Annotated in this window: 54 protein-coding genes (2 of these 54 cut by a window edge); 17 read left to right on the plus strand and 37 right to left on the minus strand. The window is 68.3% G+C overall.

From position 1 onward, the window contains the following. From RCP37_RS14270 to gatC, 3 genes are all read right to left on the minus strand, one after another. Nucleotides 1–996, minus strand: the 5' portion of a protein-coding gene (locus RCP37_RS14270) for an ATP-dependent 6-phosphofructokinase (RefSeq protein ID WP_308483720.1). Its footprint begins 36 nt before the window's first position; the window shows 996 of its 1032 coding nt (coding positions 1–996); the start codon lies at nt 994–996; the stop codon falls past the left edge of the window. A 90-nt stretch (nt 997–1086) separates the two neighbouring features. Then, on the minus strand, nt 1087–2568 hold the full coding sequence (gene gatA, locus RCP37_RS14275) for an Asp-tRNA(Asn)/Glu-tRNA(Gln) amidotransferase subunit GatA (RefSeq protein ID WP_308483721.1): 1482 nt from the start codon (nt 2566–2568) through the stop codon (nt 1087–1089). Further along, nucleotides 2565–2864, minus strand: coding sequence for an Asp-tRNA(Asn)/Glu-tRNA(Gln) amidotransferase subunit GatC (gene gatC, locus RCP37_RS14280; RefSeq protein ID WP_046286736.1), 300 nt, complete (start codon nt 2862–2864; stop codon nt 2565–2567). The genes gatA and gatC overlap by 4 nt, the downstream gene beginning before the upstream one ends. Nucleotides 2865–3032: 168 nt before the next feature. On the opposite strand from gatC, the gene RCP37_RS14285 reads away from it, so the two are divergent. Next, nucleotides 3033–3698: an ACT domain-containing protein gene (locus RCP37_RS14285; protein WP_308483722.1), complete on the plus strand. Its 666-nt coding sequence runs from the start codon at nt 3033–3035 to the stop codon at nt 3696–3698. On the opposite strand, the gene ligA is transcribed toward RCP37_RS14285, so the two are convergent. Next, nucleotides 3695–5809, minus strand: coding sequence for an NAD-dependent DNA ligase LigA (ligA, locus tag RCP37_RS14290; protein WP_308483723.1), 2115 nt, complete (start codon nt 5807–5809; stop codon nt 3695–3697). The genes RCP37_RS14285 and ligA overlap by 4 nt on opposite strands. A gap of 35 nt (nt 5810–5844) precedes the next feature. On the opposite strand from ligA, the gene RCP37_RS14295 reads away from it, so the two are divergent. Then, nucleotides 5845–6240: an MmcQ/YjbR family DNA-binding protein gene (locus RCP37_RS14295; RefSeq protein ID WP_224972040.1), complete on the plus strand. Its 396-nt coding sequence runs from the start codon at nt 5845–5847 to the stop codon at nt 6238–6240. On the opposite strand, the gene RCP37_RS14300 is transcribed toward RCP37_RS14295, so the two are convergent. From RCP37_RS14300 to RCP37_RS14310, 3 genes are all read right to left on the minus strand, one after another. Further along, on the minus strand, nt 6237–6551 hold the full coding sequence (locus tag RCP37_RS14300) for an ArsR/SmtB family transcription factor (protein WP_308483724.1): 315 nt from the start codon (nt 6549–6551) through the stop codon (nt 6237–6239). The genes RCP37_RS14295 and RCP37_RS14300 overlap by 4 nt on opposite strands. Next, nucleotides 6548–7033, minus strand: a complete 486-nt coding sequence (locus tag RCP37_RS14305) for an SRPBCC family protein (RefSeq protein ID WP_308483725.1) — start codon at nt 7031–7033, stop codon at nt 6548–6550. Before RCP37_RS14305 ends, RCP37_RS14300 begins: the two co-directional genes overlap by 4 nt. Before the next feature lie 66 nt (nt 7034–7099). Further along, complete coding sequence (locus tag RCP37_RS14310) at nt 7100–8113, minus strand: uroporphyrinogen decarboxylase/cobalamine-independent methonine synthase family protein (RefSeq protein WP_308483726.1); 1014 nt, start codon at nt 8111–8113, stop codon at nt 7100–7102. A 61-nt stretch (nt 8114–8174) separates the two neighbouring features. Here RCP37_RS14310 and RCP37_RS14315 point away from each other — a divergent pair, with 61 nt between their 5' ends. Next, entirely contained in the window at nt 8175–8798 is a 624-nt protein-coding gene (locus tag RCP37_RS14315; protein ID WP_308487094.1) for a sensor domain-containing protein, read from the plus strand. 88 nt (nt 8799–8886) lie between these two features. Here the strand turns inward: RCP37_RS14315 and mnmA are convergent, their stop codons facing one another. The 4 genes from mnmA to RCP37_RS14335 form a co-directional block, all read right to left on the minus strand. After that, nucleotides 8887–9963: a tRNA 2-thiouridine(34) synthase MnmA gene (mnmA, locus tag RCP37_RS14320; RefSeq protein WP_308483727.1), complete on the minus strand. Its 1077-nt coding sequence runs from the start codon at nt 9961–9963 to the stop codon at nt 8887–8889. Then, nucleotides 9960–11144, minus strand: coding sequence for a cysteine desulfurase family protein (locus tag RCP37_RS14325; RefSeq protein ID WP_308483728.1), 1185 nt, complete (start codon nt 11142–11144; stop codon nt 9960–9962). The genes mnmA and RCP37_RS14325 overlap by 4 nt, the downstream gene beginning before the upstream one ends. 62 nt (nt 11145–11206) lie before the next feature. After that, nucleotides 11207–12025, minus strand: coding sequence for a lysophospholipid acyltransferase family protein (locus tag RCP37_RS14330; RefSeq protein ID WP_373693023.1), 819 nt, complete (start codon nt 12023–12025; stop codon nt 11207–11209). Beyond that, nucleotides 12022–12906 (minus strand): GNAT family N-acetyltransferase, encoded by an 885-nt coding sequence (locus tag RCP37_RS14335; protein WP_308483729.1) that lies wholly within the window; start codon nt 12904–12906, stop codon nt 12022–12024. Before RCP37_RS14335 ends, RCP37_RS14330 begins: the two co-directional genes overlap by 4 nt. 185 nt (nt 12907–13091) lie before the next feature. On the opposite strand from RCP37_RS14335, the gene RCP37_RS14340 reads away from it, so the two are divergent. Continuing rightward, on the plus strand, nt 13092–14351 hold the full coding sequence (locus RCP37_RS14340; RefSeq protein ID WP_308483379.1) for an IS30 family transposase: 1260 nt from the start codon (nt 13092–13094) through the stop codon (nt 14349–14351). Between the two features lie 47 nt (nt 14352–14398). Here RCP37_RS14340 and RCP37_RS14345 read toward each other — a convergent pair whose 3' ends face one another. The 5 genes from RCP37_RS14345 to RCP37_RS14365 all read right to left on the minus strand — a co-directional run bounded on the left by RCP37_RS14345 (nt 14399) and on the right by RCP37_RS14365 (nt 20569). After that, nucleotides 14399–15127 carry an SDR family NAD(P)-dependent oxidoreductase gene (locus tag RCP37_RS14345; protein WP_308483730.1) on the minus strand — a complete coding sequence of 243 codons (729 nt, stop codon included), beginning with the start codon at nt 15125–15127 and terminating at the stop codon, nt 14399–14401. After that, nucleotides 15124–15867: an SDR family oxidoreductase gene (locus RCP37_RS14350; RefSeq protein ID WP_308483731.1), complete on the minus strand. Its 744-nt coding sequence runs from the start codon at nt 15865–15867 to the stop codon at nt 15124–15126. The genes RCP37_RS14345 and RCP37_RS14350 overlap by 4 nt, the downstream gene beginning before the upstream one ends. A gap of 122 nt (nt 15868–15989) precedes the next feature. Further along, the gene (locus RCP37_RS14355) at nt 15990–18764 is read right to left on the minus strand and encodes an AAA family ATPase (RefSeq protein WP_308483732.1); all 2775 of its coding nucleotides are present in this window, start codon (nt 18762–18764) and stop codon (nt 15990–15992) included. A gap of 18 nt (nt 18765–18782) precedes the next feature. Continuing rightward, nucleotides 18783–19739, minus strand: a complete 957-nt coding sequence (locus RCP37_RS14360) for an electron transfer flavoprotein subunit alpha/FixB family protein (RefSeq protein ID WP_308483733.1) — start codon at nt 19737–19739, stop codon at nt 18783–18785. 38 nt (nt 19740–19777) lie between these two features. Continuing rightward, on the minus strand, nt 19778–20569 hold the full coding sequence (locus tag RCP37_RS14365) for an electron transfer flavoprotein subunit beta/FixA family protein (protein WP_046286923.1): 792 nt from the start codon (nt 20567–20569) through the stop codon (nt 19778–19780). Nucleotides 20570–20765: 196 nt separating this feature from the next. Between RCP37_RS14365 and RCP37_RS14370 the strand changes: the two genes are divergently transcribed. From RCP37_RS14370 to RCP37_RS14385, 4 genes are read left to right on the plus strand one after another with little or no spacing between them, the layout of a single operon-like run. Continuing rightward, complete coding sequence (locus tag RCP37_RS14370; protein WP_308483734.1) at nt 20766–21563, plus strand: class I SAM-dependent methyltransferase; 798 nt, start codon at nt 20766–20768, stop codon at nt 21561–21563. Further along, nucleotides 21560–23095, plus strand: a complete 1536-nt coding sequence (locus RCP37_RS14375) for a 1,4-alpha-glucan branching protein domain-containing protein (RefSeq protein ID WP_308483735.1) — start codon at nt 21560–21562, stop codon at nt 23093–23095. The genes RCP37_RS14370 and RCP37_RS14375 overlap by 4 nt, the downstream gene beginning before the upstream one ends. Before the next feature lie 55 nt (nt 23096–23150). Continuing rightward, on the plus strand, nt 23151–24395 hold the full coding sequence (locus RCP37_RS14380; RefSeq protein WP_308483736.1) for a glycosyltransferase family 4 protein: 1245 nt from the start codon (nt 23151–23153) through the stop codon (nt 24393–24395). A gap of 10 nt (nt 24396–24405) precedes the next feature. Beyond that, on the plus strand, nt 24406–25539 hold the full coding sequence (locus RCP37_RS14385) for an NDMA-dependent alcohol dehydrogenase (protein ID WP_308483737.1): 1134 nt from the start codon (nt 24406–24408) through the stop codon (nt 25537–25539). A gap of 12 nt (nt 25540–25551) precedes the next feature. On the opposite strand, the gene RCP37_RS14390 is transcribed toward RCP37_RS14385, so the two are convergent. Together RCP37_RS14390 and RCP37_RS14395 are read right to left on the minus strand one after the other, a co-directional pair. Beyond that, nucleotides 25552–27318, minus strand: coding sequence for a flavin-containing monooxygenase (locus RCP37_RS14390; RefSeq protein WP_308483738.1), 1767 nt, complete (start codon nt 27316–27318; stop codon nt 25552–25554). A gap of 72 nt (nt 27319–27390) precedes the next feature. Further along, nucleotides 27391–27999, minus strand: a complete 609-nt coding sequence (locus RCP37_RS14395; protein WP_308483739.1) for a TetR/AcrR family transcriptional regulator — start codon at nt 27997–27999, stop codon at nt 27391–27393. A gap of 51 nt (nt 28000–28050) precedes the next feature. Between RCP37_RS14395 and RCP37_RS14400 the strand changes: the two genes are divergently transcribed. Next, nucleotides 28051–28623: a TetR/AcrR family transcriptional regulator gene (locus tag RCP37_RS14400; protein WP_308483740.1), complete on the plus strand. Its 573-nt coding sequence runs from the start codon at nt 28051–28053 to the stop codon at nt 28621–28623. A 14-nt stretch (nt 28624–28637) separates the two neighbouring features. Here RCP37_RS14400 and RCP37_RS14405 read toward each other — a convergent pair whose 3' ends face one another. Then, complete coding sequence (locus tag RCP37_RS14405; protein WP_308483741.1) at nt 28638–28961, minus strand: TfoX/Sxy family protein; 324 nt, start codon at nt 28959–28961, stop codon at nt 28638–28640. Beyond that, the gene (locus RCP37_RS14410; RefSeq protein WP_308483742.1) at nt 28961–29833 is read right to left on the minus strand and encodes an alpha/beta fold hydrolase; all 873 of its coding nucleotides are present in this window, start codon (nt 29831–29833) and stop codon (nt 28961–28963) included. Before RCP37_RS14410 ends, RCP37_RS14405 begins: the two co-directional genes overlap by 1 nt. Before the next feature lie 60 nt (nt 29834–29893). Between RCP37_RS14410 and RCP37_RS14415 the strand changes: the two genes are divergently transcribed. After that, nucleotides 29894–30553, plus strand: a complete 660-nt coding sequence (locus tag RCP37_RS14415) for a winged helix-turn-helix transcriptional regulator (protein WP_308483743.1) — start codon at nt 29894–29896, stop codon at nt 30551–30553. On the opposite strand, the gene RCP37_RS14420 is transcribed toward RCP37_RS14415, so the two are convergent. Both RCP37_RS14420 and RCP37_RS14425 read right to left on the minus strand, forming a co-directional pair. Further along, on the minus strand, nt 30516–31463 hold the full coding sequence (locus RCP37_RS14420) for an alpha/beta hydrolase (RefSeq protein ID WP_308483744.1): 948 nt from the start codon (nt 31461–31463) through the stop codon (nt 30516–30518). The genes RCP37_RS14415 and RCP37_RS14420 overlap by 38 nt on opposite strands. Continuing rightward, nucleotides 31463–32932 (minus strand): aldehyde dehydrogenase, encoded by a 1470-nt coding sequence (locus tag RCP37_RS14425; protein ID WP_308483745.1) that lies wholly within the window; start codon nt 32930–32932, stop codon nt 31463–31465. Before RCP37_RS14425 ends, RCP37_RS14420 begins: the two co-directional genes overlap by 1 nt. Before the next feature lie 92 nt (nt 32933–33024). Here RCP37_RS14425 and RCP37_RS14430 point away from each other — a divergent pair, with 92 nt between their 5' ends. Both RCP37_RS14430 and RCP37_RS14435 read left to right on the plus strand, forming a co-directional pair. Then, nucleotides 33025–34002 (plus strand): LLM class flavin-dependent oxidoreductase, encoded by a 978-nt coding sequence (locus tag RCP37_RS14430; protein ID WP_308483746.1) that lies wholly within the window; start codon nt 33025–33027, stop codon nt 34000–34002. A 36-nt stretch (nt 34003–34038) separates the two neighbouring features. Then, nucleotides 34039–34884, plus strand: a complete 846-nt coding sequence (locus RCP37_RS14435) for a class I SAM-dependent methyltransferase (RefSeq protein WP_373693024.1) — start codon at nt 34039–34041, stop codon at nt 34882–34884. A gap of 14 nt (nt 34885–34898) precedes the next feature. Here RCP37_RS14435 and RCP37_RS14440 read toward each other — a convergent pair whose 3' ends face one another. From RCP37_RS14440 to RCP37_RS14450, 3 genes are read right to left on the minus strand one after another with little or no spacing between them, the layout of a single operon-like run. Then, the gene (locus tag RCP37_RS14440) at nt 34899–35285 is read right to left on the minus strand and encodes a PPOX class F420-dependent oxidoreductase (RefSeq protein ID WP_046285257.1); all 387 of its coding nucleotides are present in this window, start codon (nt 35283–35285) and stop codon (nt 34899–34901) included. Further along, nucleotides 35285–36424 (minus strand): FAD-dependent oxidoreductase, encoded by a 1140-nt coding sequence (locus tag RCP37_RS14445; protein ID WP_308483748.1) that lies wholly within the window; start codon nt 36422–36424, stop codon nt 35285–35287. The genes RCP37_RS14440 and RCP37_RS14445 overlap by 1 nt, the downstream gene beginning before the upstream one ends. A gap of 9 nt (nt 36425–36433) precedes the next feature. Then, complete coding sequence (locus RCP37_RS14450) at nt 36434–37174, minus strand: acyltransferase (protein WP_308483749.1); 741 nt, start codon at nt 37172–37174, stop codon at nt 36434–36436. Nucleotides 37175–37300: 126 nt separating this feature from the next. On the opposite strand from RCP37_RS14450, the gene RCP37_RS14455 reads away from it, so the two are divergent. Then, nucleotides 37301–38563, plus strand: coding sequence for a BamB-related PQQ repeat family beta-propellar protein (locus tag RCP37_RS14455; protein ID WP_308487096.1), 1263 nt, complete (start codon nt 37301–37303; stop codon nt 38561–38563). 32 nt (nt 38564–38595) lie between these two features. Here the strand turns inward: RCP37_RS14455 and RCP37_RS14460 are convergent, their stop codons facing one another. The 9 genes from RCP37_RS14460 to RCP37_RS14500 form a co-directional block, all read right to left on the minus strand. Further along, a complete protein-coding gene (locus tag RCP37_RS14460) occupies nt 38596–39294 on the minus strand; it encodes an esterase (protein WP_308483750.1) in 699 nt (232 codons plus the stop codon). 76 nt (nt 39295–39370) lie between these two features. Then, the gene (locus RCP37_RS14465) at nt 39371–40582 is read right to left on the minus strand and encodes a THUMP-like domain-containing protein (protein ID WP_308487097.1); all 1212 of its coding nucleotides are present in this window, start codon (nt 40580–40582) and stop codon (nt 39371–39373) included. Further along, nucleotides 40579–41553 (minus strand): class I SAM-dependent methyltransferase, encoded by a 975-nt coding sequence (locus RCP37_RS14470; RefSeq protein ID WP_308483751.1) that lies wholly within the window; start codon nt 41551–41553, stop codon nt 40579–40581. Before RCP37_RS14470 ends, RCP37_RS14465 begins: the two co-directional genes overlap by 4 nt. Before the next feature lie 34 nt (nt 41554–41587). Next, nucleotides 41588–42649: a histidine phosphatase family protein gene (locus tag RCP37_RS14475; RefSeq protein ID WP_308483752.1), complete on the minus strand. Its 1062-nt coding sequence runs from the start codon at nt 42647–42649 to the stop codon at nt 41588–41590. Nucleotides 42650–42809: 160 nt separating this feature from the next. Continuing rightward, a complete protein-coding gene (locus RCP37_RS14480; protein ID WP_308483753.1) occupies nt 42810–43925 on the minus strand; it encodes a histidine phosphatase family protein in 1116 nt (371 codons plus the stop codon). Nucleotides 43926–44054: 129 nt separating this feature from the next. Then, nucleotides 44055–45065 carry a phosphoglycerate mutase family protein gene (locus tag RCP37_RS14485; RefSeq protein WP_308483754.1) on the minus strand — a complete coding sequence of 337 codons (1011 nt, stop codon included), beginning with the start codon at nt 45063–45065 and terminating at the stop codon, nt 44055–44057. Between the two features lie 111 nt (nt 45066–45176). Further along, nucleotides 45177–45923 (minus strand): enoyl-CoA hydratase, encoded by a 747-nt coding sequence (locus tag RCP37_RS14490; RefSeq protein ID WP_308483755.1) that lies wholly within the window; start codon nt 45921–45923, stop codon nt 45177–45179. Next, nucleotides 45920–46735 (minus strand): NUDIX hydrolase, encoded by an 816-nt coding sequence (locus RCP37_RS14495; protein WP_308483756.1) that lies wholly within the window; start codon nt 46733–46735, stop codon nt 45920–45922. Before RCP37_RS14495 ends, RCP37_RS14490 begins: the two co-directional genes overlap by 4 nt. Further along, entirely contained in the window at nt 46732–47604 is an 873-nt protein-coding gene (locus tag RCP37_RS14500) for an ABC transporter ATP-binding protein (RefSeq protein ID WP_373693189.1), read from the minus strand. The genes RCP37_RS14495 and RCP37_RS14500 overlap by 4 nt, the downstream gene beginning before the upstream one ends. 145 nt (nt 47605–47749) lie before the next feature. On the opposite strand from RCP37_RS14500, the gene RCP37_RS14505 reads away from it, so the two are divergent. Continuing rightward, nucleotides 47750–49141 carry a PE-PPE domain-containing protein gene (locus tag RCP37_RS14505; protein WP_308483758.1) on the plus strand — a complete coding sequence of 464 codons (1392 nt, stop codon included), beginning with the start codon at nt 47750–47752 and terminating at the stop codon, nt 49139–49141. Between the two features lie 58 nt (nt 49142–49199). Here the strand turns inward: RCP37_RS14505 and serB are convergent, their stop codons facing one another. Both serB and ctaD read right to left on the minus strand, forming a co-directional pair. Further along, nucleotides 49200–50432 (minus strand): phosphoserine phosphatase SerB, encoded by a 1233-nt coding sequence (gene serB / locus RCP37_RS14510; RefSeq protein ID WP_308483759.1) that lies wholly within the window; start codon nt 50430–50432, stop codon nt 49200–49202. A 52-nt stretch (nt 50433–50484) separates the two neighbouring features. Continuing rightward, entirely contained in the window at nt 50485–52209 is a 1725-nt protein-coding gene (gene ctaD, locus RCP37_RS14515; protein WP_308483760.1) for an aa3-type cytochrome oxidase subunit I, read from the minus strand. A gap of 138 nt (nt 52210–52347) precedes the next feature. Between ctaD and RCP37_RS14520 the strand changes: the two genes are divergently transcribed. Then, the gene (locus RCP37_RS14520; RefSeq protein WP_308483761.1) at nt 52348–53433 is read left to right on the plus strand and encodes an iron-siderophore ABC transporter substrate-binding protein; all 1086 of its coding nucleotides are present in this window, start codon (nt 52348–52350) and stop codon (nt 53431–53433) included. Between the two features lie 125 nt (nt 53434–53558). Then, entirely contained in the window at nt 53559–54611 is a 1053-nt protein-coding gene (locus RCP37_RS14525; RefSeq protein ID WP_308483762.1) for an NAD(P)-dependent alcohol dehydrogenase, read from the plus strand. A gap of 81 nt (nt 54612–54692) precedes the next feature. Here the strand turns inward: RCP37_RS14525 and RCP37_RS14530 are convergent, their stop codons facing one another. Next, the gene (locus tag RCP37_RS14530) at nt 54693–55946 is read right to left on the minus strand and encodes a CynX/NimT family MFS transporter (protein ID WP_373693025.1); all 1254 of its coding nucleotides are present in this window, start codon (nt 55944–55946) and stop codon (nt 54693–54695) included. Between the two features lie 48 nt (nt 55947–55994). Between RCP37_RS14530 and RCP37_RS14535 the strand changes: the two genes are divergently transcribed. Next, a protein-coding gene (locus RCP37_RS14535; RefSeq protein WP_308483763.1) for a FadR/GntR family transcriptional regulator crosses the window boundary here: on the plus strand, nt 55995–56177 show its 5' end (the start). Its footprint extends 492 nt past the window's final position; only the first 183 of its 675 coding nucleotides appear in the window; its start codon is at nt 55995–55997; the stop codon falls past the right edge of the window.

Here is a 56177-nt window from a genome sequence, read left to right on the forward strand (position 1 = left end):
CTGCGGCACCACTTTGAGCTGTCGAACCGCGTCGGCCAACGCCACCCTGCCGATCTCCTGGCCACGCAGTGACACCATCATTCCGTATTCGCCGGCGTGGGCGGCATCCGCGGCGTTGACCCCGAATCGAGTCGCGAGCACGCGATCGTAGGCGGTCGGGGTGCCGCCACGCTGCACGTGGCCCAGCACCGTGGTGCGGACTTCCTTCTTGACGCGCCTTTCGATTTCGACAGCCAGCTGGGCGGCAACACCGGTGAACCGCTCGTGGCCGAACTCGTCGACGCCGCCGGCCCGTAGCTCCATGGAGCCGGCAGCGGGCTTGGCGCCTTCGGCGACGACGCAGATGAAGTGCGAGGACCCGTGCTGGAAGCGCTGCTTGACCAGCCGGCACACCTCTTCTACGTCGAAGGGTTGTTCGGGAATCAGCGTCATGTGGGCACCGGTGGCCAGGCCCGCGCTCAGCGCAATCCAGCCGGCGTGGCGACCCATCACCTCGACCAGCATCACCCGCTGGTGAGATTCGGCGGTGGAGTGCAGCCGGTCGATGGCGTCGGTGGCCACTTGCAGCGCGGTGTCGTGGCCGAACGTGACGTCGGTGCAGTCGATGTCGTTGTCGATGGTCTTGGGCACCCCGACCACCGGGACGTTCTCCTGCGACAACCAGTGCGCCGCAGTCAAGGTGCCCTCACCCCCGATCGGGATAAGCACGTCGATGCCGTTGTCATCGAGGGTCTGCTTCACCTGGTCCAGGCCGGCGCGCAACTTGTCGGGGTTCACCCGGGCGGTCCCGAGCATGGTGCCACCCTTGGCCAGCAGCCGGTCGTTGCGGTCGTCGTTGGCCAGCTGGATTCGCCGGTTCTCCAACAGGCCACGCCAGCCGTCTTGGAATCCGACCACCGTGGAGCCATAGCGGGCGTCGCAGGTGCGCACCACCGCCCTGATCACCGCGTTCAATCCGGGACAGTCGCCGCCGCCGGTGAGCACTCCGATCCGCATAGTGCCCATCTTGCCGGGTCGCCCACCCCGAGGCTGTAATTAGCGAGAGCTCCACTCGAACTTTTCCGCGCCAACGACAGGCTCGGCGAGTTACAGCGCGCTGGCCAGCTCCCCGCGGGCGGCTTCATAGGCCGCGCCCACCCGGTACAGCCGGTCATCGGCCAGCGCCGGCGCCATGATCTGCAGGCCTACCGGCAGCCCGTCGTCGCCGGAGAGCCCGGACGGCACCGACATGCCGCAGTGTCCGGCCAGGTTCAGCGGCAGCGTGCACAAGTCGAACAGGTACATCGCCAGCGGGTCGTCGACCTTCTCCCCCAGCCGGAACGCTGTGGTGGGCGTCGTCGGCGAGATCAGCACGTCCACCGACTTGTACGCCTCGTCCAGGTCGCGAGCGATCAGCGTGCGCACCTTCTGCGCCTGGTTGTAGTAGGCGTCGTAGTAGCCGGCCGACAGCGCGTAGGTGCCGAGCATGATGCGGCGCTTGACTTCCGGGCCGAAGCCGGCCGCGCGGGTCAGCGCCATCACTTCCTCGGCGCTGTGGGTGCCGTCGTCGCCGACCCGCAGCCCGAAGCGCATCGCGTCGAAGCGGGCGAGGTTGGACGACACCTCCGAGGGCAGGATCAGGTAGTAGGCGCTCAGCGAGTAGTCGAAGTGCGGGCAGTCCACTTCGGAGATCTGCGCGCCCAGCGCTTTCAACTGTTCGACGGCGGCGTTGAACGACGCCAACACACCCGGCTGGTAGCCCTCGCCGCTGTGCAGCTGACGCACCACCCCGATCCGCACCCCCGACAGATCACCGGTGGCCCCGGCGCGTGCGGCACCCACGACGTCGGGCACCGCTACGTCCAGGGAGGTGGAGTCGCGCGGGTCATACCCGGCGATCACCGAGTGCAGCAGCGCGGTGTCGGCCACGGTGCGTGCGCACGGCCCACCCTGGTCCAGCGACGACGCGCAGGCCACCAATCCGTAGCGACTCACGGTGCCGTAGGTGGGTTTGACGCCGACGGTCGCGGTCAACGCGGCCGGCTGGCGAATCGAGCCGCCGGTGTCGGTGCCGATGGCCAGCGGCGCCTGGAAGGCCGCCAGCGCCGCGGCACTGCCGCCGCCCGAGCCGCCCGGCACTCGCTCGACATCCCACGGGTTGCGGGTCGGACCGTAGGCGGAGTTCTCCGTGGAGGAGCCCATCGCGAACTCGTCCATGTTGGTCTTGCCCAGGATCGGGATGCCCGCTGCGCGCAGCCGCGCCGTGACGGTCGCGTCATAGGGGGCCCGCCAGCCTTCCAGGATCTTCGATCCGCAGGTGGTGGGCGCGTCGACGGTGGTGAACACGTCCTTGAGCGCCAACGGGACCCCGGCCAGCGCCGAGGGCGCCTCGCCGGCGGCGATCGCCTTGTCGGCGGCCTCCGCTGCGGCCAGGGCTTCGTCGGCACCGACGTGCAGGAAGGCTCCGTACCGGTCGTCGGTGGCCGCGATCTGGTCGAGGTGGGCGCGGGTGACCTCGACCGAGGACACCTCACGGGCGGCGATCTTGGTCGCCAGGGTGGCCGCGTCGGATCGGATCAGCTCACTCACTGGCTCTCCCCCAGGATCTGCGGGACCGCGAAGCGGTTCTCGGCGGCGCGCGGCGCGGCGGCCAGCGCCTCGGCCTGGCTCAACCCGGCGACAATCTCGTCCGGCCGGGTGACGTTGACGTCCTTGAGCGGGTTATCGGTCGCCTCGACGCCGGTGACGTCGACAGCCTGAATCGTGCTGACATGGGTCAGGATCGCATCGAGCTGGCCGGCAAAGCCGTCCAACTCGGCGTCGGTCAGCGCCAGCCGGGCCAACCGGGCCAGGTGAGCTACGTCGTCACGGGAGATCTGGGACACGGGTGCAAAGCCTAGCGTCGGTCGCAAGCGCGGCGAAGCCGGGCGCTGCGGGCCGACGCCATCGGATCAGTCGCCCGCTCGCGTCGAACGTAAAGCCAGCGTGTGGTGGCGAGCGTGAAGTCAGACTCACTCTCGGCGGGCCAGGGCACGCTGTGGGAAGGTTTGCCCATGCCTTCCTATCTGCTGCGTGTCGAACTCGACGACCGCCCCGGCAGCCTGGGGTCGCTGGCCGTGGGTCTGGGCTCGGTAGGCGCCGACATCTTGTCGCTGGACGTTGTGGAACGCGGCAGCGGTGCGGCAATCGACGACCTGGTGGTCGAACTGCCGCAGGGAGCGATGCCCGATGTGCTGATCACGGCCGCCGAACGGCTGCCCGGGGTTCGGGTGCACAGTGTCCGCCCGCACACCGGGCTGCTGGATGCGCACCGTGAACTCGAGCTCATCGACCACGTCGCGGCGGCCGGTGACCGCAGCGCCAAGTTGCAGAAGCTGGCCGACGAAGCGCCGCGGGTGCTGCGGGTCAGCTGGTGCACGGTGGTACGCAGCGACGGAGACGACGGGACGTTCCGTCGCCTCGCGGGCAGCCCAGGAACCCCCGAGACCGACGTCGGCGCGGTGCCGTGGCTGCCGATCGAGCAGGCGGCCGCCCTGGACATCACCGCCGCCTGGGTGCCGGCGGTATGGCGGGAGATGGATGTCGCCCTGGCGGCCGCGCCGTTGGGCAACCCGCGCACCGCCGTCGTACTGGGCCGTACCGGCGGTCCGGCCTTCCTGCCCGCCGAAGTGGTCAGGCTGGGTTATCTGGCCGGGATCGTGGCGACGCTGCTGCGCTAATCCTGCGCGGGAGTACCTTCGGGTGCGTCGTTTTCGGCGGCTTCCGGGGCCGTCGGACCATTTTCCAGCAGTGCCCGGAAACCCTCTTCATCCAGGATCGGTACCCCGAGTTCGACGGCCTTGTCGTACTTCGAGCCGGGCGCGTCACCGGCCACCACGTAAGCGGTCTTCTTCGACACCGAACCGGCCGCGCGGCCGCCGCGGGCGATGATCGCCTCCTTGGCCTCGTCGCGGGAGAAGCCGGTCAGCGAGCCCGTCACCACGATGCTGCACCCCTCCAGCGTGCGTTCGATGCTCGCGTCGCGTTCGTCGGCCATCCGTACCCCGGCGGCCCGCCACTTGTCGATGATCGCGCGGTGCCAGTCGACGTCGAACCATTCGGTGACCGCGGCGGCGATGGTGGGGCCCACTCCCTCGACGGCCGCCAACTGCTCGGTGGACGCCGCGGTGATGGCCTCCAGGCTGCCGAACTCGGTGGCCAGCGCGCGGGCCGCGGTCGGTCCGACGTGGCGAATCGACAAGGCCACCAGCACCCGCCACAGCGGCTGAGCCTTGGCCTTGTCGAGATTGGCCAGCAGTTGCCGGCCGTTCTTGGACAGTGCGCCGTCCTTGGTGGTGAACAGCTCGGTGCGCAACAGGTCGTCTTCGGTGAGAGTGAACAGATCGCCCTCGTCGGTGATGACCCCGGCACTCAGCAGCGCCGTCGCCGCCTCGTACCCCAGGGCCTCGATGTCGAAGGCACCGCGGCCGGCCACGTGAAACACCCGCTCGCGCAGCTGCGCCGGGCAGGACCGCGAATTTGGGCAACGGATGTCGACGTCGGCTTCCTTGGCCGGCGCCAGCAGCGTTCCGCATTCCGGGCAGTGGGTCGGCATGACGAACTCGCGCTCGGTGCCGTCGCGCAGATCGACCACGGGCCCGAGCACCTCGGGAATCACATCGCCGGCCTTGCGGATCACCACGGTGTCGCCGATCAACACACCCTTGCGCTTGACCTCCGAGGCGTTGTGCAAGGTGGCCAAGCCCACCGTGGACCCGGCGACCTTGACCGGGGTCATGTAGGCGAACGGGGTGACCCGGCCGGTACGTCCGACGCTGACCCGGATGTCGAGCAGCGTGGTCTGCGCCTCCTCCGGCGGATATTTGTAGGCCACCGCCCAGCGCGGCACCCGGGAGGTGGCACCGAGCCGGCGCTGCAGTGCCCGGTCGTCGACTTTGACCACGACGCCGTCGATCTCGTGTTCGACGTCGTGCCGGTGTTCGCCCCAATAGGTGATGCGCTCGGCCACCGCGGCCATGCCCTCGACGCGGGCGGTGTGCGAAGAGACCGGCAGCCCCCAGGCCTGCATCGCGCGGTACGCGGCGTGCAGCGTGTCGGGGGTGAATCCCTCCGCGTAGCCGAGGCCGTGGCAGACCATTCGCAGGTTGCGCCGGGCGGTGATCGCCGGATTCTTCTGCCGCAGCGAGCCGGCCGCGCTGTTGCGGGGGTTGGCGAACGGGGCCTTGCCCTCGGCGACCAGTCCGGCGTTGAGGGTTTCGAAGTCCTCCAGCCGGAAGTACACCTCGCCGCGTACCTCCAGTACGGCCGGGACCGGGAATTCGGTGTCGGTGTTGAGGAATTCGGGGATGTCGGCGATGGTGCGCGCGTTCAGCGTCACGTCCTCACCGACCCGGCCGTCGCCACGGGTGGCCCCACTGCTCAGCCGGCCGTCGCGGTACACCAGCCCGAGTGCCACGCCGTCGACCTTGAGTTCGCACAGATAGGTGGTGTCGCCGCCGATCTCGCCGCTGACTCGGCCCGCCCAGGCGGTCAGTTCGTCGGGTGAGAACACGTCTTCGAGCGACAGCATCCGCTCAAGGTGCTCGGCGGGCGCGAACTCCGTGGTGAAGCCGGCGCCGCCTACCAGCTGGGTCGGTGAGTCGGCTGTGCGCAGCTCCGGGTGCGCCTCCTCCAGCGCGAGCAGCTGGTTGAACAGCTCGTCGAAGTCGCCGTCGGTGATGATCGGCGCGTCTTTGACGTAGTAGCGGAACTGGTGTTCGCGCACCTCTTCAGCCAGATCGTGCCACTGCCGCCGGAGGTCGGGGGGCACGCTGTCGGCCTCTGGACTCACCCCCGCAGGTTATCTGTTCTGACTACTCTGGCCGCATGCCGCACCCGATCATGTATCGCGACGACGACCCTGGTCTGGCGGAGCTACGCGGAATCGCGCTGGGCTTTCCCGAAGCCTTCGAGAAGATCTCCCATGGCCGCCCGGTGTTCTGCGCACCCAAGATGTTCGCGATCTACGGCGGCAACAGCAAAGCCACCGGCGCGATGGTGCCCTATCCCCATGCCCTGCTGGTCAAGGTCGATGAGTCCGAGCGACGGGCACTCGAGCAAGACCCGCGGTTCTTCTTGCCGATGTATCTGGGCCCGTCCGGTTGGCTGGGATTGGATTTCAGTGCAGCTGAGGTGGATTGGGATGAAGTCGGCGAGCTGGTCGACGCGTCGTTTCGGTTGACCGCGCCCGCGCGGTTGATCCGGTCTCTGGACCAGGTTTAGTCCTCCACGAATGCCCGCAGCCGCTCGGTCGCGGCATCCCAGCGGCGCGACAGCCCGGTGAGATAGTCACTGGCTTCGGCCAGCTGCTGCGGCCGCACCGCCCAGATGCGTTCGCGGCCGCGACGACTGCTGGTGACCAGGCCGACGGCCTCCAACAGCTGCAGGTGCTTGGTGGCCGCCTGACGCGTCACCGGAATCACGTGGGTGAGCTGCGAGGTCGAACATGGCCCGCCATCGCACAGGCGCCCAATGATCCGCAGCCGGTTCGGGTCGCCGAGCGCATCGAAAACCGGTGCCTCAATGCTCGTCACGCCCGCTGCAACTCCAGGTATTTGCGCACCAACCTGAGCTGATGCGCCCAACCGTCGGCGTTGGCCTCGAATGCGGTCGATCGCCGCGACAGCGGCAGCGTGTCGAAGCCGCTCTCGACAATGGTGAGCAATACCCCCTCGGGCGTCTCGGCCAAGGTGAACTCCACCAGCGTCATCGGTTCGTCCTCGACGTCCGCGTCGACGGCGAACGGGTGCCAGCGGTAGGCGAACCGCCGTTGCGGTTCAACCGCGACGACGTGCCAGGTCCCCCGGTTCCCGGCATGGGGCTCCTGCAGCCGTGCGACCTCGGCGTCGACGCTGGTCGGGGTGATCGTCCCGGTCACGGCGGTACCAGCGACGAACGGGCCGTCGAACCGGATGCCGAACCACTGCCCGAACTCCCCCGAGTCGCTGATCGCACGCCACACCCGGTCCAGCGTCGCCCGCAGCACAACTTGCTTCTCGATACGATCGGTACTCATATGCAACCTCCCGGTTGCCTTTCAGTACAGCAGGCCGGTGATCAATGCGCAACCTTTTGGCTGCCTTTAGATCGCCTCGGGGTCGCTGGCCAGAGCCTCGCCCACCTTGCGCGCCAGCCCTACCGCGGTGCGCGCCCACGCGGCGCCGGCGCCGGCCATCCCGCAGACCGGACTGATCCCGACCCGCTCGGCCAGCACCGAGCGGGGGAATCCGATCCGGTCGGTGATCGCTGCAACCGCGGTCGCCAGCTCTTCGACGTCGGGCGTCCGCGCCGGCGCCAGCGCGGGAACCAGTCCCATCACCACGGTGCGGCCGGAGTCGACGAAGGCACCGATCTGGTCGTAGTCGGCGGATTCCAACGCGGTGCAGTCCAACGCCAGCGCAGTGATAGCGCTGCGCTGCAACACATTCCACGGGAGACCCGATGCACAACTGTGCACCAGCACCTCGCCCCCGATCGTGTCGGCGCAGCCGTCGAGCAGCGCAGTGGCCACCGCCTCGTCGATGGCGGCTACCGGGCTCAACGCGGTCACTCCAGCCAGCCGGCCGGTCACCGCGGCGGCCAGGGACGGCTCGTCGAGCTGCACGATCACCGGTGTGTCGAGCCGGCGAGACAGGTCGGCACGGTGTGACTTGAGGCCCTCGGCCAGCGATTCGGCCAAGTCCCGCATCGCACCGCGGTCAGTGATCGCCCGGTGCCCGTTGGCCAGCTCCACCTCCGCGGCCAGCGTCAGCGGACCGGCCGCCTGCACCTTGACCGGGCGGCCGCTACCGCGCAGGCCGGCGACTTCCCACGCCTCTTCGAGCGCGTCGGCGTCCTCGCCGAGCAAGCTCACCGCGCGCCGACTCACCGCTCCGGGACGCGCGGCCAGCCGGTAGCCGCGCGGCGCGGTGTCGATGGCGATGTCGACCAGCAGCGCGCCGGTCCGACCGATCATGTCGGCACCCACTCCGCGGCCCGGCAGCTCGACCAAGTGGGCCAGGCTGCCACCCAACTCACCGACCACCACCTCGGCCGCCGCGCGCGCCGAGATGCCCGGCCACGACCCCAGTCCGGTCCCAGTGGCGAAAGCACTCACCGGGCAACCGTATTGAAGTGACATGACCCCAGGCACGGCGGGCTAGCCTTCGGTGGTGAGGATGTCGCGGTTGGTGCCGATCTGGGCGGTGGCTGCAGCGGTGGTGGGCTGCACCCGGCTGGTCGACGGGACCGCGCTGCCACCGGTGGCGCTGCCGGCGCCCGACGGCGTCGTGGATCTCGGCCGGGTCATGCTCGGCGCGCCCCGGATGCGAGCCATCGTCGGCGCCGACGAGCAGCTGACGGTCATCCCCACCATGGATTCGAGCTCTCCCACCGACATTGACGACCTCGCCGCCACCATCCCGCCGCCGTGCCGCTTCATCTTCGCCGAGACCGCGGTGTTCGGATCCGCCGCGACGCGTTTCCACAAGACCACCTACCAGTACCCGCCCAAGGCCGCGCTGGTCTCTGAGGGCGCTGCGGTCTACCCCGACGCCGAAGCCGCACATCACGTTCTCGACGCGTTGGTGGCCACGGTCGCCGAATGCGCCGACACCGCTGCCGGGCCGGGACTGGTCAGCGAGTGGGCTTCCGACGGCGCGTCCCTGCGTACCCACGCCGGCGCCTGTGGCCGGGCCTATCAGGTCAAGTCGGTGGTGTTGTTGGAGGTCACCTACTGCGGCTTCTCGGAGTCCGACGCCGACCTGGTGGTGACGAACATGGCTTCGGCGGTGCCCGGTTAGGCGAGCTTCCCCGCGCCGAACGTGCATCCAGGGCGAAAAAATCGCCGGATCGTCGCACTCAGTACACGTTCGGCGCTAAGAGCTGACGCTATGCACCGGTGGCCGCAATGGTGGCGCTGGCGATCACTTCGTCGCCTTGTGCGTCCGGGCGGTAGCAGGCCAGGGTCTGGCCGCGGGCCACGCCGCGCAGCGGCTCGCGCAGCCGCACCTGCAGCATGTCACCGACCAGTTCGGCCACCGCGCCGACCGTCTCGCCGTGGGCCCGCACCTGCACCTCGCACTCGACTGGCCCGCGCCACGGCTGCCCCGAGGTGAACACCGGCGCTCGCCCGGTCAGCTCCACCACGTTCAAGTCGACGGCCGACCCGACGGTGACGGTGCCGGTCGCGGCGTCGATACCGGTCACGTAGCGCGGCTGGCCGTCCGGGCCGGGCCCGGCGATGCCCAGGCCCTTGCGCTGGCCGATGGTGAAACCGTGCACCCCGTCGTGCTGCGCAAGCACCGATCCGCCGGTGTCCACCACAGCTCCGGGCCGCACTCCGATGTGACCGCCGAGGAAGGTGCGAGTGTCGCCGGTCGGGATGAAGCAGATGTCGTGGCTGTCGGGCTTGCTCGCCACCGCCAGGCCGCGTTCGGCGGCTTCGGCGCGGATCTGCGGCTTGGGGGTATCCCCGATCGGGAACGCCGCGTGCTGGAGCTGCTCGGCGGAGAGCACCGCGAGCACATAGGACTGGTCCTTGTCGGCGTCCACCGCGCGGCGCAGTCGACCGTCGGCTAGCCGGGCGTAGTGGCCGGTGGCCACCATGTCGAAACCCAGGGCGAGGGCTCGGGCGGCCACCGCGGAGAACTTGATCTTCTCGTTGCACCGCATGCACGGATTGGGCGTCTCGCCGCGCGCGTAGGACTCGACGAAGTCGTCGATCACCTCGTCCTTGAACTGCTCGGAGAAGTCCCACACGTAGAACGGGATGCCCAGCACGTCGGCGACGCGACGGGCGTCGTCGGAGTCTTCCCGCGAGCAGCAGCCCCGCGAGCCGGTGCGCAGGGTGCCCGGGTTGCGCGACAGTGCCAGGTGCACGCCGACCACGTCGTGGCCGGCATCGACCATGCGGGCCGCCGCCACCGAGGAGTCCACTCCGCCGCTCATCGCGGCGACGACCTTCATCGCGCTACTCCCGCGGCGGCCAGCATCGCCTGGCGTGCCCGGTCCACCGCGCCGGGCAACACCGCCAGTACCGCGTCGACGTCACCGTCGACGCTGTTGTGCCCCAACGACAGTCGCAGCGATCCGCGGGCTGCGACCGGGTCTGCTCCCATCGCGGTCAGCACGTGCGAGGGCTGCGGCACACCGGCGGTGCAGGCAGATCCGGTGGAGCATTCAATCCCGTTGGCGTCCAACAGCATCAGCAGCGAGTCGCCTTCGCAGCCGGCGAAGGTGAAGTGGGCGTTGCCGGGCAGGCGTTGGGTGCGCGAGCCGTTGACCCGGGTGTTGTCGATCCGGGCGAGCACTCCGTCGATGAGCCGATCGCGCAGGCCCGCGACCCGGTCGGCGGTGGCCTCCAACGAGCCCACGGCGACCTGGAGAGCCGCAGCCATTCCGACTGCTCCGGCGACATCGGGTGTGCCGGAACGGATGTCACGCTCTTGTCCCCCACCGTGCGTGAGCGGGACACAGGTCACGTCACGACGAATCAGCAGTGCGCCGGCCCCGCACGGCCCACCGAACTTGTGGGCGGTCAGGCTCAGCGCGGACAACCCGCTGGCAGCGAAATCGACCGGCAGCTGCCCGACAGCCTGCACCGCGTCGGAGTGCATCGGCACCCCGAACTGCGCGGCGATCGCGGCCAGCTCAGCGACCGGCAACACCGTGCCGACTTCATTGTTGGCCCACATCACCGACACCAGGGCGACGTCGTCGGCCCGGCCGTCGTCCAATTCCTCGCGAAGCGCCTCCGGTGACACCGACCCGTCGGCGTTGGTGGGCAGCCAGGTGATCTCGGCGCCCTCGTGATCGGCGAGCCAGCCCACCGCATCCAGCACGGCGTGGTGCTCGACCTCAGTGGTGATGATCCGGCGCCGCTGCGCATCGGCGTCGCGGCGGGCCCAGTAGATGCCCTTGACGGCCAGGTTGTCGCCGTCGGTGCCGCCGGAGGTGAACACCACCTCCGACGGACGCGCACCCAGCAGTGCCGCGATGGACTCCCGGGACTCCTCCATGCGACGGCGCGCGGCGCGGCCGGCGGCGTGCAGCGAGGAGGCGTTTCCCACGGTGCCCAGCACAGCTGTCATCGCCTCGATGGCCTGCGGGTGCATCGGGGTGGTGGCAGCGTGATCCAGATAGACCATGACCTGCTAAGGATACCGGGCACTTCGCGACGACCCAGCGTTGCGGCGGGCGGCCAGGGTGCTCAACAAGCGATGCGGGCCCGTCGGCGTCGCCGGACCCGCCAGCCCACCGCCGCCTGGCAACGAGCGGCGAGCTCACGCCGATCCGTTCCCGGCAACTGCAATGCCGCGACATGCACCTGCGCGATGGTGCGGCGCGCGGTGATCAGACGACGCATCGAGGCCAGCAGGCTGTCGTCGCCGACGAACGCCGGTACGGTCGACGGCGCCCCGTCCGGGTGGTGATAGGTGAGCTGCAGGGGCTGCACCGGCCGGCCCGCATCCACGGCGGCCTGGAACATCGCCGGATAGAACCGGCCGTGGGCCCGTCCGCACCACGTGGTGCCCTCCGGGAACGCCACGACCGTGCGACCGGCCCGCAATCGGGCCGCGACCGTGTCGATCACCACCGGCAACCCACGCAGACTGTCGCGCTCGATGGGGATGATCCGCATCATGCGGGCCAGCGCTCCGATACCGGGCCAGCTGATCAGATCGGCGCGCGCCACGAACGTGCCCGGCGACACCGCACCGATGACGAACACGTCCAGCCAGGACACGTGCGGGCTGACCACCAAGATGCCGCGCAGGTTGCGTACCGGCCCGCCGGTCGTCGTCACCCGCACCCCGAAGCAGCGCAACACCACCCGGCACGCGCCGCGCTGCAGCCGGACGCGACCTGGAATCGGCACCGCCAGCAGTGGCAGCAGCGGTGCCAGCAGCACCACCAGCGCCAGCCGCAGCGCCACCACTGCCGGGAACGGCCGCTCGCTACCGCGGCGGACACATCTCGGCGTGCAGGCCGCCAGGGGCGCCCACGCGTTCACCACCGTCCGGTTCACGCGTGTGCGGCGCTGTCTAGGGCCGCTGTGGCCGCTGGGGCTTCTGGGGCCCCGCCGACCACCGACGCCGCGGACACCGACCGGAGTCGGCGCAGGTAGCGGGTGTCGGCCTCGCTGCGGCGCAGCAGGGCCGGGAAGTCCCCCACCCCGAAATCTGGGTCGTGGGCCGGCTCGCCGCAGACCCGCGCGCCCAGGCGCAGGTAGCCGCGCAGCAGCGGCGGCATGGTGGGGCGAGTCGGCGGCGCGATCTCGTCGAGGCTCTTGCCGTCGATCACCACCGGCCGATACGGAGTAACCCGGTACGGGGAGGCGTGGCGGCGCCGCACGAAATCGCGGACACCGCGGATCTGACTACCGGGGGCGCCCTCGCCGCGCACCGGCACCGAGACGCAGCCGGTGATGTAGTCGTACTGGTAGCGGTCCAGATAGGCCAGGATGCCTGCCCACATCAACAGCACGACGGCGCCGTTGCGGTGGCCCGGCCGCACCACCGCGCGGCCCATCTCGACCAGCGACGGCCGCAGCGGGTCCAGCGCGGTGACATCGAATTCCATTGCGCTGTAAAGACCTCCGGCGGCGATAGCCCCGGTGGGAGGAAGCATCCGGTAGCAGCCGACCAGCTCACCGGAGTCGTCGTCGCGCACCAGTAGGTGGTCGCAGTATTCGTCGAAGTGGTCGGCGTCCAGGCCGGGGCGGCTGTCGCCGGAATCGGTCAGGGTAAAGCCCGGCTCGGTGCTGAACACCTCAAAGCGCATCCGTTGGGCGGCTTCGATCATGGCGGAATCGGTGGACAACAGCAGCGAGTAGCGGGGGTTGTCGGTCCCGGAAGCGGGAGAATCGGTGGCGGGCTCAGGGGCGATGAGAACAGAACCAGTGCTCACACCCGCCACGCTCGCGCAGCCAGGCAGCGACGAGGCAATCACGGCATGACATGTCGGTGCACGCTTGGTGACGAATTGTGCGCACCGGCAAGCAACGCCCGCCGGGCGTTGAGATTGCATCTATGGTCGTGAATCGATGCCTGGGCTCAGGGGGTGGTTGCAACACTTCGTAGTTGGGGGTGTTGATGACTGGTCAACCGCAGGTGTTGTCGGTGCAGCGTCGGTTCTGGGATTTGATCGCTGCGGGATGCTCGTCGTCAGACGCTGCTCTGTTGGTCGGCGTGTCGGTGACCTGTGGCGGTAAATGGTTCCGCAGATTCGGTGGTGTGAACCCACGAATGCAGGATCCGCAGGGACGCAAACGACCGCGACTGTCACCGGACGACCGTGAACAGATCATGATCGGCACCGCTGGCGGGGAGTCGATCCGTTCAATCGCCGGCCGGCTCAACCGGGCTCCGTCGACGATCATGCGCGAGATCCACGCCAATGGCCGGTGCCGTACCGCGCCAGGTCGTTACCGAGCGAAGTACCGGTTCGGTGCTCGCCGAGCGGGCTGGGATGCCAAGTCCGGCTATTCGGCACGGATCGCGCAACGCCGCAGCGAAGAACGGGCGCGGCGCCCCAAAGCGGGAAAGCTGGCCCGCCACCGGGCGCTGCGCGAGGAGGTGCAAGCGTTGTTGGTCATGAAATACAGCCCGCAGCAGATCGCTGGGCTGTTGGCCAAGACCTACCCTGACCGCCCGGAGATGCAGGTGTCCCACGAGACCATCTACAAGGCGCTCTACGTGCAAGGACGCGGCGAGCTGCGCCGTGAGCTGACTCAGTGCCTGCGCACCGGGCGAGCGCTGCGCAAACCCCGTGCACGTACCGGCCGCCCCACCTCGCAGGGCCGGATTGCGGGCATGGTCAATATCAGCCAACGTCCCGCCGAGGCCGCCGACCGTGCCGTCCCCGGCCATTGGGAAGGCGACTTGATCATCGGCAAGAACCAGGCCTCCCAGATCGGCACCCTCGTGGAGCGCTCCACCGGATTCGTCCAGTTGCTGCATCTGCCGGCACGTCGCGACCCCGAAACGGTGGCCGAGGCGATGATCGCTGCGATCAAAACCCTGCCTGAAGCCCTACGTCGGTCCCTGACCTGGGACCAAGGCAGCGAAATGCATCACCATGCCCGTATCAGCTTCGAAGCCGACATCGACATCTACTTCTGCGACCCGCACTCACCATGGCAGCGCGGCAGCAACGAAAACACCAACGGGCTACTGCGCCAATATTTCCCGAAGGGCACCGACCTGTCAGTGCACTCCGCCGACTACCTCGCCGAAGTCGCCGCCGAACTCAACGGACGACCCCGCAAACGCTTCGACTGGGACAGCCCCGCCCAAGTCCTCAAGCGACTACTGTCACCCCCGACAGAAACCACTGTTGCAACCAAACCATGAATCCGCCATGTCATGCACAACCATCAGTGCAATCTCAACGCCGCGGGTCAGGCAGCGGCGCCGCCGCCGTCGGCGTGCAGCGTCGATCCGGTGATGAAGCTGGACCGCGACGACGCGAGGAACAACACGGCCTCGGCGATCTCGGTGGCGTGTGCGGTGCGCCCCAGCGGAAGCGCCCGCCCCAGTTCGTCATTGACGTCGCCCCATTCGGCGACGACTCCGTCGGTGGCGGTCGGTCCCGGCGCAACGCTGTTGACCCGTACCCCGTGTGGGCCGAATTCCGCGGCCCACGTACGAGTCAGCGACTCCAACGCGGCTTTGGAAGCGCTGTAGCTCGACGCACCGGGAACCCCCTTGAAGGCGACCATGCTGGTGACATTGACGATGCTGCCGCGCCCGCGCCGCAGCATTCCCGGCGCCAAGGCTGCGACCAGAAAATAGGCGCCGCGCACATTGGTATCGAAGGTCGACTCGAACGAGGCCACATCCTGTTCCACGGTCAGCGCACCGGGGAAGCTGGCGGCGTTGTTCACCACAATGTCGACGCCGTCGCCGCATTGGCGCACCAGAGATCTCACCGAGTCGAGGTCGGACAGATCCGCGGCCACGAACCGCACACCGCCACCGAGTTCGGCGACGGCGGCGGCACCACGCTGCTCCGAGCGGCCAGTGATGATCACCTCGGCACCGTGGCGCGCCAACAGCCGCGCGGATTCGAGCCCGATGCCCGCGGTCCCGCCGGTCACCAGGGCGGTCTGACCCGCCAGGTCGTTCACTGTGTCACCTGCCAGTCAGCCAGCCTGGTCGCCGCCAGGGTCGCGTCGTCGCCGGTGACCAGGCCGGTGTCGCCGATCTTGGTGCCGAAATAGACCGCAGCCGGGTCGACGACGATCGGGAGGTTCTCGCCCCGATGGGCCAGCACCAGGGCGGCCAGTTCAGCGAAGGTCAGCTTCTCCGGGCCACCGATGTTGATGATCCCGTCGACCGGCGCGGCCTGAGCGGCGCGGGCCACTTCAGCGGCCACGTCAGCCCCGGCGATCGGCTGGATCAGACCTTCGGGCACCCGGACCTCGCCGTCGACGGTCAGTGATGCGGTGATGCCGTCGGCGAACTCGTGGAACTGCGTGGCACGCACGACGGTGTAGGGCAACCCAGACTCGGCGATGATGCGCTCCTGGGCGACCTTGGCGCGCATGTAGCCGCTGTCGGGCAGGCCGTCGCAGTTCACGATGGAGAGCACCACGTAGTGGCCGACGTCAGCGGCTTTGGCCGCGTCTACCTGGTTGGTGGTGGACTTGGTGAAGAAGTCCAGCACCGGTCCGTCGGCGAAGTCGGGTGAGTTGACCACGTCGACGAGCACGTCGGCGCCCGAGAGGGCGTCGGCCAGGCCGTCTCCGGTCAGCACGTCGACACCGGAATTGCGGGCAGCTGCCACGGTCTCGTGGCCGGCGGCGCGCAGCAGCTCTACGACCTTGGTACCGATCTGCCCGCTGGCACCCATCACAGTGATCTTCATCCTCGATACACCCTCTCTTCACAGCACGATTTCGGTACCTCGACCCTGGCACCGTGCGGTCCGTGGGGGAACCCCGGAAAGTCCGTAGTCTGCTTCGCGGCGGGCGGGGTTTGGGGCCCCGGTCAGCGGCCGACAGCGATGTCGCGCAGTTCGCGGCGCGAGCGGATTCCCAGCTTGGCGAAGACCTTGCGCAGGTGCCATTCGACGGTGTGAGCACTGATGAACAGCTGGGCCCCGATCTCGACATTGGTCAGGCCGGCACCGGCCAGCTCGGCGATCTGCCGCTCCTGTGGTGTCATCACGTCACCGCCGGGCGCGGCCTTGCCGCTGACTTTGTCGCCGATCACCTGTAGTTCGCGGCGGCTGCGCTGCGCGAAGGCCTGCGCCCCGAACCCAGTGAACATCTCGTGGGCGGTGCGCAGCTGCCTACGCGCGTCACCGCGCCGCTTCTCCCGGCGCAGCCACTCCCCGTACACCAGGTGCGCACGCGCCAGGTCCACGGCGATCCGGGTGCGCTCCAGCCGCTCGACGGCCTCGACATAGTGGTCCTCGGCGGCGGGGCCGTCACACAGCAGCGCTCGCGAGCGGGCCAATACGCCCAGCCCCCAGTCGGTTCCGCTGACGGTGGTGCGTTCGGCCAGCTGCGCCAGCGCCTCGGCGGCCAATGTCAGCTCGCCGCCGCGCACCCCGGCCTCCACCAGTTCGGCCAGGTTCCACCCGTAGAGGCCCAGATCCTCGTACTCCAGCACCCGGCGCAGCGCCTCGCATGCCGACTGGTAGCGGCCCAAGCCGTTGTTGAGCACCGCGGAGGCGTAGCCGATCAGCGCGATGATGCGGCCCTCCCCGCGGGCGGCCCCGCTGCGGGCCGCGGCGTCGATCAGCGCGGTCGCCGCGGCTTCCTCGCCCGTCCAGGCCGCCAACGCCAGCGCGTGATAGCGCACCGGGGTCTGACCGGACGCCGCGCTCAGGGCGTCGGCGTCGGCGATCAGCGCGCGCGCCGCCGCGAACTCGCCGGCCTGCACGTGTACGCCGGCCCGGGTCGTCAACGCGACCGGCAGCATGGCCAGCGCACCGGTGTCGGTCGCGACCCGCACGGCGTCATTGGCGATCCGATACCAGGCCTGGTCGTCCCACACGTCATGCACGGCGGCTTCGTATCCGATCGGAAACGCCTGCCATGACCAGGTGTTTGGGGTCAGTGCGGCAATCGCGGCACGCAACGGCTCCAGGCCGGCCTGGCAGCCGGCGCTGATACGGGTGGTCAACGCAAGCAGCAGCAGGTCAGCCGGCCGGTTCGTCCGCACGCCCGCTGCCAGCGCCGCCGCGGTGTGCTGGCGCACCTGCGCCCCGAATGCCCGGCCCGCATACATCGCCGCACTGACCGCCTCCAACAGGGTCTCTTGCGCCATCACCGCGTCAATGGGCTCCAAACGACTTGCCGCGCTGAAGAATTGGTGAACTGAGTCAAGAACGGTGGAGGTGTGTCCGCTCCCGCGGCCACGGGTGAACGCCAACTGCGCGCGCATCCGGGCCAGCCGAGCACGCTGCAGCTCGTCGAGCGGTGCGAGCTCGGCGGTGCCCAACAGGACTGCGGCGGCGTCTATTTCAGCCACCTCCCGCTTGGCTTCGGCGGCATCGAGCGCCCGGGACCCGCGCCGCAGCGGGTCGGGCGTCAGTTCGGTGGCACGAGCCAAAAATGCTGCCGCCGCGGCGGTTCCACCGCGCAATGCCGCCCTGTCAGCAGAACGTTCCAGCTCCGCGGCGACCGATTCGTCCGGGCCGGGCGCCGCATGGGCGCGATGCCACGCCCGCCGGTCGGGGTCGTGCGCCGGGTCGGTGGCCTGCGCCAGCGCGCGGTGGGCATCGCGGCGCTCTTCCAGACTCGCCGCGCGGTAGATCGCCGAACGCACCAGTGGATGCCGGAACCGCACCCGCGCGCCCACCTCGATCAGGCCGGCCTCCTCTGCCGGAGCGATGGCCGCGGCCGCCAGGCCCGACTCACCGGCCGCCCGCAGCAACAGCGCCGCATCCCCCACCGGCTCGGCGGCAGCCAGCAACAAGAGTCGTTGGGCGTCGTCTGGCAACGCATGAACCCGGGCCAGGTAATGGCGTTCGATCTGTCCCGCCACCGGTACCACGTCGGGGCGGTAGTAGCCGCCGGCCAACTCGGCCGCGGACAGCCCCCGCGGCAGTTCCAACAACGCCAGCGGGTTGCCGTGAGTCTCGGCGACGATCCGGTCGGCGACCTGGGAATCGATCCGGCCCGGCAGCGCCGACTCCAGCACGGCGCGCGCGTCGGCGTCGGCCAGGCCGCGCAACATCAGTTTCGGCAGTCCGGTCAGTCCGTCGACGGGTTCCCGCAGTGCGCACACCAACGCGACGGGTTCGGCCCGTAACCGGCGGGCTACGAACCCCAGCGTCTGAGCCGAAACCCGATCGAGCCACTGGGCATCGTCGATCAGACACAGCACCGGCTGCCGGGTGGCGACCCCGGCAAGCAGGCCCAACACCGCCAGCCCGACCAGAAATCGGTCCGGCGCCGATCCGCTGCTCATGCCGAACGCGATAGCCAGCGCCTCGCGCTGCGGTTCGGGCAACAGGTCGATCCCGTCGGCCACCGGTGCGCACAGCTGCTGCAGCCCGGCGAAGGCCAGCTCCATGTCGGACTCCACCCCGGCCGCCCGAATCACGTGGAAGTCCGGCGCCGATTCGGCCAGATAGTCCAGCAGCACGGTCTTGCCGATCCCGGCCTCGCCGCGCAGCACCAGCACCTGGCTACGGCCCCCGCGGGCGGCAGCGAGGGTTTCTCGTAGCTGCTCGCACTCGGCGTCACGGCCCCGCAAAGACGGCAAAACCCCCGACACGCCAGGCGTGCGGGGGTTTTGCCGACTGCTCACGCAGGTGAGAGGTGCTTCTTAACCCTTGCGGGCCTTGATCGCCTCGGTCAGCTGCGGGGTGACCTTGAACAGGTCGCCGACGATGCCGAAGTCGGCGATCTCGAAGATCGGCGCTTCCTCGTCCTTGTTGACCACGACGATGGTCTTGGACGTCTGCATGCCGGCCCGGTGCTGGATCGCACCGGAGATGCCCAGGGCGATGTACAGCTGCGGCGAAACCGTCTTGCCGGTCTGGCCGATCTGGAACTGGCCCGGGTAGTAGCCCGAGTCCACCGCGGCACGCGAGGCGCCGACGGCAGCACCGAGCGAGTCGGCCAGCTCCTCGACGACCGAGAAGCTCTCGGCGCTGCCGACACCGCGACCACCGGACACCACGATGGGGGCCTCGGTGAGCTCCGGGCGGTCACCGGCCACGGCCGGCTGACGCGAGGTGATCTTGGTGGCGTTCTCAGCGGCGGCGGGCACCTCCACGGTGACCTGCTCGCCCGCACCAGCGGCCGGCGCGGGCTCAACGGCACCCGCACGGACGGTGATGACCGGGAGTTCGCCGGTGGGCTCGGCCTCGACGGTGTAGGCACCACCGAAGATCGAGTGCACGACCTTGGCGCCTGCCTTGACCTCGACGACGTCGACCAGCAGACCGGAACCGATCCGGGCCGCCAGGCGGCCGGCGACCTCTTTGCCGTCGGCGGTGGCGGCGATCAGCACCGCAGCCGGGGCAGCCGACTCGGCCAGCCCGGCCAGCACGTCGACAGTCGGGGTGAGCAGGTAGCTGTCCACCACGTCGGATTCGGCGACGTAGATCTTTGCGGCGCCGGCTTCCTTCAGGCCGTCCACCAGCGGGGCGGCGGTGCCGGGGGCACCGACGACGACCGCGGACGGCTCGCCGAGCTCACGCGCGGCGGTGATCAGTTCGGAGCTGACCTTCTTCAGCGCTCCGTCGGAGTGCTCAACGAGCACAAGTACTTCAGCCATGTCTATTTTCTTCCGTCTTCGCTAGGTCCGGGGATCGCTTAGATGAGCTTCTGGGCAACCAGGTAGCCGGCGATCTTGGTGCCGCCATCGCCCTCGTCGGTCACCTTCTCGCCAGCGGTCTTCGGCGGCTTCGGAGTCGAAGCGGTCACCTTGGTACCGGCGTTGGCGACACCGACCTCGTCGGCCTCCACGCCGATCTCGGCCAGGGTGAGCACGGTGACTTCCTTCTTCTTGGCGGCCATGATGCCCTTGAAGGAGGGGAAGCGCGGCTCGTTGATCTTCTCGTTGACGCTCACCACGGCCGGCAGCGAAGCCTCCAGGGTGAACACGCCCTCGTCGGTCTCCCGCTCACCGGTGACCTTGCCGCCCTCGACGGTCAGCTTGCGCAGGTGGGTCAGCTGCGGCAGACCCAGGTACTCGGCGATGATCGCCGGAACCGCACCGCCGACACCGTCGGTCGACTCGTTGCCGGCGATGACCAGCTCGGTGCCCTCGATGGCGCCCAGCGCGCGCGCCAGCGCCCAACCGGTCTGGACGACGTCGGAACCCTTCATGCCGTCGTCCAGGATGTGCACGGCCTTGTCAGCCCCCATCGACAGCGCCTTGCGGATCGCCTCGGTGGCCCGCTCCGGACCGGCGGTCAGCACGGTTACGGTGCCTTCGGCGCCTTCGGCCTCCCGGATCTGCAGAGCCTCTTCGACGGCCCGCTCGTTGATCTCATCGAGCACGGCGTCGGCAGCCTCACGGTCCAGAGTGAAGTCACCGTCGGTGAGCTTGCGCTCCGACCAGGTGTCTGGGACCTGTTTGATCAGGACCACGATGTTCGTCATGAGTGTGGTTCGTCCTCCTCGAAGGGGTCCTGCAGCGGCGGGCCACAAGACTTCGGTAGCGATTCACGCAGCCGCACGAGAATGTTACTCACCGGTAACTTAATGCGGTTCGCGTGTACAGAGTAGCGGGTCGTGATATTGCCATGTGGGGTAGCCGGTTCATGGACCGCGCCCTTCGCGTTAGCCTGCCTGTGCAATGAAATCTACGAATGCCGCCGGAGAACCCACCGGCACGCCGCCCAGCGACAGCACGCTGACGCTGACCGGGGAGCGCACCATTCCCGGACTGGACGTCGAGAACTACTGGTTCCGACGTCACGAGGTGGTCTACCAGCAGCTGGCGCCGCGCTGTAGCGGCCGCGAAGTCCTGGAGGCCGGATTCGGCGAGGGCTATGGCGCCGACCTGATCGCGCGCGTGGCCCAGCGGGTGATCGGCGTGGATTACGACGACGCGGCGGTGGCCCACGTACGGGCCTGTTACCCGCGCGTCGAAGCCGTCCAGGGAAACCTCGCCGACTTGCCGCTGCCCGACGCGGCCGTGGACGTGGTGGTCAACTTCCAAGTCATCGAGCACCTCTGGGACCAGGGGCAGTTCATCGCCGAATGCGCCCGCGTGCTGCGGCCCGGCGGGTTGCTGATGGTGTCCACGCCCAACCGGATCACCTTCTCCCCCGGGCGCGACACCCCGATCAACCCGTTCCACACCCGCGAACTCAATGCCGCCGAGCTCACCGAGCTGCTGCTCGAGGGCGGATTCGTCATGGACGGCATGTTCGGGGTTTTTCATGGGCCGGTGCTGGCCGAGATGGACGCCCGGCACGGCGGCTCGATCATCGACGCCCAGATCGCGCGGGCCGTCGCCGACGCGCCCTGGCCGGCCGACTTGCTGGCCGATGTCGCCGCCGTCACCAGTGACGACTTCGACATCCTCGAAGCCTCGCAGCGCAACATCGACGACAGCCTGGATCTGGTGGCGATCGCGGTGCGCCGGTGACCGACAAGTCCAGCGGCCCGGTACCGGGCCTATTCACCCTGGTGCTGCACACCCACCTGCCGTGGCTGGCGCACCACGGCCGCTGGCCGGTCGGTGAGGAGTGGCTCTACCAATCCTGGTCGGCGGCGTACCTGCCGCTGGTGCGGGTGCTGCGGACGCTGGCCGCCGAAGGCCGCCGGAACCTGCTCACGCTCGGGGTGACACCGGTGGTCGCCGCCCAGCTCGACGACCCGTACTGCCTGGACGGGATGCACCACTGGCTGGCGAACTGGCAGCTGCGCGCCGCCCAGGCCACCACCCTTCCCGACATCCGACCGTTCGGGCTGCACGAATCCGCCGCCGCCGAGCAGGCTCTCGAGGAGTTCGCGCTGCTGTGGCGCCACGGAGCCAGCCCGCTGCTGCGTGAGCTGGTGCAGGCGCAGACGGTGGAATTGCTCGGCGGTCCGCTGGCCCACCCGTTCCAGCCGCTGCTGGCGCCGCGGCTGCGCCAGTTCGCGCTGCACGAGGGATTGGCCGACGCTCGGGCGCGGTTGGCCCACACCCCCGCCGGAATCTGGGCACCGGAATGCGCGTACACGCCAGGGCTGGAAACCGAGTACGCGGCCGCGGGCATTTCGCACTTCATGGTCGACGGTCCGTCGCTGCACGGCGACACCACATTGGGCCGACCGGTCGGTGATTCCGACGTGATCGCGTTCGGCCGTGACCTTGCAGTCAGCTACCGGGTGTGGTCGCCGAAGTCGGGCTATCCCGGGCATGACGCCTACCGCGATTTCCACACCTATGACCACCGCACCGGCTTGAAGCCGTCCCGGGTCACCGGCCGCAACGTCTCCCCCGAGCAGAAGGCGCCGTATGACCCGCAGCGCGCTGATGCCGCGATCGATGCCCACGTCGCCGATTTCGTCGAGGTGGTCCGGGGCCGCCTGCAGTCCGAGTCCGAGCGGATCGGCCGACCGGCCCACGTGGTTGCGGCATTCGACACCGAGCTGTTCGGCCACTGGTGGTACGAGGGACCGACCTGGCTGGCCCGGGTATTGCGGGCACTGCCGGAAGCGGGCGTTCGGGTCGGCACGCTCACCGATGCCATCAACGCCGGATTCGTCGGCGAGCCGGTCGAACTGCCGCCCAGCTCGTGGGGTTCGGGCAAGGACTGGCGGGTATGGTCCGGCGAGCAGGTCGCCGACCTGGTTCAGCTGAACTCCGAGGTGACCGAGACCGCCTTGGGCGCCGTCGACAAGGCCCTGGCCCAGACCGCTGCGCCGTCGGGCCCCACCCCGCGCGACCGGGTCGCCGACCAGATCCTGCGCGAGGCGCTGCTGACGGTCTCCAGCGACTGGCCGTTCATGGTCAGCAAGGACTCCGCGGCCGACTACGCCCGCTACCGCGCGCAGCTGCACGCACACGCCACCCGCGAGATCGCCGACGCGCTGGCCGGCGGCCACCGAGACACCGCACAGCGCTTGGCCGACGGCTGGAATAAGGCCGACGGTCTGTTCGGCGCCCTCGATGCCCGTAGGCTGCCACGGTGACCCCCCGCCCCCGGACCTCGCACCGCCACGGTGCGCGTCAGAACGGACACACCGCGTGAAGATCCTGATGGTGTCGTGGGAATACCCGCCGGTGGTGATCGGCGGGTTGGGTCGCCATGTCCATCACCTGTCGACGGCGCTGGCCGCCGCCGGGCACGACGTGGTCGTGCTGTGCCGGCGCCCCTATGGCACCGACCCGAGTACGCACCCGTCGTCCGACGAGATCAGCGAGGGCGTGCGGGTTGTCGCCGCGGCCCAGGACCCGCACGAATTCTCCTTCGGCGAAGACATGATGGCCTGGACACTGGCGATGGGGCATTCCATGGTCCGCGCCGGACTATCGCTGAAGATCGACGGCGGCCAGAGCGTGTGGCGTCCCGACCTGGTGCACGCCCACGACTGGCTGGTTGCACACCCGGCGATCGCACTCGCTGAATTCTATGATGTGCCTTTGGTTTCCACGATCCACGCAACCGAGGCCGGGCGTCACTCCGGCTGGGTGTCGGGAGCGTTGAGCCGTCAGGTGCACGCGGTGGAATCGTGGCTGGTCCGCGAATCCGATTCACTGATCACCTGTTCGGCCTCGATGCGGGATGAGATCACCGACCTGTTCGGTCCCGGCCTGGCCGAAACCACCGTGATCCGCAACGGCATTGACGCCGCCCGGTGGCCATTCGCCCCGCGCCAGCCCCGCAGCGGGCCGCCGGAGATCCTGTTCGTCGGGCGGCTCGAATACGAGAAGGGCGTGCACGACATCATCGCCGCCCTGCCGAAGATCCGGCGCGCCCAGCCGGGAACCACGCTGACCATCGCCGGCGACGGCACCCAGCAGGACTGGTTGGTCGAATGCGCCCGAAAGAACCGGGTACTCAAGGCAACCCGATTCATCGGCCGGGTCGACCACGACGAGCTGTTGGCGCTGTTACACCGCGCCGACGCCGCGGCACTGCCCAGTCACTACGAGCCGTTCGGCCTGGCGGCACTGGAGGCCGCTGCCGCCGGAACCCCGCTGGTGGTCGCCGACGTGGGCGGACTGGGCGAGGCGGTGATCAACGGCGAAACCGGCATGTCCTGCCCGCCGCGCGACGTGCCGGCCCTGGCCGCGGCCGTCTGCCACGTGCTCGATGACCCGGACGCCGCCCAGCGCCGGGCGGTGGCGGCCCGGGAGCGGCTCAGCTCCGACTTCGATTGGCACACCGTCGCCGACGAGACCGCCCAGGTGTACCTGGCGGCCAAACGCCGCTTGCGGGACCCGCAGCCACGCCGGCCGATCATCGAGCACGCGCTGCCGGACCGGTAAACCCGGCACCATGAAAAGCCGCGCCGCGATCCTGCGAACCTACGGCGGCCCCTGGTCGGTCGAGGAGTTCGAACTCGATCCGCCGCGCGCCGGCGAGGTCTTGGTCCGCATGGCCGCGGCGGGCCTGTGCCATTCCGACGAACACATCCGTCAGGGCCACCTGGCCCCGCCGGGGCAGAGCGCTCCGACCGCGCCGACGATCGGCGGTCACGAAGGCTCCGGGGTGGTCGTGCAGGTCGGTGACGGTGTCACGGGGCTGTCCCCCGGCGATCATGTGGTGACGTCATTCGTCGCGGTCTGCGGTCAATGTCATTGGTGTTCTTCGGGTATGGAGTACATCTGTGATGCCGGAGCGGGAACGATGCTGCCCGGAATGCCGACTGACGGCACCTTCCGACACCACGGCCGCGACGGCCGGGATCTGGCTCATGTCTCCAAGATCGGCGCGTTCGCCGAACACACCGTGGTCTCGGCCGCCTCGCTGGTCAAGATCGATCCGCAACTGCCCCTGCTTCCCGCGGCCCTGCTGGCGTGCGCGGTGCCGACGGGGTACGGCTCGGCGGCGTATCGCGCCGGTGTTCGCGGCGGCGACACCGTCGTGGTCATCGGGGTGGGCGGTATCGGCACGGCCGCCGTCCAAGGAGCCCGCATCAACGGCGCTGTCCGGATCGTCGCGGTGGATCCCATTGCCTTCAAGCGGGAATCAGCGCGCACGTTCGGCGCCACCGACACCGCGTCCAGCGCCGCCGAGGCCTTCGAGTTGGTCCGCGACCTGACCCGCGGGGTGATGGCCGACGCGGTGGTGGTGTCCCCTGCTGTCGTCAGCGATTCCGACGTGGAGGACGCACTGCGGCTGACCCGCAAGGCCGGCACCTGTGTGCTGACCGGAATGGCGGTGCAAGGCACCCGGACCAACATCGATCCCCAGGACATGATGCTGATGAACAAGACGCTGTGCGGCACCGTCTTCGGCTCCTGTAACCCGCGGACCGACATCCCGCTGTTGGCCACGCTCTACGATGCGGGCCGACTGCAACTCGATGAGATGGTCACCAAGCGTTACCAGCTCGATGACGTCAACCAGGCGTATGAAGACCTGGCCGGCGGCGAATTGATCAGGGGCGTCATCGACTTCGGCCTCTAGCTCCGCACGCGGCTATCGGGTGACGGTGACCCCTTCCAGGGTGCCGGATTCGCGCCACGCGGCCAGGATGTCGGCGTATTCGGTGGGGCTGCCGAAGAAGAAGCTGTCCTGGCGCAGCCGCGCGTTGGCGTGGCCCTCACGGTTGTAGTAGCCCGGGGTGCACGTCTCGCGGCGTCCGGCGATGACGTCGGAGCGCGCCACCACGGCATCGACCCAGCCCTGTTCGGCGTCCTCGGTGGCCTCCAGAGCGGCCACGCCCTGCTGCAACGCGTGGGCGATCACCCACGCCACGTGCCGCGATTGGGTGTCGATCAGGTAGGGGAAATTCACCGTGAACCCGGATTGGGCAATGCTCTCGATAAAGCAGTTCGGGAAGCCGCTCACGTGCAGGCCGTGGAAGGTGCGCACGCCGTCGGTCCACTTCTCGGTCAGAGTCACGCCGTCGCGCCCGATGACCTCGAAACCCGTGCGCCGGCAATAGTCGGTACCCACCTCGAAGCCGGTCGCGAAAATCAGGCAGTCCAACGGGTATTCGACGCCGTCGACTACCGCGCCGGAAGCAGTGATCTGCTCGACGCCGCGGCCCTTCGTGTCGACCAGGGTGACGTTGTCGCGGTTGAAGGCCTGCAGGTACTCGTCATGGAAGCACGGCCGCTTGCAGTAGTAGCCGTACCACGGCTTGAGTGCCTCGGCGGTGGCCGGATCGTCCACCAGCGCATCGACGCGGCCGCGGATCTCCTCCATCTTGGCGAAGTCGGCCATCTCGGCGGCGTTCGGGCCACCCTCGTCGACGATCGGCATCTCCTTGGTGAGGCTGGTCCAAGCGTCGTCGACGAGGTCTTCGTCGGCCTGGCCCCCCGCGGTCAGGATCTGAAAGTTCTCCATACGGCGCTGTTGCCAGCCCGACTCCAGCCCGGCTGCCCACTGCGGATCGGTGGGCCGGTTGCCCCGTACGTCCACCGTCGACGGCGTGCGCTGAAAGACGTAGAGATGCCCGGCCGCCTCGGCCAGTCGCGGCACGCACTGGATGGCGGTGGCACCGGTGCCGATGATCCCGACCCGCTTGTCGGCCAGCCGGTCCAGATCCGCGCCGGTGTAGCCGTAGTCCCAACGGCTGGTGTGGAAGGTGCGCCCGGCGAACTCGTCGATGCCGGGGATACCCGGCAGCTTCGGCTTCTGCAGGTAACCGTTGGCCATGGATACGAATCGGGCCCCGAATGCGTCGCCTCGATTGGTGGTGATCACCCAGCGCGATGCCGACTGTTCCCAACGGATTTCGGTGACCTCGGTCTGCAGGCAGGCGTCGCGGTACAGGTCGTAGTGGCGGGCGATGCGCTGACAGTGCGCGAAGATCTCCGGACCCTTGGCGTATTTCTCGGTCGGCACGTAACCGAGTTCCTCCAGCAGCGGCATGTAGACGTAGGACTCCACGTCACAGGCGATGCCGGGATACCGATTCCAGTACCAGGTGCCGCCGACGTCGGCCGCCTTGTCGATCAGGCGAATACTTCCCACGCCGAGTTCACGCAGCCGGGCGCCGGTCAGCAGTCCACCGAATCCGGCTCCGACGATCGCGACGTCGACTTCGTCGGCCAGCGGTTCCCGGGTGTATCCGGGGTCGGCCCAGGGGTCGTGCGCGAACCGGGCGAAGTGGCCCGCCACCTCGACGTACTGGTCGATCCCGTCGTTTCGCAGGCGCCGTTGGCGTTCCCGGGTGTACTTGTCGCGCAGGGCATTCGGATCAAAGTCCTGGCCTTGCAGATCCTGGACGTCGGTCACTATCAGGCACCTCCGGAACGCCGCAAAGCCAGCCAGCAACGCGCCCAGCATATAATCAATCAATTGATCATATCAATGGCTGCCGAACAAGGTTCCCCTGATCAGGCGCTTCGCGGCCGCCAACGCGGCGTGATAGGTCTCGGGAGATCCGGTCGCCGCCAACTCGGTCAGCCCATAGACCAGGGCGTAGGTCACCTCGACCGCCGGCCGCGCCTCGGCGGCGTCGCGACTATCGCCGTCATCGACGATCCCGGCGATGATGTGGCGCAGCGCCTCCAGTCCCCCGCTTCCGGTCTCGCCGGGATACACGGTGACGGCGTTCTGAGCGCGAATCGCCCACTCGAACGTGGCGAGATCGGGATGTTCGCGCATGAGGTTGCCGGACTCGTCCAGCACGGCCTCGATCCGGTCGACGACCGTGCCGGGCCGCTGCGCGGCGCGCCGCAGACGCGGCAGCGCGATCTCGGCTCGCGCCGCGATCGCGGCCGCCACCAGTTCGGCCTTGTTCGGAAAGTAGTTATAGAGGTTGGCGCTGGTGACACCTGCCGTGCGCGCGATCTGACGGATCGTGGTCCGCGCGTAGCCCAATTCGGCCACGCACGCAATGGTGGCGGCGATGATCCGCTGGCGGGTCTGGCCGCCGTCGGCGCCGACCGGGCGGCCCAGCTGCGGAGTCGACATGGACACATCCTCGCAGCCGCCAGTTCTCCGGCGGACTAATCTGGGGTGATCATGCCCCTGACATCGTCGCCGCGGGGTCGGCCGGCTGGAAGCAGCAGCGACCAGACCCGCCAGCGGATCATCACCGCAGCGATCCGGCGCGTCGCCGAGGTCGGCCGTTCTGGTGCCACGATCCGCGAGATCGCCTCCGCCGCCGACGTGACCAGCGCCAGCCTGTACCACTACTTTCCGAACAAGGATGAGCTGATGGCAGCGACCGTGGCCGCCGCACGCGAGATCGCACTGCCTCGACTACATGCCGCGGCGCAGCGCACCGGCACCGTGGCCGATCAGCTTGCCGCGGTGCTCGCCGAGGCCGATCGATTGAGCCACGACCACCCGTATCTGGCTGCCTTCGAACGCGCCACCGGCGAGGTCTCGCCGTTGCGCGACGTCATCGGTGAGGTGGTCGGCGAAGCGCGTCGCGGCGGTTCGCTGGCCCGCGACATCGACAGCGATGGTGCCGCGGACGCGATCTACGCGTTGACGCGGGGGCTGACCGAGCAGGCAGCGCAGCTGTCACCGGACGCCTACCGTGCCACCCTGCGCTGCGCCGAAGATCTCCTGCGCGGCACGCTATTTTAGGCTGCTGCCCCGCTCTAAGCGCTTGCCGCGGCGGCGATTCCGATGTCAATCCATTCGGCGAGCTGTTGCCGAGAGCTGACGTGCTCGCCATCGACATGGACCCAGCCGCGCATGGTCCGTCCGCCCATCTCCATGGGTTGGGCGGCGGTGGTCCGCAACAGCTGCTCGGCGCGTGCCGCGCCCACGCGGACCAGCAGCCCGCCGGCCATCGCCGCGACCGCGATCTTGCCGGCGACCAGGAATGCCAGCCCGCCGAACATCGCCTTTTCCAGCACCGGTGGACCGTCGCCCGCGATTATTGCCCGCACGCGGGCCGCCAGCTGCGCGTCGTAGGCCACTAGGACCCCGGGTGCCAGTCGCGGATCGCTGCCGCGAAGTGTTCGGGAGCATCGGAGGGAACGAAGTGACCGGCACCTTTGACGATGACGGTCTGGTGATTGGTCAGCGTCAGTTCCCACTGCCGCAGTTCCCTGTCACCGAAGGCGAAGTCGTCGTCGCCCCAGATGATCAGCGCTGGGAGCGCCGCGATGGCGGGCAACCCGGATTCGACGTCGGCGAGAAAGGCTCGGCTGGCGGTGATCTCGCGGGGAAAGACTGCGGCCGCCTCTCGCCGCGCGGGGCTGTAGAGCGCCTTTCGGTAGTGGGCCATCTCCTTGCCGGTGGGCTTGGAGAGGCGGTGCCCGATGGGGATCATGAGGTTGACGAAGAGGTTGAACTGTCTGATCAGCAGGCGTCCGATCGGGCCGCCCATCACATGCGACATCACCTGGACGAGCGGAGCGCCGACCGGCCATGCCCACGTGTTGGACAGCACCAACCGGTCGAAGATCTCGGGACGTTGTTGCATGACGGCCAACCCGATCGGTCCGCCCCAGTCGTGTACCACCAAGGTGACTCCACTGAGGGCGAGCGCGTCTACGAACGCGCCGATCACGCGGGTGTGTTCGGTGGGCAGATACCGATATCCCGGGCCCGCCGACGACAGCCCGAACCCGGGGTAATCCACGGCGATGCAACGAAAGTCCGACCGCAACGCTTCGATGACCTTGCGATAGTCGAACGACCAGGTCGGGTTGCCGTGCAGGAACAGCAGCACCGGCCCTGACCCTTCGTCCACGTAGTGGACGCTCTGGCCGTCAACGTCGAGGAACCGGCTCTCGAACGGGAACAGCGTGTCGTCGACCCACGCGGGCCGTTCCGCGACTGCCATAACCACCTCCTCATCAACTTGATATAGTCAAGTGCACTTTAAATTAGCAAGTAGATGGTGATGAGTCGAGACTACGGTCAGTACTGCGGACTTGCCCGGGCCCTGGATGTGGTGGGCGACCGGTGGAATCTGTTGATCGTCCGCCAGCTCCTGATGGGCCCGGCCCGCTACCGCGACTTGCGCGACGGGCTGTCGGGGATCGCGACGAACCTGCTCGCCGAGCGGCTCCGCGATCTCGAGACCGCAGGGGTCATCGAGCGGCGGGTGTCAGACGACGGCAAGGCGCTCTCCTACGCCCTGACCCCCTGGGGCGCGCAGCTGCGCGAGCCCATCTACGCGCTGGTCCGCTGGTCGACACCGTTGATGGTCCGCGGCCCCCAGGGCGACGACTTCCGTGCCGAGTGGCTGCGCCTGGCACTTCCCGCTCTGTTCGCCGACCGAGTGCCCGCGGGCCCGTCCGTGGCGGTGGGGATCGCGGTGGACGGCGGAGCCGTGCAACTGCAGGCCACCGAATCCGGTATCGAGGTCGGCGAACCCGACGGTCGCGCGCTGGTGGCCGTTCTGCACACCGAGGCGCCCCTCGTTCTTGGCCTCGCGGCGGGGGTGTTGTCGTTCGACGACGTGGCTGCGCTGGCCGAGATCGACGGTGACGAGGCGGCGCTACGCAGGATCTTCAGCGCGACTATAACGCCGCCAGATACCGGCCTCGGTGCGCGATAACCCGTTGGGACACCGCAGCATCGGGCACCAACAGATCGAACGCGTGCGGACAGCCGGGATACACATGCAGCTCAACGGGGACACCCGCGGCGATCAGCCGGTGGGCGAAATCGACGTCCTCCGGCGCGAAGATATCCAGCCCGCCGACATCGATGTACGTCGGCGGCAGACCGGCCAGGTCGTCGGCTCGGGCCGGCGCGGCGTAGCCGTCGGCGCCCCCCTCGCCCAGCAGTGCTGTCCAACCGGTGACGTTGTCGTCGTAGCTCCAGGTGAGCAGCGTGGCGCCCGCGGCACCGGCCTCGCGGGTGCGGTCATCGAGCATGGGGTAGATCAACAGTTGGGCTGCGATCGCCGGTCCGCCCCGGTCGCGGGCCAGCAGGCCCACGCCTGCGGCCAGTCCCCCGCCGGCGCTGTCGCCCATCACGGCCAGCCGGGACGAGTCGACGCCCAGGTCGCCGGCGTGGTCGCTGAGCCAGCACAATGCCGCGTAGCAGTCCTGAAGCGGAGTCGGATGCGGGAATTCCGGGGCCACCCGGTAGTCCACCACCAGCATCGGCACCCCGGAGGCAGCGACGTAGCCGCGCACCGCCGCGTCGTAGAGCGGACCCAGGTGTCCCCAGTCCAGGATCATTCCGCCGCCATGCAGATACAGCACGGCGCTGCCTGGCTGATCAGCGCCGGTTCGCCGGTACCAGCGCAACGGCAGGGTGCCGCCGTCGTAGGTCAGCGAAAACTCTTGGGTCTCTACGCCGGTGACCGGTGGCAGCGACGCCAGCACCTGATTGAAGGTATGCCCCACGTTGCGCCGACGAGCGGCGACATCACCGACCTGCGGCGCCGGTGCAGTGTCGGCACCGTCGCGCATCGCGAGCAGCGCCGCCAGCACCTGCGGGTCGGGTTGCCCGGCCATCAGTGTTGCGCCCCAGGCACCGCGGTGGCCACCACTTTTGTCTCGAGGTATTCCTCGAAGCCCGCCAGTCCCATCTCCCGGCCGACCCCGGACTGCTTGTAGCCCCCGAACGGCACGTCGGCGGAGTACCACATGCCGCCGTTGACGTTGACGGTCCCGGCGCGCAGTTGCGACGCCATTCGGGCGGCGCGCTCGGCAGACCCGAACACCGTGGCGGACAACCCATACGGCGAGTCATTGGCGATGCGCAGCGCGTCGGCGTCCCCGTCGTGGGCCAACACCACCAACACCGGGCCGAAAATCTCTTCGCGGGCCACCCGGGCCTGGTTGGTCAGCCCGGCGATCACCGTCGGCTCGATGAAGAAGCCCCGGTCCAGGCCGGCCGGCCTGCCGCCACCGCAGTGAAACGTCCCGCCTTCGGCGATCGCCAGATCAAGGTAGGACTGCACCCGATCCCGCTGCTTCGCCGAGATCAGCGGTCCGCACAGTGTTTTCGGATCGTTGGGGTCACCCACCGCGACCCGCGACATCGCGGCAGCTACCGCGTCGAGCGCCTCGCCGTAGCGTTCGCGCGGCACCAGCAGGCGGGTGGTCAGGGCGCACCCCTGCCCGGCGTGCATCGCCACCGTCGACGCGGCGGCTGCGCAGGCGGCGGACAGCTCGGCGTCATCGAGGATCACGAACGCCGACTTGCCGCCGAGCTCCAGAAAGACCTTCTTGATGGTCTGTGCGGCAGCGGTCATCACCGAACGTCCGGTCGCCGTCGAGCCGGTAAAGGAGACCACGTCCACGCGAGGGTCCTGCGCGAGCTGGGCACCGATGCGGTGGTCAGAAGCGGTGACGATGTTGACAACTCCGGGCGGAAAATCGGTCTTCTCGGCGATGATCCGGCCGACTTCGGCTGCGCACCAGGGGGTGTCGGGGGCCGGCTTGAGGACGACGGTGTTGCCAGCCGCCAGCGCCGGCCCGATCTTGGCGAACGTGACCTGATGGGGAAAATTCCACGGCGTGATCGCTCCGACTACGCCGAACGGCTCCCGCACGACGGTCCGCGCGGTGGCGATACCCATCGGGGCCGCCACCCCGAGGTCCACCTGCCACGGGTAGCTCTCCGCGGTGGCAGCCGGGAAACCCAGGTCATCGACGGGCGTCTGCAGCTGGCCTCGGTAGGTCAGCGACCGGGGCGCCCCGACTTCGGCGATGGTGATCTCACGCAGCGTCTCGATCTCGTCGTTGAGCGCGTCGCGCAGCTGGCGCAGACAGTGCACCCGCAATGCGGTGTCGCGGCCCCAGTCCGAGGTGTCGAACGCCGTGCGGGCGGCGGCGATCGCGCGGTCGAGGTCGGCGGCATCGCCGTCGGCGGCCGCACCGATGGCTTCCTCGGTGGCCGGGTTGACGGTGTCAAAAGCGCCCCCGCCACCGGCGACCAGCGCGCCGTCGATCAGCAGCTGGGTCGGCGCACCGGTCACAGTGCCTAGGCTAACGGCGGGACGCCGACATAATCAATCGATTGATCATTTCGTCCGCTACGGTGGCGCCCAGGAAGTGACAGGCCAATCCCATGCCACTGCTGAGCGCCCTGCGCCTGAATATGACGAACACCCCCGGCGCCGGACATGACGACCGGTATCGGACGGCATTGGCGATGGCGTCCTACGCCGACGCGAACGGAGTCACCGCCGTCGGTTGCGAAGAACATCACCTTGCGGCCACCGGGTGGCTGCCCGCCCCGCTGCTGGTAGCCGCCGCCGTCGCGGGATGCACCACCAACATCCGCATCAGCATCAACGCCCTGCTGGTACCGCTCTACGACCCGGTGCGCCTCGCCGAGGACATCGCGGTCCTCGACCAGCTGTCCGGCGGACGCGTCAGCTATATCGCCGGAATCGGTTACCGTACACAGGAATACCACGCAGTTGGCAAAGACTATCGGCGACGGGGACGGCTGATGGACGACTGCCTCGAGGTGCTGCTCAAAGCCTGGGGCGACGAGCCCTTCGAGTATCACGGCCAGTTGATCGATGTGACACCCAAGCCGTACACCAAGCCGCATCCGGTGTTGTTCGTCGGCGGGATGAGCGCCGCAGCCGCCCGCCGAGCAGCCCGGTTCGGTTTGCCGTTCTCCCCGCCGATGCCCATGCCCGAGATCGAAGCGGTGTATCGAGAGGAACTGGCGCGCAACGGCAAACAAGGCTTCGTGTTCAGCCCCGAGAACGGCAACACCGTGACTCATCTGACCACCGACCCCGAGGCGGCGTGGGCTCGATGCGGTGAGCATTTCCTGCACGAGGCAACCGAATACAGCTCGTGGGCGGTGCCGGAGGTGCCTCGCCCCAACGAGAGTCCGACCGCCACGATCAACGAGCTGCGCGCGTCCGCCAAGATCGAAGTGCTGACCCCCGACGAGCTCCTCGCGCAGTGTCGCGCCGGCCGCACCGGGGTGACCCTGCACCCGCTGATCGGCGGGCTGCCGATCGACGAGGGCTGGGAGAGCCTGCGACTGCTGGTCGAACGGGTGCTGCCGGCACTCAAACCCTAGCTGGGACAGCGCGGCTCAACAGTCATCTCCGATACCATGGGCGCGATGGACCGTCCAGCCGAATCCAAAGTCGACGCCCGTGCGCTCAATGGTGTTTCGGAAACCGCCCTGATGACGCTCAACGGGCGGGCATATCAGGCCGCACACTCCCACGCCATCATCGACGACCCGGAGGCGATTCGACTCGTCGAGTCCATCGCGTTCGACTTCGACAAGTTCGGACGTCGTGGCCAGGAGATGGCGCTACGGTCGCTGGCCGTCGATCGATGCGCGACGGCCTATCTGCATGAGCACCCCGAGGCGACGGTGGTGGCGCTTGCCGAAGGCTTCCAAACCAGCTTCTGGCGCCTGAACAGTATTATTGGCGATCCGCGATTCAATTGGGTGTCAGTGGATTTGGAGCCGGTGATGCGGCTTCGCGAACGGTTGCTGCCGACCTCACCGCGCATCACCAACCTGGCGCAGTCGGCGTTGGACTACAGCTGGATGGCACAGGTTGATTCCAGTGCCGGCGTCTTCATCACCGCCGAAGGTCTGCTGATGTATCTGCAGCCACGCCAGGCGATGGACCTCATCGCGGCGTGTGCCGAACGTTTCCCCGGCGGTCAGATGTTCTTCGATGTCCCACCGACCCTGGTCAAGAAAGTGGCTCCGCGCGGGATGCGATCATCGCGGCACTACCGCGTCCCCCCGATGCCGTTCAGCCTTTCACCCCGTCAGCTCGCCAGGCTGACCCAGACGGTGCCGGGTATCAAAGCCGTGCACGATGTGCCGATACCCAAGGGGCGTGGCCTGTTCTTTGGAACCTTGTTTCCGGCCTTCTGGCAGTGGGGTCCCACGAAGAATTTTCGGGGCGCCTACACGCTGCTTGAGTTCGCCTGAGAACTCGAGGCGGGTCAGGCGGCGGTGATCTCCAGGCCGACGTGCACCTTGTCGATTCCACCGCGCACGAGCGAATGCGGGACGAACCACCAGGCGTGCCACCAGTACCGCTTGACGACGGCGTCGTAGACCCGCCGGGTCTCGGACTTGGGCAGGACCCGGGCCACCGCCTCCACGGGGTCCCCTTTGGGTTTGCCCAGGACGCCACACTTTTGGATGGTGACTCGCGGAGTGTTGTTGATCCGCTTGGTCTTCCACGACCCGTCGTCGGTGATGACCAACAGCCGGTCCCCGACGGGCGCACCCCACACCGGGGTCGGCTTGGGCTTGCCGTCCTTGGTGAACGTCGTCAGCAGCAGGTACTTCTCCCGGTACACATCGGAGAATGCCGGTGTCGTCATCAGTCGATTCTGGCAGTTTTCAGCGGATCGTTGGGGCGTACGCCGCGATAGATACCCCGCCGGACGATCCACGGATACAGCACCCGCTCGATCGACCAGACCGGGAACCGGAACGCACGCCCGGACGGCGCGAACACCTCCAGGCCCTCGGGCCCCGCCCCCAGCACCGAACCCCACCGCCGGGTGGGTGGCCGGTAGTGCCGTAGCGGCTTGCCGGTGAGGGCGGCCCGCACGTTGTGCGCCAGTAGCCCGTCCGCGCGGTTGCGGGCCGAGCTGCGCAGCGGGTCGGTCGCCGCGACATCGCCGATCGCGAACACTCCGCGATGTCCGGGCACCCGCAGGTCGGTGCAGACCCGGACGAAGCCGGCGTCGTCGAGCAGCTCGGCCGGCAGCCAGTCGGTGTTGGGTCGCACCTTCCCGATCGCCCACAGCACGGCATCGGCCGATGCCGGGTCCTGACCGGTGCTGAAGCGGACCGGGTCATCGGTGATGCGGTCGCAGCCGAACCCGTCGGGCACCAGGGCTCGGTGGTCGGGATGGAGGCTCACGCGCGCGTCGGCCAATCTGCGCTCGATGGTGTGCCAGACCCGCGGATGGTGCTCACGCAGCGGGCGCGGACCCGGAAAGTACAGGTCGACCCGTTTGGCCGGCCAGGTGCGGGCGATGTTGGCGGCGCTGCTGACCGCCGCGGCACCGCCGCCCACCACGATGACTGATCCGGCCCTGGCCAGTCGGGCGTGTGCGGCGGTCAGCTCGGCGGCGACATCACCGGCCGACTGCGTGGTGGGCCGACGCCAGAAGCCGTTGCTGACCCCGGTCGCGATGATCAGGGCGTCATAGGGCTCATCGCGGCTGACACCGTCAGCACACGCGACGGTCAGGGTTCTGGCACCCAGATCGACGCCGGACACCGCACCGTGCACGGTGCGCACCGCGTCCAGGCGGGGCAATCGGTCGAATGGCAGCCAGTAGTCGCGCGCCCACTGCTGCGGGCGGGACAGCCGCAGACCCAGCTCCTGGCCGCTCACCAGGGCGGGTTTCACCGAAATGCCGACCACGTCGGCGTGCTTGGCCAGCCGGATCGCGGTGAGAACGCCGCTGTCGCCCAGCCCTGCTATGACTACCCGCGGTCGCGTCACCGGCACAACTCAGCTCTGGGAGGCCTTCTTACGTTCGATGTCGGCCAACGCAGCGGCCAGCTCGGCTCGCTCGGCGGCCGAGGTTTCCCAGGCCAGTTTGCGGTTCTTGACCACCTTGGCCGGTGCCCCCACCGCAATCGAGTAATCCGGGATGACGCCCTTGACCACCGCGTGAGCGCCCAGGACGCAACCGCGACCGACGCTGGTGTCACGCAGGATGGTGACCTTCGCCGCGATCCAGGTGTCCGGGCCGATCCGCACCGGGCTCTTGATGATGCCCTGGTCCTTGATCGGCACGTTGATGTCGTCCATCTTGTGGTCGAAGTCGCAGACGTAGCACCAGTCGGCCATCAGCACGGAATCACCGAGCTCGATGTCGAGGTAGGTGTTGATGACGTTGTCGCGTCCCAGCACCACTTTGTCGCCGAACCGCAGCGAGCCTTCGTGGGCCCGGATGGTGTTCTTGTCGCCGATGTGCACCCAGCGGCCGATCTCCATATGCGACATCTCCGGGGTGGCCTGGATCTCCACGCCCTTGCCCAGGAAAACCATGCCGCGGGTGATGATGTGCGGGTTGGCCAACTTGAACTTCAGCAGCCGCCAGTAGCGCACCAGGTACCACGGTGTGTAGGCCCGGTTGGCCAAGACCCAGCGCAGCGAGGCCAGCGTGAGGAACTTGGCCTGGCGCGGGTCACGCAGGCGCGAACCCCGCCAGCGTTTGTGGATCGGAGCACCCCACATCGTCGTCATGGCCGGAAAGCCTACGCGAGCGTTTTCTTGCCACGCGCTACCCTCACCTGGACTCGTTCACTGCCCGGCCGAGGATTGGGGATTGCCACTGTGTTGCGGCGACGTGGTGTCCTGGCCGGCATCGCCATGGTGGCGCTGGCGGGGCTTCTTGGCGGCTGCGCGAACACCGATTCCTGGGTGGATGCCGCGCCCGCGCCAGGCTGGCCCGCCCAGTATGCCGATGCCGCCAACAGCAGTCATACCGCCACGGCGGGAGCCACCGACCTGCAGCTGGACTGGATCCGCTCGGTCAAAGGCGAGCTGGGAGCCCAGCCCGCCCTGGGCGTCCACGGCTGGATGATGCTCAACGCTGCGACCGAGGCCGGTTGTTCGCTGATGCAGTGGGAGAACGCCGACCGCGGCCGACAGCGCTGGTGCACTCGGCTGCATCAGGGCGGCGGGTTCTTCGGCGCGCTCATCGACGGCTTCGACAACGTCTATGTCGGGCAGCCGGGCGCCATGCTGTCGTTTCCGCCCACCCAATGGATCCGTTGGCGCGCACCGGTGATCGGAATGCCCTCCACGCCGCGGATCCTCGGCGACGGCCTGCTGCTGGTCGTGACCCATTTGGGCCAGGTGCTGATTTTCGACACGCATCGCGGCGCGGTCGTCGGCACGCCGCTGGACCTGGTGGACGGTGTCGACCCGACCGACTTCCGGCGCGGACTGTCGGACTGCGCCGCCGCCCGGCCAGACTGCCCAGTCGCCGCCGCACCTGCCTTCTCACCGGAGAGCAACGTCGCAGTGGTGAGCCTGTGGCAGCCGGGTGCCAAGGAGTCCGGCTTGGTGGGTCTCAAATACCACCCGGGCGGCGTCCCGCTGCTCACCCAGGAGTGGAGCAGCGATGCCGTCGCCGCCGGGGTGTTGGCCAGCCCCGTGCTGTCCGCCGACGGTTCCACGATCTACGTCAACGGGCGCGACCAGCGCCTGTGGGCGATCAACGCCGCCGACGGCAAGGCGAAATGGTCAGTGCCGCTGAAGTTCTTGGCTCAAACACCACCGGCGGTGACGCCCGGCGGATTGATCGTCTCGGGCGGTGGCCCCGACACCGAACTGGTTGCCTACGCCGACCGCGGGGACTACGCCGAGCAGGTGTGGCGCCGCGAGGACACCGTGCCGCTGTCCTCGTCGAGTCTGGCGGGCAAGGTGGGCTACACCGTGGTCGCCGGTACCAGCCTCGGCCCGGCGGGCTTGTCTCTGTTGGTCTTCGATCCTGCCGACGGTCACACCCTCAACAGCTATCCGCTGCCCGAAGCGCGCGGGTTTCCCGTCGGGGTGTCGGTCGGCAATGACCGGCGGGTGGCGGTCGCCACCAGCGCTGGTCAGGTGTTCAGCTTCGCCCCCGCCTGAGTGCGACTGGTTGCCAGCGCGCTCGCGATCGCCTAGACGGCCAGCGCCGGGAGCGCGGTGCGCGGCACCTTGACCGAGGTGGCACCGGAGCTCATCGGCAGCAGCTCGCCGGGCGCGAAGTAGAAGATCACCTCGTCGTTGGTGATGGCGAAGTTCTGGTAGTGCGCCGGGTCCAGCCCCGAGCCCGACGAGATCAGGATCGCGGGCACTCCGGTCTGGCGTTCGAGATCGCGCTGCACCACCGGAAAGATCGCTTCCAGCGGCTTGCTGCCCTGCGCGAACAGGGTCTCGAAGGTGATCGGCTTGCGCGACGCCAAGTCGTAGTTGAAAGCCTGGAACCAGGTGGACGGCTGCGGGCCACCGAGGTCTTGGAAGATCTTCAGCACGACGCTCTGGGTGCCTTTGGGGGCCTGACCCGAACGGTGCTGCTCGGATGTGGCGTCCATTTCGTAGGGCATGTCGCGCGAGCCGGGTGACTTGGCCACGGTCAAGAACCCGTCGCGGTTCTGCACCAGGTACTCGGTCAGGGTCTGCTGATCGGGGTAGTCGACCGGAAACCGCATGTCGAGGGTGTAGTTGGCGTTGGACGAGTGGACGTGACATTGCCCGGACTCGAGCGTGCCGCCCAATTCGGCACAGGGCGAGACCGCGCCCGCCGAGGGCGTACCCGCCATGCCCAGCCAGCTGCCCACTGCACCGCCCGCCAACAGGGCGGCCACCAGAATGCGCATCGTCGGTTTGTCTCGCTTTGTCTCGCCTTGCCGCAGCAAGCAGGAATGGCCCGAAGCCGACAGCCTACCGGGCGCCTTAGCGCGACGGACGGCAGACGAACGCAATCGCCCGCGCCGCTGCCCCCGTCCCGATGCGGGTGATCACCACCGACAGGGCCTGGGTCCCGCGCAGCCGCAACCGGCGGCGCAGAGCGTCCGGGTCGGCCTGCACGTCGCGCACGCCCCGCACCAGGATTTCCAGGGCACCGCAGTCGCGGGCCGCCAACGCCTGACGCAGCCGCTTTTCGCTGTAGGCCAGCGTTTCGAGCACCTCGAATCCGCGTACACCGTCCGGTAATTCGTCGCCGGATAGATAGGCGATCTCGGGGTCGAGCTGCCAGAGTCCGTGCCGGGCGCCGTACTGGCGCACCAGGCCGGCCCGCACCACCGCGCCGTCGGGGTCGATGAGCCAGCGCCCCGCCGGCCGCACGTCGCAGTCGTCGGGCTCGGCATCGGTGATCTGCTCGCCACGGTCGAGGCTCACCGCGCGGCGGCGCACCCCGGGTCCGGCCAGGCCGGGCGACCACAGGCAGGCTTCCCGCACCGAGGCGCGCCAGGAGGTGACTTCGATCTCGCCGTCAAATCCCAGTTGCCGGATCTTCTCGAAATCGATTCCGGGAGCGACCTTTACCACCATGTCGCGGTCGCGGTAGACCTCCAGCAGCCGGTCCAGGGCGGGCTGGTAGTCGGCCGGGTCGAAACGACGCCGCCCGCCGCCGCGCCGGCCGGGGTCGGCCAGCACCACCGTGCCGCGGCTGACCGGCGCCAGGGCATCGGCGCGAACAACGCAGTCGACGTCATTGCCCACGTTGTAGCGCGCCATCGCCAGCCGTACCGGGTCCAGGTCGCTGCCGAGCACCCGATCGATCAGCTCGGACAGCGCTGCCAGCTCGGTGCCGACCGAGCAGGTCACGTCGTGCACGACGGCACCCGGGGCCGCGGCTGCGATCCGGTGCGCCCGGTGCCGTGCCACCGGCGCGGCACTGGCTTGCTGCAGCGCCTCGTCGGTGAACAGCCACCGTGACGCCTCGGGCAGCTCAGCCAATTTGGCGGCGGCACGCCGGCGCAGCAGCACGGTCTCGACCAAGGCGGGCGTGCGGGTGCCGAAACGGCCGCGCAGGGCGGTGATGTCGGCGATGCGGGTGGCGTCGGTGAGCGCAAAGCCGGCGACCTCGGCCAGGGCGGTGACCCCGACCGGCGAGCTCAGATAGCCGACGTCGTCGACTTCAAATCTGAAGCCGGCAGTCAGGACGGCTTAACCCCGGTGATCATCAGGTTGTAGAACCAGCCCTTGGGCACCACCCGGCGCCAGATGTTGGCGTCCACCCAGCTCAGGGTCGTCCAGCTGCCGAAGGCGAACCGCGCCCAGCCCCAGCCGAGCTTGCCCGGCGGGACCGTCGACTCGAAGGTGCGGACGGGCCAGCCCAGCATAGCGGCGGTGAACTCTTCGCTGGCGGTCTGCACGTCGGCGGCGCCGGCGTTGGTCGCCATCCGCTCCAGGTCGCGCGGCTCGAAGGTGTGCAGGTCCACGATCCACTCGAGGGCAGCGGCGCGGGAGTTCTCGTCGAGCTCTTCCTGCGGCCGGCGCCAGGAGCCCATTCCGGGCAGCTTCATCGCCGCGACCGTGGTCTTCCAGGTCAGATCGGCCAGCCGCCGGGCGTAGAAGTTGCCGACCGTGGTGGGCTCGCCGGCGAAGATGAACCGCCCACCGGGCTTGAGCACCCGGACCACCTCGCGCAGCGAGAGTTCGACGTCGGGGATGTGGTGCAGCACCGCGTGGCCGACCACCAGGTCGAAGGTGTTGTCCTCATACGGGATGCCCTCGGCGTCGGCGACCCGACCGTCGACGTCCAGGCCGAGGGCCTGACCGTTGCGGGTGGCGACCTTGACCATGCCCGGCGACAGGTCGGTGACCGAGCCGCGTCGCGCTACGCCGGACTGCATCAGGTTGAGCAGGAAGAATCCGGTGCCGCAGCCCAGTTCGAGTGCCCGGTCATACAGCGGCGCTTCCCCGGCCCGCTCAGCCGCCGGCACGATCGCGTCGAAGCGGCCCCGGGCGTAGTCGATACAGCGCTCGTCGTAGGAGATCGACCACTTCTCGTCGTACTGCTCGGCCTCCCAGTCGTGATAGAGCACCTGAGCGAGCTTGCTGTCATGCCGCGCGGCCTCTACCTGCTCGGCGGTGGCGTGCGGGTTCGGCGTCGGGTCCGTGCTCGTCATAGTGAGCCAGCCTAACGGCTGGCCCCGCCCCGGATCAGATCGCTCCCACCAAACCGTCGGCCATCGAGTCGGCGGCTGAGCCGGTGCTGTCGCCCAGGGCGCCGGTGATGGTGTCGATCACAGCCTGCGGGAAGGCGGTGAACGTCGCGAGCACGTCGTTGAAGCCGGTCTGTAGCGCACTGGTGATGTCGGCGGAATCGCCGCCCTGGATGGCCTCCCAGACGTGCCAGGCGGCCACCTGCGGCGCGACGATCAGGTCTCGGACGTCGGCGAACAAGCCGGTGAACAGATCCGGGGTCGCTGGGACTGGCGTCCCGTCCCAGCTGACCATCGTCCAGCCGTCGGTGGGACTGCCCTGCAAGATGGCTTGGCCCGCATTGGGGGGTGGCCCGAGCGTCTCGAGCAACTGCTGCAGAAGCAGCAAGATGGGCGGGTTGTTGACGTTCATCAACGTCCAGATGGCGATCACTCCGCCGCTGGTGTACGCCACGTCGGCCAGCGGGCCGTCACCGGCGATGGTGTTGTTGTAGATGGTGTCGATGGCACCGCCGACCTGGTCGTCGAACTGCACGCCGTTGATGCCGCCGATCTCCGGCACCAGCACGAAGCCGAGGACCCACGCCGCCATCGGCGCGAAGTAGCCGATCTCGGTCACCAGGTCGCGGGGCTGGCCTTCGAACATGCCGGCGCCCACCTCGTTGAGTCCCGCGAGGATCTGCACGTCCATCATCAATGCTTGGGCCAGCGGGTCGGCCGTCTCCTGGGTCCGGATGAGCTCCGAGGCATAGATACCGGAGATGCCGTTCGGGAAAGCCTGCTGAATGGCCTGGGCGACGGCGTTCGCCTGCTGGACGCCTGCATCGGTCAGCGGGGCCCCTGGTGGGAGCGTGCCGAGGATGTTGTTCAGATCGTCGGTCGATTGCCCGTGCCGCACCAGGTCCAGGGTGATCTGCTCGGCATCCGCGGTGAGCGCGATGTCGACGACAGACGCTGCGGACGGCTCGGGCGCCATCGGTGTGACGGTGGCAGCCCCGAGACCGACCAGCGTGATGCCGGCGGTTATCCACGTACGGTTGACGGCTCGCTTCATGTCCATCCCCCCAGATGAGACTTGTGTGACCGATATCACATGCTATCTAGGGGGCGGAGAGCTGGGCAATACCCAGCCTTCAGGAAATCGCAGGTTCGCGTTCAGACACGGCGAAGCCCGGGTGCGGCGAGTTACCGCCACACCCGGGCTTGAATACCGCTGCGAGCTAGATCGCCAGAGCGCCCAGCAGATCGCCCCACGCGTCGGCCGAGCCACTGACTCCGGCATCGCCGAACGCACCGGTGATGGTGTCGATCACTGCCTGCGGGAACTCCACCAGCGCCGAGAACACGTCGCTGAAGCCGGTCTGCAGCGCAGCCAAGATGTCGGAGGGGTCGCCACCCAGGATGGCCTCCCAGATGTGCCAGCCGGCCATCTGCGGCGCGGTGATCAGGTCACGCCAGTCGACGAACAGCCCGGTGAGCAGGCCCGGGTCCTGCGCAACCTCGGTGCCGTTCCAGCTGACCAGGGTCCAGCCGTCGGTGGGGTTGCCCTCGACCACGACCTGGCCGGTGTTGGGTAGCCCGCGGTCGCCGGACAGCGTCTGCAAGAACAGCCCCCAATCGGGGTTGTCGACGTTCATCATCGTCCACGCCATGATCGCCGCGCCGTGCGAGAAGGCCACATCGGTCCCGGTGCCGTCGGCGTCTGCCGTGCTGGCGTCGTAGATCGTCTGAATGGCGCCACTGTAGTTGTCCTGGAACGCCATTCCGTTGGGGTTGATGTCCGAGCCGAGCATCGGCACCCAGTAGTTCCCGGTCATCCACGCGATGGTGGGCAGGAGGTAGAGGAGGCCGGGGATGGTGCCGGTCTGCCCTTCCAGCCACCCGGCGTTGATCTCGCCGAGCCCGGACAGGATCTGGTCGGGCTCGAGCAGCGGTGTCGGTCCACCCGGGAAGTTGGCCGGATCAATGGGATTTCCGGTCAGCAACTGGATCAGCGGCCAGGCCGTCTGCTGAGCGCGCAGGAAGTCCGAGGCGTACACCCCGCCGATGTTGTTGTCGCCCCCGTTGTAGAGGCTGTTCCCGACATCGATGGCCTGTTGCTGCCCCAGGTCGGTGAGCGGCGCGCCCGGGGGCGTCGTGCCGACGTAGTCCGACACGTTTTCCGTCGACTGCCCGTGCCGGACCAGATCCAGCACGATGTCCGCGGCGGTCAACTGGATGTTGGGCAAAGCGACGGTGGGCAGCGACCCGGCTATCGGAGCCACCGGGCCGGCAGCCACGAGGCCGGCGCCGACGAGCGCCACTCCGGCGGTGATCCACGGGCGGGTTTGGTACATGGCCTTCTCCTTCAGCGAGTCCGGTAGCTTCCGTTACGCTCCGACGCGTAGCGCAATACTTTGCTGAAGGTAATCCCGTGGTTTTCCTATGTCAATGCTTAATCCGCAAGATTTGTGCGGCGTGGCGCGCTAGCTGCCCAGCGCGCCGGTGATGGTGTCGAGCACAGCCTGCGGGAACGCGGTGATGGCCCCGAGAACCTGGTCGAAACCGGTCTGTAGGGCGGCAGCGATCTCGGCCTGGTCCCCGCCCTGCAACGCCTCCAGGATGTGCCACGTCGCGATCTGCGGCGCGACGTTGAGGTCCCGCCAATCGACGAACAGCCCGGTCAGCAGATCCGGCGTCGCCGACACCTCGTGACCGGCCCAGCTGACCAGCGTCCAGCCGTCGGTGGGGTTGCCCTCGATGACAACCTGGCCGGTGTTGGCCAGCGGACTGTGACTGTCGAGCAGTTCGGTGAGGACCAGCCCGAAGTCGGGGTTCTTGACGTTCATCAAGGTCCAGATCGAGATCGTTCCGGCGTGGGCGAACACCGCGTCGGCGAGCGGGTTCTCCTCGTCAGAGACGGTGTTGTTGTAGATGGCGTCGATCGCCTCGGTGACACGGTCGTTGAACGCCGCGCCGTTGGGGTCGATGGTCGATCCCAGCATCGGCACCCAGTACTGGCCCAAGGCCCACATGAAAGTCGGTAGGGCGTAGGCGATCTCGGTGAGGATGTTGAGATCCTGCCCTTCGAACCATCCCGCATTGATCTCGTTGAGCCCGGCGAGGATCGAGACGTCCGCTCCCAGCAGATCAGCCAGCGGCTGCGCGGTGTCCTGCGCGCGAATGAACTCCGACGCGTAAATGCCGGCGAGCCCGCCCGGGAATGCCGCATCGATCAACGGAGCCACCGCATCCGCCTGTTGCTGCCCGATCAGGGTGAGCGGAGCACCCGGCGGGGTGGTGCCCAGGATTCCCCCGGCGTTGTCCGACGACTCGCCGTGGCGCACCAGGTCGAGCGTGATGTCCTGGGCGGCCAGCAGGAAGTCCACTGCCACGGCTCCGGCCTGCGGCATCACGACCGGGCCGGCCGCAACGGCACCCGCGCCCAGCAGTGCGACGGCCGCGGTGGTCCAGGGGCGGATGGCAGGTGACTGCATGATGGGTTCCTAACGCCGGGATCGTGGCGGCCCTCGCCGCTGACTGGACGTTAGCTGATAAAAACGTGAAAAGAAACCGTCACTGCACCAAGTCGCGGGGTGACGTGGCGCCTAAGAGCCTTCCCCCGCGGGGCCGACGCCGGCGGCGAACAGCTCACCGTAGCGGCGTTGGTCGGCGGCGGCCCGGTCTGCCGGCGGCTCAGTCTCGATGGAGTCGATGGAGATCTTGGCCGCAGCCAGCGCCTGCGCCGGGGTGTCAATGAAACGGCGAGCCCAGGCGATCGCGGCCTCGTAGACACCGTCGGGTGCGACCATGTCGTCGACCAGTCCCAGGGCCAGCGCCTCTTCGGCGTCGAAGAACCGGCCGCTGTAGGCCAATTCCTTGGCGCGGCTGGCTCCGATGGTTCGGGCCAGACGAGCCAGTCCGCCACCATCGGGAGCCAGGCCGGCCAGAATCTCGGTCGCTCCGAACTTGACGTTGTCGCCGCTGATTCGCCAGTCCGCGGCCAGCGCCAGTGCCAGACCACTGCCCAGCGCGTAGCCGGTGATCGCCGCCACCGTCGGCTTACTGATTGCCGCCACCGCCTGCACGGCATCGTGGCGAACGCGGGCGAAGACCTGCGCCTCGGCCGCGATCAGCGTGCGCAGTTCGGGCACATCGTCACCGGCGCAAAAGATCTCGTGGCCCCCGTAGAGCACCACAGCGGCGACGTCGTCGCGTGCCGACACCTCGGCCGCGGCCGCGACGATCTCCCGGTAGACCTGCCGGGTCATGGCATTGGTCGGTGCCCGGGAGATCACCAGGGTGGCCACCCGGGGCTCCTCGGCTGAGGTGTGCACCGATACGAATTCGCTCATCCGGGCCACCGCTTCCCGCGCGCTGCGTTGTAGCGGTCGGAGTTGAAGAACTCGATCTCCCAGTTGTCGCCGCGGCGCGCCAGGTCCGGCTGCACCACCACGATCTGCCGTTCCACCGCCATCACGGCCTCGATGCTGCGGCCGATGAGCGAATCCAGCTGCGTCCAGGTCGGCGGCAGCAAGAAGCTGTTCCCGGCCGCGAAGTCGTCGATCGCGGCTTCGGGCGTGAGCCAGCCGGCTCGGTCGGATTCGGTGTTCTCGCCGTCCGCGCGCTGCCCGACCGGCAGTGCGCCCACAAAGAAATAGGTGTCGTAGCGGCGGGTGCGCTCGGCCTCCGGAGTCACCCAGTTCGCCCAGGGCCGCAGCAGCTCGGCGTGCAGCACCAGATGCTCGGTGCGCAGAAAGTCGGCGAACGACAGCTCGCCGGCGTTCAGCGCTCGCCGAGACTCGGCGTACACCGACGCATCGGAGACGAGCCGGTCCGGATCATCGGCGGGGCCGGCGAACAGCACCCCGGATTCCTCGAACGTCTCGCGTGCGGCCGCGCACACCAGGGCCGCGGCCAGCTCGACATCGACTCCGAAACGCTGCGCCCACCACGTCGGCTCCGGCCCGTGCCAGGCGATCTCGGTGCTGCGGTCACGGTCATCGACGCCACCGCCGGGAAACACCATCACGCCGGCGGCGAACTCCATCGCGGCGTGGCGGCGCATCAGGAACACGTCGAGGCCCTGCCCGCCTTCGGCGTCCTCGCGTACCAGCATCACCGTCGCGGCAGGTCGCGTCGGCAAAGGTGGCTGGGGTTCGTTCATGCGCGCCTCCGGTGGGCTGCTCGACTACGGGTCCGGCGCGCGAAGTAGCGCCCGTCGATGACATCCAGGGCGATCGACTGGCCGAACGTGGCCGACAGGTTCTCGGCTGTGAGCACGTCCTCGAGCAGGCCGGCAGCCACCGCGCGGCCCTCGGCGAGCAGCAGGCAGTGACTGAATCCGATCGGGATCTCCTCGACATGGTGAGTGACCAGCACGATCGCCGGAGCGTCCGGGTCGGCGGCCAGATCCCCCAGCCGCGCCACCAGCTCCTCGCGCCCGCCCAGGTCCAAACCGGCCGCCGGCTCGTCGAGCAGCAGCAGCTCCGGGTCGGTCATCAGGGCGCGGGCGATCAGCACCCGCTTGCGCTCACCTTCGGACAGCGTTCCGTAGGTGCGATCGGCCAGGTGCTCGGCTCCCAGGCTCTCCAACAGGTCGACCGCCCGCTCGTGGTCGACGGCGTCGTAACGTTCCCGCCACCGTCCCAGCACCGCATAGCCGGCCGAGATGACCAGGTCGCTGACCGTTTCCCCGCCTGGGATCCGCTGCGCCAGCGAGGAGGAACTCAGGCCCACTCGGGCCCGCAGCTCGGTGGTGTCCACCCGGCCCAGCTGTTCGCCCAACACGTACGCCACACCCGAGGACGGGTGTTCGGTGGCGGCCGCGATCCGCAACAACGACGTCTTGCCCGCCCCGTTGGGACCGATGATCACCCAGCGTTCGTCGAGTTCGACCGACCAGTCCAGCGGCCCCACCAGAGAGCGCCCGTCACGGCACAGCGAAATGCCCTCGAAGTGGATCAACAGATCCTGATCGGCCCCGGTTGCGGGAGCGGAACGTCCGGTATCGGGCACGGCCCTATCGTGCCGTATCGCGGCTGCGCGACGACCGACCGGGGTACGGCAGCCAGGGCACATTCTCGACCGATGTTCTCGCCAGTAACCCCACGTGGCCCTGTTGTAATGTGTTGCACGGTTCACACTCATTAATACTTAGGGTTTATTTCAGGGAGCTTCGATGGTCCGTATTTCCAGTGCTGTCGCAGTCGGGCTTGTCAGTGCCGGTCTCATCTGTCCCTCCCCTGCGGGCGCCACGGTGCCGGCAGTTCAGGCGGTCCAGCTCACCGGCGCCGGCGTGCCGCTGGGCGGCGGGACCGCGCTGATCATGGGCGGCAGCGGCATGCCGACGCCCGGCCCCGGCTACGCGGATCTGGTCAACGAGCTCTACCTGGCGCCGCTCGGCTTCACCGGCACCACCCAGATCCTGAGCACCCCCGAAACGCTGTACCCCTTCCTGGGCGCGTTCACCGGGACTTTCGACAGTTCGGTGGATGAAGGCAGCCAGATCCTGGAGGCCGCGATCCTCGACCAGATCGCCGGCGGTCACGTCGACGCCGACAACCCGGTCGTGGTGTTCGGTTGGTCGCAAAGCGCGGTGATCTCGTCGCTACTCATGCAACAACTCGCCGACCAGGGCGTGCCCAGCGACTACGTGCACTTCGTGCTGATCGGCAACGAGAGTCTTCCTAACGGCGGAATGCTGTCCCGCTTCGACCTTCCCACAGGTACGTATCCGGAACTGCCCAGCGTCGGAATGACATTCAGTGGCGCAGCGCCCGCCAATCTTTTCCCCACCACGGTCTACACCAACGAGTACGACGGTTTCGCCAATTTTCCGCAGTATCCGCTCAACTTCTTGTCCACGATCAACGCCGTGATGGGCATCATCTTCGCGCACACGACCTACCTGGGGCTCAGTCCCGAGGACATCGCAAACGCGGTGCTCCTTCCGACGTCGAGCCCCGATCTGTTGACCGACTACTACATGATCCCCTCCAGCACGTTGCCGCTACTGGCTCCGCTGCAGCTGCTGCCCTACATCGGCAACCCGCTGGTCGATCTGCTTGATCCGGCACTGCGAGTGCTGGTGAATCTGGGATACGGCAACATCGAGCACGGCTGGAGCCCGGAATTCGCCGACACCCCCACCGGCATCGGAGTCCTGCCCGACTTCAGTGTCCTGCAGCAGGTTCCGCAAGCCCTGTTCGATGGCGTGCAGAAGGGCATCACCGACGCCTTCAACACCTTGATGGACCCGGCCAACTACGTCTACTCACTGCCGGAGTGGGCCGAACAGTTGACGAGCATGGGCGGCATCATGGACGGCGGAGAGACCTCCTTCGGCGTCACCGTGCCCACCACGTGGGATGACCTCTTCGGATCGTTCCCGCCGCATACGGGCTACCCGCCGCTGGACATGCTCAGCGCCTTGCTGTTCACGCTGCCCGAATACAGCTACAACGTCTTCATGTCCGAGATCGCTGACGGCGACCTCCTCGACGCCATCGGGATACCGCTCGCCGCCACCGCCGGGCTCCTGCCGTTGGCGTTGATCGGGGCGTTGCTGTAACGCCGCGGTCCATGGCGGCGACCCGCCGCGCCCGGCTCCGCCGCGCTTGCGATCGCCGCTAGCCCGGCGGGATCTCGACGCGGCGCAGCACGCCGTCGTGTGCGTCGGCGGCCTCGATCTCTGCGCGGGTGACCCCGAGCAGGAACAGCACCGTGTCCAGATACGGGTAGCTCAGCGAGGCATCGGCCACCTCGCGCAACGCCGGCTTGGCGTTGAACGCCACACCCAGGCCCGCCGTGGACAGCATGTCGATGTCATTGGCGCCGTCTCCGACCGCCACGGTCTGCTCCAGCGGCACTCCCGCCTGGGCGGCGAACTCCCGCAACGAGTCTGCCTTGCCGGCCCGGTCCACCACCGGACCGATCACCCGGCCGGTGAGTTTGCCGTCGACGATCTCGAGCTCGTTGGCTGCCACGAAGTCCAGCTGTAGCTCAGCCGCCAGCGGCTCGATCACCTGCCGGAAGCCGCCGGACACCACCCCGCATTTGAAGCCGAGGCGGCGCAGCGTGCGCACTGTGGTGCGGGCACCGGGAGTCAGCTCGATCTGTTCGGCCACCTCGTCGACGACAGTGGCGGGCAGGCCAGCCAGGGTGGACACCCGATGGTGCAGCGATTCGGCGAAGTCGAGTTCGCCACGCATCGCGGCCTCGGTGATCGCGGCGACCGCGTCCCCGGCACCGGCTCGATCGGCCAGCATCTCGATGACCTCGCCCTGAATCAGGGTGGAGTCGACGTCGAACACGATCAGGCGTTTGGTCCGGCGCGACAGGCTGGCATCTTGGAACGCCACGTCGACCTGCTGCTCGGCGGCGACTTTGCTCAGCGCGGACTGCAACTGGCCAGCGGCACCCACCGGAACCGAAACCCGCAGTTCCAGCCCCGTCACCGGGTAGTCGGAAACGCCGCGGATCATGTCGATGTTGGCGTCGATCTCCGCGATCTCGTGTGCCAGGGCCCCCAGGGCTGTGGCGGCCACCGGCCGTCCCAAGACCACGATGCGGTGGGTGGAGGGCGCCGCGATGATCGGCGCGTCATCGCTGCGCTCGATCGTGACGTCAAGTCCCACACCGCGAATCGCGGTGGTGACTTCGTCGGCGAACGCCGGCCCGTCAGCCACCTCCGGCTCTACGGACACCAGCACGCCCAGCGTGAGGCGACCGCGGACCACGACCTGTTCGACGTTGAGCAACTCCACCTGGTAGCGCGACAGCACCTCGAAGAGGGCCGACGTCACGCCGGGCTGATCGACACCGGTGACGGTGATCAACACCGGCACCTTGGGCGTGCTCACCCCTGGCGGGCGCCCGGCTCGACCGGGCGCCGCCTCTCCCCCAGCGGGCTCATCAAGCGTTTGCGGGTTCGTACAGCTCGTCACCGGGGTGACGGCCGACGTGCGCCTCAGCCCGCAGCCGGTCGATCATGTGCGGGTAGTGCAGCTCGAAAGCCGGACGCTCCGAACGGATCCGGGGCAGCTCGGTGAAGTTGTGCCGCGGCGGCGGGCAGCTGGTCGCCCACTCCAGGGAGTTGCCGTAGCCCCACGGGTCGTCGACCGTGACGACCTCTCCGTAACGCCAGCTCTTGAAGACGTTCCAGGTGAAGGCGATCATCGACGAGCCCAGGATGAAGGCACCGACGGTAGACACGATGTTGAACGCGGTGAACCCGTCCGTGGGCAGGTAGTCGGCGTAACGACGCGGCATACCCATGTTGCCCAGCCAGTGCTGGATCAGGAACGTGGTGTGGAACCCGATGAAGGTCAACCAGAAGTGCAGCTTCCCGAGCCGCTCGTCGAGCAGCCGGCCGGTCATCTTCGGGAACCAGAAGTAGATCCCGGAGAACGTCGCGAACACGATGGTGCCGAACAGCACGTAGTGGAAGTGCGCGATCAGGAAGTAGCTGTCGCTGACGTGGAAGTCCAGCGGCGGGCTGGCCAGCATCACGCCGGTCAGACCACCGGCCATGAAGGTGACGATGAAGCCGATGGCAAACAGCATCGGGGTCTCGAAGGTCAGCTGGCCGCGCCACATGGTGCCGATCCAGTTGAAGAACTTCAGACCGGTCGGGATGGCGATCATCAGGGTCAGCAGCGAGAAGAACGGCAGCAGCACCGCGCCGGTGGCGAACATGTGGTGCGCCCACACCGCGGTCGACAGCCCGGCGATGCTCAGCGTCGCGTACACCAGGGTGACGTAGCCGAAGATCGGCTTGCGGGAGAAGACCGGGAACACTTCGCTGACGATGCCGAAGAACGGCAGCGCAATGATGTACACCTCGGGGTGGCCGAAGAACCAGAACAAGTGCTGCCACAACAGCACGCCGCCGTTGGCGGAGTCGTAGACGTGCCCGCCCAGGTGACGGTCAACGGCCAAGCCGAACAGCGCCGCGGTCAGCAACGGGAAGACGATCAGCACCAGGATCGAGGTGACCAGGATGTTCCAGGTGAAGATCGGCAGCCGGAACATGGTCATGCCGGGGGCACGCATGCAGGCCACCGTGGTGATCATGTTCACCGCACCGAGGATGGTGCCCAGACCACCGACGGCCAGGCCCATGATCCACAGGTCGCCGCCGGCACCCGGGGAGTGCACCGCGTCGCTCAGCGGGGTGTAGGCGGTCCAGCCGAAGTCGGCGGCGCCACCGGGGGTGATGAAGCCGGCCAGGGCGATGGTCGCGCCGAACAGGAACAGCCAGAACGAGAACGCGTTCAGCCGCGGGAAGGCCACGTCCGGGGCGCCGATCTGCAGCGGCAGCACCAGGTTGGAGAACCCGAACACGATCGGGGTGGCGTAGAACAGCAGCATCACCGTGCCGTGCATGGTGAACAGCTGGTTGAACTGCTCGTTGGACAGGAACTGCAGGCCCGGCACCGCCAGCTCAGTACGCATGAGCAGCGCGAGCAGGCCGCCGATGAAGAAGAAGGCCATACAGGCGACGCAGTACATGATGCCGATCAGCTTGTGATCGGTGGTGGTGATCATCTTGTACAGCAGGCTGCCCTTGGGGCCCATCAACGCAGGGAAGGGCCGACTGGCCTCGAGTTCTGCGCGTGGGGGTGCTTCGGCGGTCAAGATTCCTCCAAACATGGGCATCCCGGGAAACTTGGTCGAATCCTAACCCCGAGCGTCGCCCGGTCGGTATAGGCCTCCTACAAACTGTCGTATTCGTCTCCTCAAGGGGTGCTCCGCCGTGGGTGTTAACGTCACGGCGTGACCAGGGTGGACAGGCGGGCGGCGTCCGCAGTAGCGCTTGCCGTGACCTTGCTCACGACGGCCGGATGCGCCGGCGATACCGCCGAAACGGCTCCGACCTCGGTCTCCACCACTACGACGATGGTCGCCGGGGCCGGCGTGCTCGGCAATGATCGGCGCCCCGACGAGTCGTGCGCCCCCGAGCCTGCGCACCCGGACCCCGGGCCCGCCATGCGCTGGGCCCACAACGCGGCCGAGGTGGAGCCGGCCAGCGTGGAAGTTCCCGAGCAGGCCGAGCGCATCGTGGTGCTCTCCGGCGACCAGCTCGACACGCTGTGCGCCCTGGGCCTGCAGTCGCGCGTGGTGGGCGCCGCACTACCGGACGGGGCGGACAAGCAACCGTCGTACCTGGGCTCGGTAGTGCACGGCGTCGCGGCCGTGGGCTCGCGCAGCAAGCCCGACACCGGCGCCATCGCCGAGCTGCATCCGGATCTGATCCTGGGTGCGCAGGGCCTGACGCCCGGCTATGCGGAGCTGGCCGCGATCGCCCCCACCGTGTTCACCGGGGCGCCGGGTTCGGCGTGGGAGGACAACGTGCGCGGTGTGGGCGCCGCGACGGCACGCACCGGCGCCGCCGACGAGGTGCTCGAGAGGTTCAGCGCGTACGCCGCTGAAACCCGTGAGGTCAGCGACGCCACCCACTTCCAGGTGTCGGTGGTGGAGTTCACCGACAACAGCGTGCGGGTGTACGGGGCCTCCGGCTTCGCTGCCAGCGTGCTCAGGGCCGTCGGGGTGGACCGCCCACCGCTGCAGCGGTTCACCGATCGGCTCTACATCGAGATCCCAGCTAACGACGCCGATCTGGCCGGCCGGGCGGATTTCTCGGCGGCCGACGGCGACATCGTCTACGTGTCCTTCTCCTCGCCGGCCGTGAAGGCGCGAGCAGCCACCGTGTTCGACAGCGTCGCCTGGCGCCGGCTTGCGGCCAACCGTGACAGCCGGGTTTTCGTCGTCAACAACGAGGTGTGGCAGACCGGGCAAGGACCGGTCGCCGCGCGCGGCGTGGCCGGAGACCTGCACTGGGTGAACGCGCCCATCAACTGATCCGGCGTCCCTACTCCCGACGCCGCGGTGACCGATCTCACGCCCCCGGGACATGCTTCGCAGCAAATAACTTTGCTAAGCTATGTTTTTACGTGTCGATGCATATCTGAAGAGGAATCTCCACTATGAGCACCGTTTCCGCCTATGCCGCCACGTCGGCAACCGACCCGCTGAGCAAGACCACCATCACCCGCCGGGACCCCGGGCCGCACGACGTGGCGTTCGACATTCATTTCGCCGGCATCTGCCATTCCGACATCCACACGGTCAAGGCCGAGTGGGGCGCTCCGCAGTACCCGCTGGTTCCCGGCCACGAGATCGCCGGTGTGGTCACCGCCGTCGGGTCCGAGGTGACGAAGTTCAAGGTGGGCGACCGGGTAGGCGTGGGTTGCTTCGTCGACTCCTGCCGCGAATGCGCCAACTGCCAGGCCGGCCTTGAGCAGTACTGCACCGGCGGCGGCATGGTCGGTACCTACGCCGGCGTCGGCCGCGACGGGCAGCCCACCCAGGGCGGCTACAGCGGCGCGATCGTCGTCGACGAGAACTACGTCTTGAGCATCCCCGACGAGATTCCCCTGGACGCCGCCGCTCCCCTGCTCTGCGCCGGAGTGACCACCTATTCGCCGCTGCGGCACTGGAATGTCGGTCCCGGCAAGCGGATTGCGGTCATTGGCCTCGGCGGCCTGGGACACATGGCCGTCAAGCTGGGGGTGGCGATGGGCGCCGAGGTGACCGTGCTGTCGCAGTCGCTGAAGAAGATGGAGGACGGCCTGCGACTGGGGGCCGAGCACTACCACGCCACCAGCGATCGACAGACGTTCAAGGATCTGCGCGGCAAGTTCGACGTCATCTTGAACACCGTCTCGGCCAGCCTGGACCTGGGCGCGTATCTGAACCTGCTCACCCTCGACGGCACGCTGGTCGAGTTGGGCATGCCCGAACACGCCCTGTCGGTGCCGCCGAGCCCGCTGGTCCGGATGCGGCGCAGCGTGACCGGCTCGTTGATCGGCGGGATCGCCGAGACCCAGGAGATGCTGAACTTCTGCGCCGAGCATGGCGTGCGTCCCGAGATCGAGGTCATCGAACCGGACTACATCAACACCGCTTACGAGCGCGTGCTGGCATCAGACGTGCGCTACCGCTTCGTCATCGACACCGAGTCGCTGCGGACCGCCTAGCAACCAACATTCGCCGAGCGTGTACTCAGACCGAAAAATTCGCGAAATCTCCGGTCTGAGTACACGTTCGGCGAGGGCTGCTTAGACGTAGCGGTTACGCCCTGCGAGCGCGCCCGCCACTGTCTGCACCAGGTAGACCGCCAGCATCATCAGCCACGGCACGGTCCACCCACCACTGACGTGGTGCAGCAGACCGAACATGAACGGACCGACGCCGGCGAGCAGGTAGCCGAAGCCCTGCGCCATCCCCGACAGGCTCGCCGTGTCCTGTGCGTCGCGGGCTCGCAGCGCAATCACCGTGAGCGCCAACGAGAACACGCTCATCCCCAGGCCCACCAGCACGCTCCACAGCAGTGGTGCGGCCGCGGGCGCGATCAGCAGACCGAGCATCCCGGCCATACCGAGCACTCCCAGTCCGACGATCCATCCGCTTTGGCTGTCGCGACGGGCGGCCAGCGGCGAGACGATCAGGCTGATCGGCACGGCGATCAGCGAGATCAGGCCGAGCAGTAGGCCCGCGCGCGTTTCGCTTGTGCCGTTCTCGATGAGTACCTCGGGCAGCCAGCCCATCACCACGTAGGCCAGGAAGGACTGGGTGCCGAAGAACAGCGTGACGGTCCAGGCCAGCTTGCTGCGCAACAGCGATCGGCCCTTCGTCGTGACCGCGGGCGCGGCGGTGCCGGGCCGGTCGAATCCGCGGGCACCGACCACCCAGGCCGCCAACGCCAGCAGCGCGAGCGCACTCCACGCCCCCAGGGCGGAGCGCCAGCCTCCCAGCGCGTTGTCGAGCACCGGGGTCACCGCGGAGCCCAAGGCTCCGCCCCCTTGCAGCGCCGCGGTGTAGATCCCGGTCATCAGCCCGACCTGCGCCGGGAAGGATCCTCGGATGATCACCGGGATCAGCACGTTGATCAAGGCGATGCCGGCGGTTGCCACCAGTGTTCCGCCGAGCACGACGAGAGGCCCGTCGCAGACCCGGATCAACAGTCCCGCAACGAGTATCAGTAGCGCTGCCGACACGGTGCGCCCCAGCCCGATCCGCCGCGACAACCACGGCGCGGCCAGCCCAGCGGCAGCGAAGCACAGGCCGGGCAAGGTGGTCAGGACTCCGGCCCAAGTGTCCGAGGCGCCCAACGCGCCACGCATCTCCGGGAGCAGCGGCCCCACGCTGGTGATCGCTGGGCGCAGGTTCAGTGCGGTCAACACCACCGCGACGATCAGCAGTGCACCGCCGGCCGCCATTGTCGCCGGCCGGAACTCGGCGGCGCCCTCGAGTTCCAGTTCAAGGTCGTGCTCGTACTGGTCGAGTGTCTTGTTGCGGGCGGTGCGGGTCACCTAAAGTAGGATCGCATACATCCTATGATTGGATGAAGGGAGGAAGCTGTGCCATTGGTCACCACCCGCCGCACCGGCTTGGTAGATCAGGTGATTGAGCAGCTTCGCGCTTCGGTGACCGGCGGGGAATGGCCGGTCGATTCGCGAATCCCCACCGAGCCAGAGCTCGCCGACGCGCTTGGCGTCGGCCGCAACACCGTGCGTGAGGCGGTCCGGGCGCTAGCCCACAGC

This window comes from Mycolicibacter sp. MU0102 (genome assembly GCF_963378105.1).
Lineage (GTDB): Bacteria > Actinomycetota > Actinomycetes > Mycobacteriales > Mycobacteriaceae > Mycobacterium > Mycobacterium holstebronense.

What these genes read in the sequence shown, in the direction of transcription:
- RCP37_RS14285 (WP_308483722.1), top strand. Translation starts at nt 3,033, where the DNA reads ATGCCTTCCTATCTGCTGCGTGTCGAACTCGACGACCGCCCCGGCAGC.
- RCP37_RS14295 (WP_224972040.1), top strand. Translation starts at nt 5,845, where the DNA reads ATGCCGCACCCGATCATGTATCGCGACGACGACCCTGGTCTGGCGGAG.
- RCP37_RS14305 (WP_308483725.1), bottom strand. Translation starts at nt 7,033, where the DNA reads ATGAGTACCGATCGTATCGAGAAGCAAGTTGTGCTGCGGGCGACGCTG.
- RCP37_RS14315 (WP_308487094.1), top strand. Translation starts at nt 8,175, where the DNA reads ATGTCGCGGTTGGTGCCGATCTGGGCGGTGGCTGCAGCGGTGGTGGGC.
- mnmA (WP_308483727.1), bottom strand. Translation starts at nt 9,963, where the DNA reads ATGAAGGTCGTCGCCGCGATGAGCGGCGGAGTGGACTCCTCGGTGGCG.
- RCP37_RS14325 (WP_308483728.1), bottom strand. Translation starts at nt 11,144, where the DNA reads ATGGTCTATCTGGATCACGCTGCCACCACCCCGATGCACCCGCAGGCC.
- RCP37_RS14340 (WP_308483379.1), top strand. Translation starts at nt 13,092, where the DNA reads ATGACTGGTCAACCGCAGGTGTTGTCGGTGCAGCGTCGGTTCTGGGAT.
- RCP37_RS14350 (WP_308483731.1), bottom strand. Translation starts at nt 15,867, where the DNA reads ATGAAGATCACTGTGATGGGTGCCAGCGGGCAGATCGGTACCAAGGTC.
- RCP37_RS14360 (WP_308483733.1), bottom strand. Translation starts at nt 19,739, where the DNA reads ATGGCTGAAGTACTTGTGCTCGTTGAGCACTCCGACGGAGCGCTGAAG.
- RCP37_RS14365 (WP_046286923.1), bottom strand. Translation starts at nt 20,569, where the DNA reads ATGACGAACATCGTGGTCCTGATCAAACAGGTCCCAGACACCTGGTCG.
- RCP37_RS14370 (WP_308483734.1), top strand. Translation starts at nt 20,766, where the DNA reads ATGAAATCTACGAATGCCGCCGGAGAACCCACCGGCACGCCGCCCAGC.
- RCP37_RS14385 (WP_308483737.1), top strand. Translation starts at nt 24,406, where the DNA reads ATGAAAAGCCGCGCCGCGATCCTGCGAACCTACGGCGGCCCCTGGTCG.
- RCP37_RS14395 (WP_308483739.1), bottom strand. Translation starts at nt 27,999, where the DNA reads ATGTCGACTCCGCAGCTGGGCCGCCCGGTCGGCGCCGACGGCGGCCAG.
- RCP37_RS14400 (WP_308483740.1), top strand. Translation starts at nt 28,051, where the DNA reads ATGCCCCTGACATCGTCGCCGCGGGGTCGGCCGGCTGGAAGCAGCAGC.
- RCP37_RS14410 (WP_308483742.1), bottom strand. Translation starts at nt 29,833, where the DNA reads ATGGCAGTCGCGGAACGGCCCGCGTGGGTCGACGACACGCTGTTCCCG.
- RCP37_RS14415 (WP_308483743.1), top strand. Translation starts at nt 29,894, where the DNA reads ATGAGTCGAGACTACGGTCAGTACTGCGGACTTGCCCGGGCCCTGGAT.
- RCP37_RS14420 (WP_308483744.1), bottom strand. Translation starts at nt 31,463, where the DNA reads ATGGCCGGGCAACCCGACCCGCAGGTGCTGGCGGCGCTGCTCGCGATG.
- RCP37_RS14430 (WP_308483746.1), top strand. Translation starts at nt 33,025, where the DNA reads ATGCCACTGCTGAGCGCCCTGCGCCTGAATATGACGAACACCCCCGGC.
- RCP37_RS14435 (WP_373693024.1), top strand. Translation starts at nt 34,039, where the DNA reads ATGGGCGCGATGGACCGTCCAGCCGAATCCAAAGTCGACGCCCGTGCG.
- RCP37_RS14440 (WP_046285257.1), bottom strand. Translation starts at nt 35,285, where the DNA reads ATGACGACACCGGCATTCTCCGATGTGTACCGGGAGAAGTACCTGCTG.
- RCP37_RS14450 (WP_308483749.1), bottom strand. Translation starts at nt 37,174, where the DNA reads ATGACGACGATGTGGGGTGCTCCGATCCACAAACGCTGGCGGGGTTCG.
- RCP37_RS14455 (WP_308487096.1), top strand. Translation starts at nt 37,301, where the DNA reads ATGGTGGCGCTGGCGGGGCTTCTTGGCGGCTGCGCGAACACCGATTCC.
- RCP37_RS14460 (WP_308483750.1), bottom strand. Translation starts at nt 39,294, where the DNA reads ATGCGCATTCTGGTGGCCGCCCTGTTGGCGGGCGGTGCAGTGGGCAGC.
- RCP37_RS14470 (WP_308483751.1), bottom strand. Translation starts at nt 41,553, where the DNA reads ATGACGAGCACGGACCCGACGCCGAACCCGCACGCCACCGCCGAGCAG.
- RCP37_RS14475 (WP_308483752.1), bottom strand. Translation starts at nt 42,649, where the DNA reads ATGGACATGAAGCGAGCCGTCAACCGTACGTGGATAACCGCCGGCATC.
- RCP37_RS14480 (WP_308483753.1), bottom strand. Translation starts at nt 43,925, where the DNA reads ATGTACCAAACCCGCCCGTGGATCACCGCCGGAGTGGCGCTCGTCGGC.
- RCP37_RS14485 (WP_308483754.1), bottom strand. Translation starts at nt 45,065, where the DNA reads ATGCAGTCACCTGCCATCCGCCCCTGGACCACCGCGGCCGTCGCACTG.
- RCP37_RS14490 (WP_308483755.1), bottom strand. Translation starts at nt 45,923, where the DNA reads ATGAGCGAATTCGTATCGGTGCACACCTCAGCCGAGGAGCCCCGGGTG.
- RCP37_RS14495 (WP_308483756.1), bottom strand. Translation starts at nt 46,735, where the DNA reads ATGAACGAACCCCAGCCACCTTTGCCGACGCGACCTGCCGCGACGGTG.
- RCP37_RS14505 (WP_308483758.1), top strand. Translation starts at nt 47,750, where the DNA reads ATGGTCCGTATTTCCAGTGCTGTCGCAGTCGGGCTTGTCAGTGCCGGT.
- RCP37_RS14525 (WP_308483762.1), top strand. Translation starts at nt 53,559, where the DNA reads ATGAGCACCGTTTCCGCCTATGCCGCCACGTCGGCAACCGACCCGCTG.